The organism is Enterococcus sp. BWR-S5, assembly GCF_016745255.1.
GTDB lineage: Bacteria > Bacillota > Bacilli > Lactobacillales > Enterococcaceae > Enterococcus_L.
The window spans coordinates 115,344-173,014 of the sequence record NZ_JADOEQ010000004.1; the positions used below are offsets into that span (position 1 = coordinate 115,344).

The window sequence follows — 57,671 nt, forward strand, 5'->3', positions numbered from 1 at the left end:
AACCGCTAAAAAAATACTAGCTTCTCTCCCTCATGATAATAGTCTTAAAATGATTTGCTGCCAGTCTATTTCCATTTTTCTTACAGAGCCGACTGTCTTCGCAACTTTTTTTAAATCATTTCACTCTCCTCTTCATGTATAATATACTCAAAACAATTAATGTAAGGAGATAGATTATCAATGGAAGAACATAAAATTACTTTTTATAATCTTGAAGCAAATACTGTAAATTATTCTGAAACCATCAAAGTAAATGAACCTAGGAAATGTATGCACTGTGGAAATACTGGAAAACAATTAATTACAGCTTGTCTGGGAACCTTAGGGAAATACGATGAATACCCAGGTATTATCACTTGCGCTTGCCAGTATTGCGGATCAACCACAATTCATTTCATGTATACAGGGGTCCGATCTAATCCTAATGGTTATGAAACTGAAAAATTCCTGATCTCATCTAAGACCATACCTTCCGAAAAGGAAACACCTTTAGTTTTCCCAAAATCTTTATCAGAAAAATTTAGTAACTTTATTGAAATTTACAACCAATCGCAAGAAGCGGAAGAAATGAGTCTTGATAAAATAGCTGGAATGGGGTATCGAAAGGCTTTAGAATTTCTAGTTACAGATTTCTTACTTCAATATCCTGTTGATGGTGTGACAGAGGAATGGCTAACAAATCCTAAAATAACTTTAGGAACCAAAATTTCAAAAATTGAAAACCCACGACTTCAAGATTTATCTAAAGCTATCTCTTATCTTGGAAATGATGAAACTCATTATTCAAGACAACACCCTGAACACGATATCAATTCTATCAAAGCATTTATAAATGTATTAGTTTCTGAAATTGATAAAGAGGTAGTTTATGCTGAGGCAAAAAAAGTAATTAGTAAGCCAAAAGAACAGAGATAAAGAGAGCGCTTGTCTCTCTCTTTTTTTGTTTTACCCATTCCAACCAAAGTCAGCATTCAACAATTCCACCTGTTCGTTATACGGTGAGTCACTACATATTTCCGGTAGGTTCGCTCTTACAAGTGCCTCAGCACAATTAGGAACAACCATGTTTCCAATTCTGGCTACTTGCTTTGCTTTACTAATTCTCTTACCATTTTTATCTTTATCAAGTACATAGTTATCCGGAACACCTTGAGCTTTAGCCAGTTCCTTTGGCTCCAGCATCCTCAAAGTAATATCAACAATTTTATAATTTTGATCCTTTATCCTAACCAAGCCAAACCTATCTTTAGTAGGTATTGTATGCATAGGTCCATCTATATCCTGACCAATATCCGATCCATAATATTTAGTTAAGAAAGCAGCCTCTTTATCGCCAAACACTGGTTTGTTGTAATACTCTTCAAAGAATAGTTGAATTTCCGGATCACGATCTACAACTTCAGACTCCATCTCCACTTCAACAACTGAATGCCCATTTCTCATAGTCACTGTGTGCAAAGGATCATCCAAATTACTTGCTACCGATCTAGTTTGTCCTCCATAGGTTTTACTTACAAATGCTGTTACTAGTGAATGATGGTCTACCTGTGTGATAGTATCTGTAGGCTTTCTCATGTCAATGCCTGCTCCTTGATAATTTCCACCATAGTTTTTGGCTAAAAATGCAGAAGCCAGCATTTGTTGTCCTCCAGTTGTGATAGTAGACATCGGATCATTCGCATCACTTCCCGGATGGCCAGTATTATTTACTGCCATAAATGCAGTCATTAATGAATGATGATTGCTTTGGCTGGTAATCGTAGATAGTGGCCCAGACACATCATCACCAGTTGAATTGCTAAAGTCCTTCTTAATCCAAGCGGCTGCCAAACCAAACTTATTCCCTCCGGCTGTAATAGTTCCTAGCGGTTTATCCAAATTCAACACTCTTTTTCCATCTGGGTCGCCATATCCCATCTGAATAAGAGAAGGTGAAATGAGACAATGCTCTGCCTTAGTAGTAATTGTTGTTAGAGGATCATCCATTGAATAGGAAAGACGATCTCCGCCAAAACCAGTTTGTCCAATTCGTGCAATATAAGGAGCAACGACTCCATAACCGTTCTTCATGGTTACTGTGCTTAATGGTTCATGAATGCTTTGACCTCTAAACTGCTCTCCTGAATGGTTCACACTCACTATAAATGGATCAGGATTATCAATAACAAACTTTTTCAATCCTCTGGCAATTCGTTTCATCGTGTTAGGACTCAAAGGTTTCTTTCTTCCAAATATAGATTTACCAGGTATGTTCCAATCAATACATTCTGCTGCTGATCTATAGGGTTCTAAAATTCCACCGGCTACTTCCAAACTCTGCCGATCGCCATGAGTTGGCTCAGGCCATACAATCGGCTGACTATCACAGCGAGCAATCATAAACAGCCTTTTTCTCGTTGTGGGCGCTCCATAATCACACGCTCTGAGTTCCTTAAATTCAACATGATAACCATGCTTTTTCAAGGATTTTACAAACGCTTTGAAGGTTTCTCCCTTTTTCTCTGGATCAGGCATGTGACCTTTTTCGGTTTTCATCAATGGTCCCCATGTCTTGAACTCTTCTACGTTCTCTAAAATGATTACTCTTGGCTTTACAGTAGCAGCCCACCGGACAGCTACCCATGCCAAACCTCGAATGTTTTTATTTACTGGTGTACCACCCTTCGCTTTTGAAAAATGCTTGCAGTCAGGGCTAAGCCAGCATAATGCTACTTGACGACCATCAGCCACTTCTCTTGGATCAACATCAAAAACATCCTCACAATAATGCTTTGTATTGGGATGGTTAGCTTCATGCATCGCTATCGCATCCGGATCATGATTAATGGCAACATCAACTGACCTTCCTATTGCTAACTCAATTCCTGTAGATGCGCCGCCTCCACCTGCGAAGTTATCTACTACTATTTCATTTATCTCATTTCCTATTTTCAAAATTCATTCCTCCAGTTCATATATTCAGTAATCTATCTGAATCCATCCATTTCTTGTTTTATTCTGACAAAATAGGCGTAAGTCATTTTGAAGCTTCATCAGAAATACTCCCTTGTCACATCCAAATTCAATAATCATGACCCGTTCACCACTTGCATTTATTGGTCGTGCTGAATAAAAAATCAAGTTGTGTTTTTCGAAGTATCCGGCAAGAAGGCTTTCAGTTGTTTCCTCAGTCATAGAACAATCCCTCTTCTTGCTGATCAATAAATTCAATTACTCTGTCAACATCTACGTAATTTAAAAATTGAATCGTTCCCGGTGTCTCTACTTGAAAAATTTCTGCCTCTTCTTCAGTAATATACTTTCGGCCATAAATACTTTTCATGTGTAACCAAATAGAAAATGGGATAAAAGCAGCAGTTTTATTGATTAACACGCATACTCCAGCAACAGCTCCCATTTTTTCATATTCTGTTAACTGCTCAAGTTGTGTAGCAGATAAACGGTCCTGATTCATTCTTTTTTCTGTCGTTGCTTTCGATTCAAAGATGATTGCACGCCTATCATTTAGAACTCCCTTGAAATCGCATTGAGCCTTCTCATGCTTTTGGAACTGAACGATGGCACGGCCTCCATTTTCTTTCCTAATAATTTTGAACGGTTCCGGTGTTTTCTCAATCAGAGCGCGACCTCTTTTCTTATAAGCAGCGCATCCACCCAATATCATTTTTTCAAAAGCTGAGCCTTGAGCATTATTCATTTTGCTTTTGTAGCTTCTAGCTAAGTCCTTCTTTTTTGTCATTAATTATTCCCTCCTTCATCATCCCCAGAATCACGCCATGCTCTCAAGTAAATATGCCAACCTGTGAGTTCATAATATTTACACTCAATGTGGGTGATCCGATAATTTTTATATTTACGACGAAAGAACTCTTCTCCACCGTCGTTGCTTAGTGCTAATGTTTCTACTTTTCTTTTTGAATAATCTCTATCATGGTCATCTTTCGTTAAAAAAGGCCTGTTCAAGTTTCTACTAGCTGACCATCTACGCTTCCCCTTCTTCCACCTGCTTTGCTTAGTAAAGTAATTTGCTAGAGCAACAATACCTTCATCACCTGACTTGATAAGAGACATTTGAACAATACCTAATGATTCTTTCTTTTTTCCTCTGCCTCTGGACCACGAATCATCCAATATAGCCATGGGTAACGTATTTTTTATAACCATGTGATGATGGATATTTTTTATATTTCCTGTTTCTTCATCAATTGAAAACTCAGTTATATAAATATATTTAATAGGCGGTAACTCCTCTTTCTTTACTTGATACCGTAATTTTTCTAAGTAGTTCTCCATGTCCTTTTTTGATTGTTCAATAGACAATGGCTTAAATTTTGGTTTATAAGTATGAGTTAAATAGATATCCCCTTTTTTAAAATTCCCTTGGAACAACCAAAGAAGATGGCGCCGGCTATTTCTATCATTAGAATTTTGTTGTGCTGGTCGGCAAACTTCCTTCTTCCTCTTCCTTGATTTCTTTACAGCTATTTCCGCTGCTGCTGTTCGTGGAATGATATCTATTTCTATATAGTTTCCTGTTTCTATTGTTCGTTCCCTAATGAATGACATTCCAACTACCTCACTCTTGGTTATTTTCTTTCCGGCTTAAGTTAATACCTATTACAAGCCGTATGAAACGCTGATTTTCCAACGTTTCAGATTGAAAAAAATCACCAAGAATGATATAATTAACTCATGAATAATTGTCTTTATCACTCTTGGTGAAGATGATGGAACCTTGTTGGCAGACAAGGTTTTTTCTTTTGTCTTTCTATGCGATAACTGTTACTTTTTCGCTGTTGATTAGCTCTTCCAGTTCAGTTTCCAAATATTCTTTGATATTTGTTTTTGCATGGTATTTCCATAAGCCGCCATCTGCTTCAAATAAGGCGCAATCTCCATTACTGTTAATCCGGAAAATAAATTGACTTTCTGGCTGATCTACTTCTAGAAACGTTCGATAAGGTTTCAAGACTGCCGGACTTGGAACTTTTGCATCATCCACTGTGGATGCTCCTGTTCTCACTGTTGCTACTTGTGACACTCCGTTATCTCGTAAATCTGAACTATCTTCTAAACGAATAGCACTGGCAAATTCCATGATTGCTTCTGCATCTTTTGTGCGGTCAAATAGAGACATCATATCAATCTTGAATCGTTCTTGATCTAAGAAATGGCCGTATGGATATCGATTCTGTTCTGCGTTTGCTTCAATCAGACTTTCGCGCTTTCTTTCGCCATTTAGTTGACTGTATACCTTCACTCGTGTTGGACTTTCAACATGAATCAGCAACTCATCCGGTTCATCAACCATTTCTTGATCAAATTTAGAATTCAGATATTGAACCAATCCAGTAAGTGATGAAACCTCTAAGGTGGATGCATACCGCGTAGGAAATAATTCTGTAAGGTTCGCTTTATCTCTATCGAAAAATGTATGCTCATCTTCTTTAAAGATGACATCTTGCTTCTCACGTAATTCCACACCATACTGAATCGCCTCTTTAATATTTTCTGTCATTATTTTTTCCTCCTAATTACTTTGTCTTTTTTGGAAGTCAATGACTTCCTTTGTTTCTGATTCTGGTTTTTCAAGTTCATCTACAGGCTGGCCTGTATCAGTTTTTACTTTTAAATCATCAGGGTCCATAAACATCTGTCCTCTGGCACCTGATTTCAATTCAGCTGCTTCGATATGGCCGGTATTTTCATTTCGGCCAAAAAGCACCTTCGTTTCTGTTTCTTCACGTGGAACGAGCTTACTTTTACTAATGCAAGTAATTGTTACCTGTTCACGTTTTTTATCCGGTACGACATCAATTGTTAATGTCACTTGTCTTTTCTTAGTAGCTTCAGTATTCTTATCCAAGATATTTGCAAAGACTTGTTCCATCTCGTAATCAAATTTTTCTTGGATGGCTCCATCGTTTATTTCTGACAGATTCAACTTCATGTTCTCCATTCCTGTTTCCCTCTCTTTCTGATATAATGACTGTGATATGATTTATTTGAAGCAATATGAGTGGCTGCTCATGTTGCTTTTTCCATTTGACCTAAAAAAGTTTCTCTGAGTGTATCTAATCGGTTAGTGTTTCCTTGTAGTCTCGGTAGTTTCGCTTCATAGACTGGTCGCCAATCCCAATTTCTCCACAACCACAATCGGTTGTTTTCTATTTTGAACCGCTTGTTCAATCCATCTATCTTCACTTGATACACATAATTTCCGGAAGGTTTTTCCTCTTCTTCTAGGATGATTCCGTTATTTGAATAGAAAAATGCTGCTGCTACTTGTTTTTGCTCATTGCTGTAGCGGCTATTCATTGCATGCACTTCTTTTTCTATTTTTGAATCTTCGATAATGTTTCTCTAAAAGATTGCGTTCGCTGGCCATCTTTTGCCTTAAGTCATGATAACCTGTGGTCATGCCGCGTTCGTTGTAATAATTTTCGATAGCATTTAGCGCTTCTCTATGTTTTTGAAATTGCTCTTCCGCTGTGTAATTTTTTATCTGGTCTGGATAATAACTTGTTTGCATGTAAAGCACCTCCGTTCAATTAATTATTTTTCGTTCTTTTCCGCTTACCTTGATTTTGTTTGGTTTATTAGTGACTGCAACAACTGTCCAAACTACTACTGATAAAAATCCGAGCAGCAATGAGGCTCTAAAAGAGAGTCCTAATAATGACATCAAAGCCACATCAGGTAAAACTTGGATTATCTTTTGTTTCATTCTTTCAGTTCCCTTCTATAGATAATTGACAACAGAAGCCAGATTACTAAATACAAAACTGCTGCTGCATAATGAAAAACCCTCAGATATGCAATTACTACCACAAGAAAGATTAAGGAAACGGCAATGAACATTTCTTTCATTTAGCTACCTTCTCCGGCTTATCCTTCTGACCTTCAACTTCATCTTTCTTTTTGACCACTGCTTTTATCTCGACGCCCAAGCGCCGGGAATGAATCCCAGCTAAGGCATCAAACAAATCTTGAACGTTCTTTTCACTCATTCCCATTACTACTCCTCCTCACACTGATTTTTGTTGGTTGCTTCTTTGCTGTTTCTAATTCCTTCTATTTCTCACTTCCTGTATAATTGATTTATCGACAACTGGTCTGTCGAAATACGATAGAAAGAGAGGAATAATGATGCTTGAAAAGTATCCTGAACTTAAATATGAATACCATTTTGACAATCAGAATCATTTCATAGAAACACCATTTGCTGAAAAAGATGGATGGATGCCTAAAGAAATGATTGATACTGAAGAAGGCCAAGGCGGTTATATGGAGTATCCTAACGGTGTGAAATTGTTAGCCATCACAGATATTCAAAAAGGTCTTGTCTCTTATTACACTAACTATCCTTTAAAAGAGATTTCTCCAAATCGCTTCGCTTTTGATTTTTCTTAAAACCAAAGCCTTTTTTCGACCATTCCCATACTCCGTTTTTCATGGGGATGGTTATTTTCTTATTTGCTGACGCTTGCCGATCCATACTTCTCCCTCCTCATGCTGATTTTTTGCTAGTTGCTTCTTTGATGATTTCCAAACGCTCTTTTTCATCCTCATCGGAGTCACCTAGCTTTGCCAATATAAAGCCCGCAATTAGTTGTTTGCCGCCATACTCTAGCGATGTGAACTTGCGGAGTGTATTCTCCATTACTTTTTCTTTTGTTTCGAGTGACATGACGCTCACCTCCTTAGCATGAATGTAGCTTACATCATCAATATAATAGCTTTTAGCTACTTTGTCAAGAAAAAAGTTGCTAAAAGGGATTTTTTGATTTATACTGATTTTTGAAAGGTGGTGGGTTTGATGCAGAAAATGAGAGTTAAAACTCTTAGGAAGAGCCTTGGGCTTAACCAAGAGAGTTTCGGAGAGGTTCTGGGTGTGGGTAAGACCGCCGTAAGTAAATGGGAGCACGGTGTAGTTGAAGTTCCCTCATATCAAGTGAAATTAATGAGCAAAGAGTTTAATATGAATCCTGATTGGTTCCGAACTGGTGTCGGAGAAATGTTTAATAAATCTGATGACATAATCATGGACTTATTTAGGAAAGTAAATTTCGGTGATAACGAATTTCATAAAAATCTCTTTCGAGCATTTGCAAAATTTGATGAATCGGAATGGATTGCATTAGAAAGCATCATAGACAAAATAAATGAAGAAACAAAAAAACAGACTGATTAATCAGCCTGTTTATAGTAATAGATAACTATCTCTCGAATTTCCTTTAAATGTTTCAGGTTATTGATTTGCAAAAGATATTCTGAGATATTCTCGATATATTCTTCTTTTGTTTTAAGAGTCACTTTTTTATCTTCCATTTTAAACATCTCCCTATTTATATTAACGGGTCTGGTTAAATTTATGAGAGATTATAAAAAACTGATGTTTTGTTTCGGTTAGTCTGATATACTTCTATATTGTAGAGTATATCTACTTTTAGCGGGAGCAGCACTAGCTAAGTGCATCAACATCCGGGATTGGTGATCAGGGATGCTAGCTCCTGTTTTTTTGTACTTTCTACTTAATAACGCTTCATGCTATCCTCCGGTCTGAATAATCAGCGGTACGATAACGACAACCAAAATAGCTACTCCCATGTCACAGCCTCCTTTCTTTCCTTAACTAGAATATATCAAACTATTCTATAACAAGGAATATTTTTTTATTGATAGGTTGCTGTGACAGCATATTTCAAAATTACATATTTTACCAATAAGTAAAATTTAATTACTTTTTAGAATAATTTCATTAATACAGCTCTCTAAATTTGAGAAAATAGCAAAAAATAGCATTTAAAAATATTCCTCACAGGAATATTTAGAAAGGATTGGTCTATGAACATATCAAACGCAATAAAGTCTTTGAGGAAAAGACGGAAAATTAGACAAATAGATATAGCGGAAAATAATTCATATGCATCGAAAATCGAGAACGGAAAGAAGAAGTTGTGGGTTGAAGAATTAGAAGAGATAATTGATTCTTTAAATACTAACTACCTTGAGTTTTACCATTATGCCGCACTTAGCGACTACGAAAACCACTTTTCTTCGAGAATTAACCAAGTTAATAAACGCCCTACCGATGAGCGTCTTAAGGAGTATTTCCTGAAAAAATATTATCAGGATAATTTTCAATTTTCTGATTCAAATAAGGAGCTAGCTTACTATTATTCTACAAAAATACACTTTTCCAGTTTGTGGAATTTGCAAGAGATAACAGAAAAAGAAAAAAAACACATCTTTGAACACTTGATAAAATGTAAGTTTTACGGGTACTACGAGTACCTTTTGTATGTAAACGTAATAACAGTCCTATCATTTGAACAAGGAAAAGAGTTAACCAATAAGATGTATCCGATTGTGGACGAAAATTTACGAGACCCAGATACTCTAAAGTACGCTTTAACTGGGCTACTTAATTTTATCACCCAACAACTTTATGACCGTAGATACGAAAGTGCTCAACGATATATCCAACTTGCCGAAACAGTTGATAGAGAAAAAAGAGATTATTACTATCGGTTCTCGTTGCAATTTCTAAAGAACATACTTACTTACTGTGAAACTGGCGATAGCGACTACTTGATTAAAGCTTCGCATTTCATTGAATTACTTAAGGATATAGGCGATCAAAAAATTGCTTCTCTCCTAAAGAAAGAGATGGATCAACTGATAGCTACTAATAAGAAAATCAGGAAGGATGATATTATAGTTTCTATAATTAAGGACAGATAAAAAGCTAACTAGCACCACGAATGCCAGTTAGCCTAATGTCCTCATTTTCATGAGTATTGACAAAAATATTATATCATAGAAATGGGGTTTACTATGAAAAAAATTGCTGTCCTCTTTATTTTATTATTATTCTCTGGTTGTGCTTCCCCAGAAGAGAAAGCAGAAAAAGAAGCTATTACTACATTAGAATCGTATGGCCTAACCAATGAGATTGCAAATGATTTTTTTGGATACGCTAATTCTTCTAAATTGATTTTTTCAACAATGACAGATATTAACAATTCTATTAAAGAGAATGGATACATTATACAGGATGATAAATATAAGGATGTACTTGTAGCGGCAGAAACAATGGAAGATTACTTTTCGTCACTCAATCCGAAAAAAAGGGATGATTTGCATAGTTACCTTTCGGATTCCGAGAATGTTATTCGAAGCCCTATATTAATATTAGATAATATTGAGGATAATCGAAGAACTTTTACTATTGCAGAAGCTGCTATGGTGTGGGATATGATGACATTCTATGCTAAAGAATCTATATCGTCACAAAATCTATCTGAAGAAAATTTAGAGAGGATTATTCAATGGTATCATGAAAATAATAGTTATACCGATTTATTCAAAGATGCGTATGAATACAAAACAAAGTGACCCCTTCCTTTCTATAATTAGAAAAAAATTAGTTCGATACCATCTAGCGAAATTCTATCTGCTATAGGATTTCCTTCAGACTTGTTATATTCAACAAAAATACTGAACCAAAAAAACACATCCCCTGCCTGATAAACCGAGGATGTGCAACTGCTGAAATAGGCTTTTTTTACCTGAGCCTATTTTATCACAAAAATAGGAGTGTGAATACGATGAAAAAAGCAGCATTATATATGCGAGTGTCTACTGATCAACAGGCCAAGCACGGAGATAGTTTGCGTGAACAACAAGACACATTAAACGATTATGTAAAATCTCAAAATGATATTACCGTTTTTTCTGAATATATCGATGATGGTATTTCCGGTCAAAAACTTGAAAGAGACGAGTTCACCAGGTTAATGAATGATGTAATCGCCGGTAACATAGATATAATTCTTTTTACAAAATTGGATCGCTGGTTTCGAAATCTTCGACATTATTTAAACACTCAGGAAATACTAGAAAAGAACAATGTTTCTTGGAACGCGGTTTCTCAACAATATTATGATACTTCTACTGCATATGGTCGTACGTTCATAGCGCAAGTTATGAGCTTTGCAGAGCTAGAAGCACAAATTGATTCAGAAAGAATAAAGGCTGTTGCAGCTAATAAAATTCGACAGGGTGAAGTAGTTTCTGGCAAAGTGCCCCTCGGCTATTCAATTGAGAATAAGAGGCTTGTTATAAATGACCAGGCAGAGATAGTAAAAGCAGTTTTTTCCCATTATCTTACCTATAACAGTATGAGGGAAACGGTACGATATATGGATAATGAACTAGGTATACAAAGAGATTATCAGAGCGTTAAAAATATGCTGACAAACAAAAAATATATTGGCGAACATAGAGATAACAAAGAATATTGCCCTCCTATAATTACTCGTTCTGACTTTGAAAGAGTTCAAGAACTACTCAAAAAGAATGTTAAGCGTAATACTAAGCGGACCTATCTTTTTTCTGGCCTTATTAAATGTTCTGAATGTGGAAAGTCATTTTCAGGACAATCTACTTATCAGCAGTATTATAGGAAAAGTGATAATTTAGTCGTTCGATCATCTAAGAAATGTTACCGATGTAGCCAACACCGGAATAATTCCCAACGCTGCTCAAATAAAAAAATTTATTTTGAGGATAAACTTGAGGCCCAACTTCTTGAAACTGTTCAAGAGAGTGTCAAAAGTTATATTGCATCATTTGAAAACTCAAATAAGAGAATAAGTAAGAAAAACGATTATGCAAAGAAAATAGAGAACAAAATTGAGCGTTTAAAAAAAGCATACTTAAACGAAGTAATTGACCTAGAAGAATATAAAACGGATCGTGCTACTCTTGTTTCGGAATTGGAAAAAATTGAATTGGAGAACAGCGAACAACCAAAGGACTTATCTGTATATAAAAAAATCCTTTCAAATGATTTTATAAATCAATACAGCTCTCTTTTAGAATCTGACAAAAAGATTGTCTGGCGATCTATTATAAGGAGCATTACTGTAGATATCGACGGAAATATAGATATTATTTTTTTATAATCTATTGAGGTGTAACTATTATTACCCAGAAGGGTGATTGTGCGCCATGATGAGCCGAGCAGCAGAGTATTTCACGGCTCCTTTAAAGACTTCACGAGGATGAGCAATACTTTGATTCAGCGAACCTTTGAATACAGTCTCTTGACGAATCACTTCATTCTTGGTGTTCAGATACAGACAAACAAGGTGCTCTTGCTGAAACCCTCTCATTTCATAGATTAAATCTTGAGCAATTTGAAAGCTCGAAGATATCTTTCCCTGTTTGACCTGACTACTCTGATGAAGTCGATAACCGAATTCAATGGCCGCCCGCAATTCAACGGCCTTCACCTTCCCTATCCCTTTTAGAAGCATCAGCTCATGAAGAGTGGCACTTTTCAACTCGTATAAATTGCGGAAATGATTCAAAACTGTTGATGCCAGATACATAACATTCATCTCTCTTGAGCCAGTTCGCAGCAATATGGCTAACAACTCCTGATTTGAGAGAGCCTTTTCACCAAACAGCTCAAGCCGTTCTCTAGGCAGACAATCCTCCGGTACTTCATTGATAAATAGTTTTCTTTTCTCCATACAAAAACTCCTTTACGTATTCATCGATAAGATACGCAAAGGAGCAGCTTTTTTATTTATTGCTCAAGTAGACTGGTACATCAATCAGACTGTCAAAGACATGGAGTGTTTTACTGCGCAGCTCATCATCCGGCTGCAGCAAATCCGGAACCATAATTACAGGGATTCCAGCTTTATATGCCGCTGTAACACCATGGGAAGAGTCCTCCAGCACTAATGTTTTTTCAGGCACTGTTTTTAAGAAGCTGACCGCCTTGCGGAAAATTTCCGGATCAGGCTTTGCTCGGCTAACGTCCTCTGCCGACACAATTCCCTCAAAGCGTGTGATGATTCCTGAACTTTTTAGTAACAGCTCAATTGCAGGACGGACATTACTTGATGCCACCATTTTAGGTATATCCTGCGCCTCCAGATAATCCAACAGCTCCACTACCCCCGGCTTCATGGGTACTTTCCCGGCTTCAAAGGCTTCAATCGTATCTGCATAAGAACGCTGAATGAATTCCTCCACTCTTTCTTTTCCGTATTCCTTGAATATGCGATGATAGTTTTCCTGAACCTCTTCATCAGATACACCTAAGAATTGCAGGTACAGCTCCTTAGAATATGGAAAGCCCATATCATCTGCAATCTTCTGAGAGGATTGATAATAAATCAGCTCCGTATCAAACAAAAGACCATCCATATCAAAAATAACGCCGTCAAATTTTTTCATTACTTCCTCCTACTGTTAATAATAGCTCCCTTACTTGGGAAACAAAATATAAAGAACCAGTAACCAGCAACATATCCTCGCTACTCATTTTTTCCAGTATCTCACCCAATCCAAATTGCCATAATGAAACAATCTCTGTCTTCTTATCCGCGTGCTTTGCTAATGTCGAAAGCTCAACAGCTCTCGGATAATCAAAGGTGGTCAAATAGAGATGGACATTCGGAACCTGCTTTAACAACAGAATCATTTCATCAACATTTTTTGTCGAAAGCGAGGAGAACAGAATATGAATCGTTCTTCCTTTAAATTCCTTCTTCAAATTATCAGCCAGTCTCTGAACCGCATGATCATTATGCGCACCATCCAGAACAATCATCGGCTCGTCATTGATTTTTTCCATTCGCGCCGGCCATTGTGCTTTCAGCAGTCCTTGGCGTACGGTTCGAGTTTGGAATGGCTGTCCTGTCAACTGACAATAGACATAAAATAATTCAACCGCCAGTCCGGCATTCTCAGTCTGATGCTGCCCCAATAGAGGCGTCTTCAGCTTCTCGATTTTGCCTGCTTCTCCGATAAACGAGAAAACCTCTCCCCAGTCCTTGTCAAAATGCAAATAGTCCACAGTATAGTCCACACCAAAATGATAAATAGGAGCCGACATTTTTTTTGCCTGATTATCGATAACTGTCAGAGCTTCATCTTCAATTTTGCCAGTTACTACAGGAATCTTTTCCTTGATGATGCCGGCTTTTTGAAAGGCAATTTCTTCAAGTGTTTCGCCTAGAATATCTGTATGATCCATTCCAATCGTCGTAATTGCTGTCAGTAATGGTTCAACCACATTCGTGCTATCCATCAGTCCACCCAGACCGACTTCAATAATAGCGACATCTACAGCCTTATCCAGAAAATAGTCGAACGCCATAGCTGTCAGCGTCTCAAACTCTGTAATTCCGCTCACAGCTTCGTCCTTGTCCATCTCTTCAACTAAAGGACGGTATTTCTCCACATAATGGATCAAGTCCTCATCTGTAATACCAGTCCCATCTACAGCAATCCGCTCATTAAAGGCTTCTATATATGGAGATGTGAAGGTACCGACAGTCAATCCTGCCTCTTCAAGTAAACACCGTAAATAAGTGACCGTTGATCCTTTCCCGTTCGTTCCTGCAACATGAATCGTAGGAACCTTCTTCTGTGGTTCGTCCACTCGTTTCAATAATGCCACTACTCGTTCCAGTCCCGGTCGTGAGCCAAACGGTAAGCGGCTGTGTATCCATTCAATTGCTTCTTCCACCTTCATTGACATTCTTCGTCACCTCGCATCTCTTATTATAGCGAATGCCCTCCCTGATTTCACTAATAAAGACAGAATATTCCATAAAACCTTTGGGATAAAACGAAAGCCGGCACACGACTAGATAGGTACATCACTCTCTTTAGCTTCTTCAGCTTTCCTTCTCAGTACACCCTTCTTTCAAAACAGTCGTTCCCATCCGAAAAGAAATAAGTTTAAAGAATCTGTTAAATTCTATAAGAAAACTCCTAATGTCTTTGAGTCTTTCTATCTTTTGAAAATTGATATGATAAAATAACAAGTGTCAACTCACGTAATGCTTATGATACTAATTGATAAAATGAATATTTCCAGCTAATTTCGCTATATTTTGCAGAAAGTTTCTGTACCATGATACACTAAAGGAAAAACTACTTCCTACTGCTTGATTAACGATTAAATATCCTCTTCAGCTCAAGAGGTCTTAACTGGGAAGAAAACGATGAAATGGTTATTTAGAGGTGAAACAATGAAAAAAAATAAAACCGGCTTGCTGATTGGGAGCTTTCTAATCCCATTTGCCATCGTGCTTGTTATTTGGCTGATTCTGGGCGTTGCTCCATTTGGTAATAACAATCTGCTGGCAAGTGATTTTGGGAGTCAATATCTGCCCTTTTTAAGTAATTTCAAACGATTTGCCGAAGAAGGCACATTAACCTTTTATTCCTTTACGAACGGGATTGGTGATACGATTTTCCCGCTAAGCTCTTATTATTTACTGAGCCCCTTCAATATATTGGCTCTGTTCTTTTCTTACGAACAGCTGCCGCAGGCAATCGTCTGGATTATCACACTTAAGATTGCCTGCATCGGCGGTTCCATGTTCTACTATTTGAAAAGAACGTACACTGAAGTATCAGGCTTTACTTGGATTTTTTCAACAGCTTTTAGTTTGTGCGGCTTTGTAGCTGCCTACAGCATTAATTTTATGTGGCTGGATATTTTGATTTTGTTACCGTTACTGGCCTTAGGGTTGCAAAAGCTTTGGTATGAAAAGCGTGTTACTCTGTATGCCATCATCCTGTTTCTGTCTATTTTCACCAACTACTACATGGGCTATATGGTGTGCATCTTCGCTGTTGGCTACAGTATCTACTTGTATATCAAGCAAAGCGCTGCACCAACAATCAAAGGCTTTATTCGAGAAGGAAAGGTGTTCTTCATCTCCTCTCTGTTATCCGGCATATCGACCAGCTTTATTTTGCTGCCGGCTCTTGAAGGGATGCTGCAAACAAAGAAAACAGATTTTAATCCAATAACCTTTATTCCTTACCCAAAATTTGGTCCGTCCTTTTTTTCTCAATTTGGAATCGGCACGGTTAACTTTGATCTTCGGCTTAATCATCTACCGACCGTTTTTTCAGGTATTCTGATTATCCTGTTGTTTCTGGCCTATTTCATGCTGGCATCGATACCGAAAAAAGAGAAGAAAGTAACGCTTTTTCTAATTTTATTTGTATTTGCCAGCTTCTGGCTGGAACTGATTAACACCATCTGGCACATGTTCCAAAGTCCGGCCGGTTTCCCTTATCGGAATACCTTCATTTTCAGCTTTTTGGTTATCAAAATTGCCTATGAAGCCTTTCTGCGATTGAAATCCGGCGAAAAACTACCGATTAAGGCGCCAATGATTTATACCCTTTGTCTGGGAATCGGCTATCTCTTTCTCGGTCTGTTCTACCAAGTCTTTGTATTGTCCTATAGCTATGCAATTATTAGTCTCGCGCTTATCTGGCTATACTATTATTTGTTCAATCACAGGCAATCTACTCTTCAGTCACCTTTAAAGCAAAAATATATCGGTCTCTTCCTTTGTTTACTGGTCTTTTCCGAGTTGGGCGTCAATTATTGGATTTCTCTTAAAGCTATTCCGTTCGGTGACCAGCAAGCATTTGAGCGCACCTACAAAGAGCAGGAGAAGGCGCTCGCTTCTGTAGAAGGGGAAGACCTATTTCGGATTAAGCAAACAATTGTTTCTAAGGATGCCGGTTATGCAGAAAAAAACAATGGGTACAACGATTCCATTCTTTACGGTTATGCAGGAATCTCAAGCTATACCTCTACTCTGCATTCAGAAACGCAGGATACCTTACATGCGCTGGGGCTTTATCAAAAAAATGATCGACGCATTGGTTATGTTGACGATTCTCAAGTGGTTAACCTGCTCCTGAATATTCCTTATCAGCTTTCACCAACCGAGAATAGTTTCAGGGAAAAAATCAATACTGTTGGAAACACAACAGTTTACAAAAATAGCGAAGCCATCGGCATGGGCTTTCTCGTGCCCGAAGACTTTTCTGATGTCACGCTGACTACCAATAGACCTATTAAGAATCAAGAGGAGCTGCTTCAAACAATCAAAAAAAGCAGTGAAAATTATTTTAGTCCCACTAAGAAAGTTTCTGAACAAATCAGTGATGACAAGAAAAAGTATGAATTAACTGTAACAACTGCCGCTGATGGTGAGCTTCATTTTGATTTACCGAAAATGCATTGGGCGGCGATTGAAAGCTTTACTGTTAATGGCAAAAAAATCAAACCAACTATGTACATTCGAACCAATCAGCTTTTCAACTTAGGCTATTTTGAGAAAGGAGCACAGGTTCAGCTCGTGCTTACCAGTAAAAACAAGCTGAATCTCCAGAGTATGGAACTGGCTACCTTGAATCAGACGACCTTTGATGCTTTAGTTGCCGCTCAAAAACGACAAGCCATCGACTTACGTTGGACAAAGAAGGGCGAGCTTTTTGGAAATATTTCTGTGAAGAAAGAAAAACAGCTCCTCTACCTCTCTGTTCCTTACGATGAGAATTGGCTAATTAAAGCGAATGGTAAAAAAATTGAACAGGTCAAGGTTGCCGGAAACTTAATGGCCATTCCTTTGAAGGAAGGAACCCATTCAATTTCTATGGTCTATCAGTCCATCAGCTTTTACACCGGCGGGTTAATTACACTCTCAACGCTAGTCGGCTTTCTAATTTTCAAATACTGGCTGCGCGTAAAGAAAAGAAGAGAGATACAAAAATGCTGATTTCGTTCAAAAAATAAAGAGCTGGTAGGGGGAAAATTTCCCTACCAGCTCTTTTTAGTTATTCTTTGACAAAACAAACTTACTCGATTGTCTTCAGCTGTTCAATTCTTTCACGGACAGCTTTTTGTTTGTCCAGATATTCTTTCTCTTTTTCTTTTTCTGCCTGAACAACATCCTCCGGCGCATTTGAAACAAAACGCTCATTGGAAAGCTTCCCTTGTACTCGTTTCACTTCTTGATCCCATTTCCCTAATTCTTTTTCCAAACGGGCAATTTCCTCTTCAATATTAATCAATCCGGCAAGCGGCAAATAGATTTCTACCCCTGTCAGAATCGCCGACATAGCCAGCTCAGGAGGAGTAATCTCTCCACTGATTGTCAATTCCTCCGGATTACAGAAGCGGTCAATATAGTTCTTATTGTCAATCAAGAAACGATCAATAGAAGGATCAGTTGTCTTAATTAGCAAGGTAATTGGTTTAGATAACGGTGTATTTACTTCCGCACGAATGTTTCGTACAGAGCGAATCACATCCTTCAGTACTTCCATCCCCTGCGCTGCCTGATCGTCAGAATTCTCAGGTTGAACCACCGGATAGTCAGCAATTACGAGAGAAACACCTTCATGAGGAATCTTCTCCCAAATCTCTTCTGTCACAAATGGCATGATTGGATGCAGCAGACGCAAAATGTTATCCAGTACATGAACAAGAATGCTCTTAGTGGTCTGCTTCGCCACTTCATCTTCACCATAAAGAATTTCCTTACTCATTTCGATGTACCAATCACAGAAATCATCCCAGATGAAATTATACAGCTGACGACCTGCTTCACCAAACTCGAAGCGATCAAACAATTCCGTTACTCGTTCAATCGTCTCATTCAAGCGTGTCAGTATCCAACGATCAGCAACGGTTTTCTTACCGCTGAAATCAATGTCCTCAACGGTCATCCCTTCAATATTCATAATAACGAAACGACTGGCATTCCAAATTTTATTGATAAAGTTCCAAGCCGCATCCATTTTTTCATAGCTGAAACGAACATCCTGCCCCGGCGCAGAACCATTAGACAAGAACCAGCGTAAGGCATCGGCACCATATTTTTCAATGACATCCATCGGATCGATACCATTGCCTAGAGATTTACTCATCTTACGTCCCTGCTCATCACGAATCAGCCCATGAATCAACGCATACTGGAATGGACGTTCACCAGTGAACTCCAAGCTTTGGAAAATCATTCGACTAACCCAGAAGAAAATAATATCGTAAGCTGTTACCAATGTACTGGTTGGGAAATAGCGCTGATAATCACTGCTTGCTTCATCCGGCCAGCCCATTGTTGAAAACGGCCATAACGCTGAACTAAACCAAGTATCCAGTACATCGCTATCCTGTGTCCAGTTCTCACTGTCTGCCGGTGCTTCCATACCAACATACATTTCCCCAGTCTCATTATGATACCAAGCAGGAATCTGATGTCCCCACCACAATTGACGGGAAATAACCCAGTCATGAACATTCTCCATCCAGCGAACGAAGGTATTGTTGAAGCGGTCAGGGAAAAATTCAACCGCATTGTCTGACTGTTGATTTTTGATTGCTTCCTCAGCTAACGGCTGCATCTTCACGAACCATTGTGTAGACAGACGAGGCTCAACAACTACACCTGTCCGCTCTGAATGACCGACACTATGATTCATTTTCTCAATCTTAATCAAACGACCCATTTCTTTCAAATCAGAAACGACCATTTTACGTGCGGCAAAGCGATCCATACCCGCATATTTACCGGCTAATTCGTTCATTGAACCATCATCGTTCATTACGTTTACCCGCGGCAGATTATGACGATTTCCCACCTCAAAGTCATTCGGATCATGAGCCGGCGTAATTTTAACTACACCCGTACCAAATTCCATATCTACGTATTCATCCGCAATAATTGGTATTTCCTTATCTACCAACGGCAGTGTTACCGTCTGACCGATTAACGCCTGATAACGTTCATCATCCGGATGAACAGCAACTGCTGTATCTCCAAGCATCGTCTCCGGACGTGTCGTTGCGATTTCTACAACGCCTGAGCCATCTGTCAGCGGATAACTCATATGATAGAAGGCTCCCTCAATATCTTTATGGATTACTTCAATATCTGATAACGCCGTTCTTGCTTTCGGGTCCCAGTTGATAATATATTCTCCACGATAAATTAATTCTTTTTCGTAAAGCTTTACAAAAACCTTGCGGACTGCGTCTGATAACCCATCATCCAAAGTAAAGCGTTCGCGGCTGTAATCTAATGATAAGCCCAGCTTTGCCCATTGTTCGCGAATGTGAGAAGCATATTCTTCCTTCCATTCCCAAACCTGTTCAACGAACTTTTCACGACCTAAATCATAGCGTGAAATTCCTTGCTCAGCTAATTTTTCTTCCACCTTTGCCTGTGTTGCGATTCCCGCATGGTCCATTCCCGGTAACCACAATGTATCATAGCCTTGCATTCTTTTCTGACGAATAATAATATCCTGTAGAGCGGTATCCCACGCATGGCCTAAATGCAGCTTCCCGGTAACATTCGGCGGCGGAATTACGATAGAGTATGGCTTTGCTTCCTTATTTCCATTTGGCTTGAATAAGTCCTGCTCCAACCATTTCTGATATCTGCCCTGCTCGATTTCAGTCGGTTGATATTTTGTAGGTAAATTGTTTTCTTCCGGCATCTTTCTCTCCTTCTTTCCTTCGTCCATCTAATTGAGTGTTTTGATAATAAAAAAAAGCCCTAAAACAGTTTTATCAACTGTTTTAGGACGTAATTACTACGCGGTACCACCTAATTTGTATCTGAGCTTCGTCAAATACCTCTTAATCACCGTGAGTTAACGATCACGACTCGAATCATTCTACTACAAAGGGTTCGAATGATTGACTCACAAGCTACCTTCCTGTCAGGTTCATGAAATCTTTCACCAGCCGATTTCTCTCTAAAATCCCTCAGACAGTACTCCTCTTGTTCATTGTCTATTTTTATTAAACGGTTACTGCTTCACACACTATGTAAAAATAGGTTGCGATAAACCATAAAATTCCTATAACGCATTTTACAATGAAGAGGGCCGATTGTCAATTTCAACTGAATTAACGTAAAGCTTTTGCTTTTTCCAAAGCTTCTGTATAATCAGGTTCTTCTGCAATTTCCTGACTGATTCGTTCATAAGCCAAGACACCGGCCTTATCAACAACGAATATCGCCCGAGCCAGACGTCCCATTTCCGGAATAAACAAGCCATAGGCCTCCCCGAATGTGTTGGCTTCATCACGAAGCATCTCCATATCCACGCCTTCAGCGGCACACCAGTTGCTTTGCTCTTCCTTGTTGTTATTGGAAATTGTTAAAAACGCTACGCCCTCTACAGCTCCCGCTTCTTGATTAAAACGTTTTGTCTGCAAAGAACAAATTCTAGTATCAATATCAGGCACGACACTAATTAGGACAGGCTGTCCTTTCAAATCCTCTAAGCGAATCTCTTTATCTTCCAGATTCTTAAGCGTAAAATCAGGTGCTGCCGTTCCTACTTTAGGCTGTTCGCCAACTAATTCAAATTCTGTTCCTTTTCTTGTTACAATCACTTCAAGTTCCTCCTTTATTTATCCCTGCATGACTCTTATCATATACCTCAATTCACGAAAAAGCCTTTTTGATCGGATACAACAAAAATACAATAGAGAATTGCTTGCTACAACAGGTCTTATCTAGATAGATCCTGTAAAAGATTTCATCATACGAAAACTGACCTTTACTTAAGCAAAGGAGTAACGTGTATCCATTCTGTCTTTTGTAGCCTTCATATAATTAAGTATAGAGGAAGCATTTTCAGAACTCAAAGAAACTGCCTACTTAGAAAAGGCCGTATCAAAATAAATCAGTGTTTGCAGCTCTGTTGTCAAATCAATATACTGCACATTGACATGGTTAGGTACAGTCACTCGATCCGGTGCAAAGTTCAGAATTGCGGTAACCCCTGCATCAACAATCTCATTGATTGCCTTTTGAGCATACTTGCTCGGGACCGTAGAAATTGCCACCGTCACGCCGTTTTCTTCAATCATACGTGTCAGCTGATCCATTGGCTGAACACAAATCTCGTTTACTTGTTCGCCAACAAGATTGTCATCGATATCAAAGGCACAGACAATATTCAGATTTTCGTTTCTTCTGAAATTATTTTTAATCAATGCCCGACCAAGATTTCCACAGCCAATCAGCGCAATTCGCTTCTCTTCCTGTGTATTCAAAATATTACTGAATACCTCAATCAGATAAGGAACATCGTAGCCATATCCGCTCCTGCCAAGCTCTCCCAGATGAGAGAAATCCCTACGAATCGTCGCAGGCGGAATTTGAACGATTTCACTGAACTCTCTAGACTTGATTCGGACAACACCCGAGTCATCCAGCATTTTCAAATAGCGCAAATACAAGGGTAATCGTTTGGCTGTTGCTTTAGGTATTTTTTTTTCATTCGCCAGTATTTCCATCTTCTGTTCTCCTTGTTAATGATTTCACATTCTAGTGTAACATCCGTCAAAGAATACAGCAATCACTTTGTGAAAAAAAGTGATTTTCTTTACAAAAAAGAGTAATTTATTAAAAAAATCCTCATTAACTGTGAAACTTATCTACTTTACAGCTGCTAAAAAAAAACAAAGAACTGAGGGGAAATATTCCCCTCAGCTCTTTATGCCACTCGTCTAAAGCAAGTCTGAAAAATCATCCTCTGCTTCATTTTGGCTATCTGCAGTTATTTCACTAACTTTGATTCCATTAAGTGCTCGTTCCATCAACCCCGCAAGATCAAGTCGCGCTTCATAGGCTTGTGCCTTTTCCAATTTCGGTCTTGTTTTTGGTTGTGGCGGTGCAAAAATTGTACAACAGTCTTCAAATGGTTGAATAGCCAATTCAAAGGTATCAATCCGCTCCGCAATTTCAATGATTTCATTTTTATCCATCGAAACAACTGGCCGAATAATCGGCGTATTCGTTACCTCATTGATTGCTACCATACTTTGCAGCGTTTGAGAAGCAACCTGACCCAAAGATTCCCCGTTGATAATCACCAAGCCATTGCGCTGTTCTCTTAACGCATCCGTCAGGCGCAGCATCAAGCGACGTGTTACAGTCATCAAGTACCCCTGAGGCACCACCCGCTTAATTTCTTCCTGTATCTCAGTAAAAGGGACTTCGATAAATTGGATACTTCCTGAATAGGGCGCTAATTTGCCTGCCAAATCCTTTGCTTTTTGCAATGCCTGTTCACTGGTGTAAGGAGGACTGGCAAAATGCACCGCTTCTACCTCTACACCACGTTTCATCGAGAGGTAGCCAGCCACCGGTGAATCGATTCCGCCAGACAGCATCAGCATACCACGCCCACTGGTTCCCACCGGCAAGCCACCAGCACCTAAAATAGTTTCATAAGACAAATAGACGCCTTCTCTACGAATCTCAACACGAATATTGATATCCGATTTCTTCATCTGCACTTGAATATTCGGGTAAACTTCAAAAACTGCACCGCCAAGCTCACGATTCAGCTCATTTGAATCCATTTCATAGGTATGATCGGAACGCTTTGTCGTAATCTTAAAGGTCATGCCTTCTTGATACACTTCCTTGATAATCTCCTGTACCGCAGCACGAACAGTTGGGAACTCTCTATCGACACGAATACTCGGAGAAAAGCTTTGGATACCGAAAACCTTTTCTAATTTAGGAATAATCTGTGCACTATCCTCACCGTTTAGCAGTAGATGCATGCGATCACGATCCGCATGAATTTTGATAGCTGGGAAGCTCTGCAATGCTTGTTTAACATTCGCTGCCAGCTGCATAATAAATGATTTTCTATTTTTCCCTTTAGTTGATAATTCGCCATAGCGAACCATTATTTCTGTATAGTTCAAATTGGAACCCTCTTTCAAATGATTTTATGATGATATATCCTACGAAGTACCTTACTATGTATAATTGATAAGTTTTATAAAATGAATGGCACAAATAATCGTTTCTGTTGCTGCAAACATAAGAAAAGCTGACTCCTGAAGCTAGACAAACAGAAAAGCTGAACACGCTTGTGCAGCTTTTGATGATTCAGATAGAATTAAAATCCTGTTCCACTATAACACAGGAACAGGATTTTTCAAGCTTTTATTTAGACTGTGACGGCTAAGTACCATTCAGCTGGTTTCTATTTTTATTCCCTATCCATTCACCTTCAAAAACTTTTTATGCAGCTGATTGAAGATAATCATGAACTGCTCAATTTCTGCCAATGTATTGCTCTCATCTAAACTAACCCGTACCGCAGCACTTGCCTCTGCTTCTGTTACATGCATCGCATGAAGAGTGCTTCCAACCGATTTTTTTCGACTGGAGCATGCACTAGTTGTTGAAATGAATATCTGTTTTTCTTCCAATGCATGAACCATGACCTCTCCACGAATTCCAGGCAATGCAAAGCAAACAATATGAGGTGCGAAGTCCGCAGCAGCTTCAGAGAACAGCCGAACATTTTCGTAACCAGATAATTGCTCAATTAAGTAATTACGCAGCTGCGCTACATGTCCTTCACGCTCTTGATTTTTCTCACTATACATGCGGAGTGCTCTGGCTGTCGCTACAATACCCGCAATATTTTCAGTCCCACTACGCTGATTCTCCTCTTGACCGCCACCAGTTAACAACGCTGCCAGCTTACGCCCTTTCTTCCAATAAATGAAACCAACACCCTTAGGTCCATGAAACTTGTGTGCTGAAAATACGGCAAAGTCCACTCGTGGTGTCAGCCACTCATCTGTAGCTATCTTGCCAATCGCTTGGACAGCATCCACATGAAAATGAATGGTAGGGAATTCTTCTAAGACCTCGCTAATAGCTCTGATTGGCTGAATGGTGCCAATTTCATTATTGACCGCCATGACAGAAACCAAAATCGTCTCTTTACGAATTAACCCTTTCAAGGCTTCAACACGAACAAAGCCGCGATGATCCACCGGCAAAACAGAAATTTCAAACCCAAGCTTTTCAAGCTGTTTAGCAGTTTCTGATACAGCAGGATGCTCAATACCCGAAATGATGATATGCTTGCCAAATGTGCGTTTTTCAATTGCTGTACCTTTCATTACCCAGTTGTCACCTTCTGTGCCGCCTGAGGTAAAAAAGATTTCTCCTGACTCAACAGATAACAGCTCAGCAATCTGGTTTCGCGCCTGTTCCAACAAACGATGCGCCTGATTTCCGAGATCATGCAGACTCGATGGATTTCCAATGATACGTTGACTCGTTTTTATATAAGTATCCAACACTTGCGGATAAATTGGGGTCGTTGCACTATTATCAAAATAGATCATATTTACAGCCTTCTTCCTAAAAAATTCTTTACTATTATATCCTTTTTGCTAGGGTTCTTCAATCAATCTTGTTTCTACACTTATCAACCAAGATTGTTACTCATTTAGAATCAGTCCGATAATAAAAAAACAGAGCAACCTGTTCAGTTGCTCTGTTTTTGATTATACAGCGTCTAAGTTTTTAAAGTAAATATCTTCGATTCTTCTGAATGCTCCCGGTTCCACTCGTTCAAGTGCTGTACCAATAACATCCAAAGCATCTTGATAACGATACTCTTTAGAGAAAAGATCCAATGTTTTTTCCATCGCCTGACTAATTGCTTCATTTGTATGGCGATAGCGGTTTGCGTACTGCATCATTTGTTCTGTCAATGCTGCCGAGTTAACCAAATCGTTGGTCTTTTTATCTAATAACTCCAGATCCTCTTCACATAAATCTGCAAGCTTGTTAATCTCATCAATGTTGATTCGAATACGGTTCAACGCTTTACTTAATTCTTCAATACGATCAGTAGCTACAAAGAAGAACTCCAGATAAGTTGAAGGCAATCCCGGTAAACGTTTCTTCTCTACAAAACGTTTCAAATTACGCAAACGGAATTCAAATTGATCCACTTTATCCTGTGCTTCTTTCTCACCCTTACGCAGTTCTTTCAAGGACATATCGATTTCCATTTGTTGGTTTTCGATATCCGCCAGAACACGGTAACAGTCTTTAAAGAAAACCTGCACTTCTGAATATGCTACAGTATGCTCAGCCATTTTCGGCTGGTAATCTTCATAACGACGAATCAGCTCTTCAATCTCAGATTGGAACCCTCTTGAACGTCCTAATTCATTATGGTTCAATGTGTAGCTTTGTGAGGTATGATCCAATTCAATCATCAACTGACGATTGTTTCTAAGTACGTGAGCAATGTAATCACCAATTGTTTTATGGTTATTAACTACGTATTTCTTAGAGTTGATTTCTTTTTCCATTACTTCATACAAGGCATCAATCGCTGCAGCTGTATCACGGTTAGCAACCTCGACAGCAGCAACTTCTGCTTTTTCTAAGTCAACGGAAGAATTTTTCACACGTTTCTTCACGCGGTTCAATTCTTCTTCAAAGTTCTGTTCAGGGAATACAAAATGGTCTTCTCTCAGACGTTTGTAGCCTTCTTCAATTTCCTTGATTTGATCAGGGAATACTCTGCTAAGTTCATCATGCAGTGGTGGAATACGTTTCATCACATCATCAAGCTCATAGGTATGACGTTCAGCACTTTCCAATACTTCTCTAGCTTCCACCGGGTCACCGGATGTATTCAATGTGACAAACTGAGTGAACTCAATTTCAATATTTTTCACTTGCTTCTGCAATTCAGAGTAAGCCGGGCCAAAGCCATCTTTCTCTTCTTGCAGCAAGCCGCTGATTTCTTCGTAGATGTCCAAGGCCTTCTGAACTTCCAATGAGTTCCGGCTTTCGCTGTCGCTCAACTCTTTCAGCCCACGACGAATTTCTTCTACTTCAGATTCCATTTCATCCATCGTCTGCTCAGCTTCTGTAACCGCACGTTTTGCTTTCATATAACGGAAAGAATCATTTAATTCTTCAACTTCAAAAATTTGGCTTTCTAATTCTGCAAATGAACGAGTCGAAATATCAGCCCAACGCTGATTCCATTCACGGAATGTATTCTGACTCTGCCCGACCATGTGCATTTTTTTGATTTCGTCTACTTCTTCAATGACAGGCAAATCGAACAGCTCTTCTTTTCTCTTCTCAAGAACCTTAAGCTTCGATTGATTTTGCCTCCGCATAAAGTGACCAATCAAGTATAAGATAGCCGCAACGATGATTATCACTAGAACCACGATAATAATCAAATTGTTCTTCATTAATGTTTCCTCCGTTTATTCAGCATTCTATAATTAGGAATAGGCAGCTCTCTCAATGAATAATTGCTTGATTATTATTTGAAAGACTGGAACAAATTCTTTATCATTCTCTTCAAAAAGACAACCGTAGAAAATTATATCACAAAGTAGCTCCTCAAGCACTAATTTAATGAGGAAATCGCAAAAAACATTTCTATGTTGTTCTTCTCTTAAGAGTCTCTTAATCTTCACGCATACTAGCCGCAAGAATAATCCATTGCTTCCAGTTTATCAAAATTTTGGTTAAAAATGAAGTGATTTATTTAATACGTGAGAAAAGCTCTTTTTCCTGTTGCTTTTCGACAAGAATTTCGGTATTCTTTATACTACTAACATTACAAAACAATGAGAACCTGAACGATGTTCTTCCTGATATTTTAATCAGTAAGAGAGAAATCACTTGAAAAACAACACAAATCATCTATTCTGTATATAATAGAATAGAATCACCAAGCATTCGTTGATACAACAATGCAAAAGTTGTTTTTTCAAACAAATTATCTCAATGTTAAGATAAATCAGTTTTATACAAATTAATCGTTCGTTCAATGAAGAATTCAGACAGTCACCTGACCGAGTTCCTCAACAATATAAAGGAGTGCCATTTCCCTTTTTACAAGTAGTCTAGGGAAATAGACATCGGACCCACAAAATGAAGAACTCAGGAAGTTACCTGACTGAGTTCCTCAACAATATAAAGGAGTGCCATTTCCCTTTTTACAAGTAGTCTAGGGAAATAGACATCGGACCTACAAAATGAAGAACTCAGGAAGTTACCTGAACGAGTTCATCAACAATATATAAAGGAGTGCCATTTCCCTTTTTACAAGTAGTCTAGGGAAATAGACATCGGACCTACAAAATGAAGAACTCAGGAAGTTACCTGACTGAGTTCATCAATAATATAAAGGAGTACCATTACTCTTGTGTAGGAACCTCTAGACGTAATGGATAACGGACCACCAAAATGAAGAACTCGGGCAGTCACCTGACCGAGTTTCTCAACAATATAAAGGAGTGGAAATTGTGAAAGTTATTAAATTTGGCGGAAGCTCTTTGGCTTCGGCACAGCAATTGAAAAAAGTAGTTCAAATCGTGAAAGATGACTCAACACGAAAGTTCGTTGTTGTTTCCGCTCCTGGTAAGCGTTCCGACGAAGATATCAAAGTAACTGATCTATTAATCAGCTACCACGAAAAATATCTAAACAACGAAAATACACAAGAGCTTATTCAGCAAATCATCGCTCGCTATGAAAGTATCATGGATGAGTTAGCTATGGATAAGACTGTTTTAGCAGATATTCAGCAATCAGTCACGGCATTGGCTCAACTGCCTAAGGAAAATAATCCGCATCTGTTTGATGCGTTTCTTGCAAGTGGTGAAAATAATAATGCCAAGCTGGTAGCAGCCTTCTTCAAAGAACAGGGCCTACCGGCAGTTTATAAAAATCCTCATGATTTAGGTATTATTGTTACCGATGAACCGGGAAATGCCCGAATTCTGCCTTCTTCTTACGATAAAATTGGACAATATAAAGATACAGAAGAAGTGTTTGTCATCCCCGGCTTCTTTGGTTATACAGAAGCAGGAGAAATTTGTACCTTCTCACGCGGCGGTTCGGATATTACCGGCTCTATCGTTGCCGCAGGTGTTCAAGCGGAGCAATATGAAAACTTTACAGATGTTGATGGTATTTTCGTTGCACACCCTGGAATCGTCCGACAGCCTAAGACCATCAAAGAACTGACATATCGGGAAATGCGTGAGCTGGCTTATGCAGGCTTCGCTGTTCTTCATGATGAAGCATTAATGCCGGCCTATAAAGCCCATATTCCGGTAGTAATCAAAAATACCAATAATCCGTCTCACCCAGGCACACTGATTACAACAAAACGTGAAGCTGATGCAGAGCCGGTGGTAGGAATTGCCAGCGATCAGAATTTCGCAACCATCTACATTAGTAAATATCTGATGAATAGAGAATTGGGTTTCGGGCGCAAAGTGCTGGAAATTCTGGAAAATATGGGATTAAGTTACGAGCATATGCCATCAGGAATTGACGATATTTCCATTGTTCTGCGTGAACGTCAATTAACACCGGAAATTGAAGAACGTTTGATTCATGAACTGGAACACGAGCTGAAGCCGGATGAGCTGCGCATTACTCATGGCTTATCTATGATTATGATTGTGGGTGAAGGCATGCAGCGTCGCATCGGGGTAACGGCCGATAGTACAGCAGCCCTTGCCAAAAATAAAATCAATCTGGAAATGATTAACCAAGGTTCGTCTGAAGTCAGCATCATGTTTGGTATTCGTGGTGAAGAAGAAAAGCATGCGATTCGCGCCCTTTATGAAACATTTTTTGGCGAAGAAGCTGAGTAAGTAAAGGTTAGGCAGCCATCATATTTATACATTAAAAGAGCAGCAAGCTCAGAATCATTCGATTCTAAGGTCGCTGCTCTTTTTTTGGCGCTCCAGCTCTGCTTTCAGCTTTGGCTCCGGTGCATATTTTTCTTCCCAGTCATCAGGCTTTAACACTTTGTGTGTTACCTCATGATAACGAGGCTTTCCATCCGGGAAAAGCTTTCCCATGTTGGCTTCGTGCACAATCGAAAAAAGCTCTGTTGGGTCAACGCCTAATAGAGAAAAAGAACCATAGGTAAAATACAGCAAATCGATCAATGCGTCCACCTGATCCACTAATGTATCTTCAATTTTCTTTTCCTTCGCCAGCATCTTCTTCTCAGCTGTATCGACATCTGTCTTCAACTGGTCCACAAGCTCATGAAATAACGCTTGATCGTTGTCAGCTGCTGCGTAGAGAAATTCTACCAGCTCTTCTGTTTTGAAACCTGCCCTTGCAGAAGCTTCTTTCGCAGTAAAAGCTTTTGGTGCTTTTGGACGACGATTGTCAAAAGTTTTATGAAACAGCTCTGTTTTTTCATAAGGGTTATCAATTTTCATCAACGTTCTCCTTGAGTATGTCATAATGAACGAGTGCGCGAAATATTCCGTGTTCCTCATTGGAATCAGTCACATAATCAGCGACAGCCTTCACACCCGCTGGGGCATTTCCCATAGCTACACCGATTCCTGCCCCCTCTAGCATTTCTATATCATTCCAATTATCTCCAAACACCATCACTTCATTCAAACTCAGTTGAAAATGTGCCATACATTTCTTAATTCCTCGCAGTTTAGAACCACCCTGAGGAATAATATCAACAACATATGGATTAGAACGAGTCAACGTACAGTCCGGCAGCTGTTGTTCTAAATAATCCTTTTCTTCTACAGGACTCAGCAACACGCACTGGTAGATTTCTTCATCTAAGATATTCAATTCATGATAGCGGCATTCCTTTTTTCCAGGGCGAAACTTTACTAAAAAATTTTTGGCAAAAGAGATAGGAAACCATTTAGGAATAAAGCGAGCCAAGCGCTTCGCCCTACTGTTCTGCCCAAATTTCATCAGCGAGCTGCCTTCCATCCTAGTGCGGCCGCCAAACATCATCTGACGGTGCCCAGCGTCTGCAAAATCAACAATTCGCTCTAATGTTTCCTTTGAAAAAGCCTGCGCATGAAGAGTGGCATCCTTCGTATAGACCAGCTGCCCATTATAGGTCACAAAAACATCCAGATTCAGAGCATCAATCTGCTCCGTCAAATGGATTGGCCCACGTCCTGTTGCAACCCCACAGATAATTCCCTGCTGTTGCGCAGCGATAATCGCCTTTTTCGTGGAGTCCAGTGCATGTGCGTGCTTATTCACCAACGTTCCATCAATATCGAATAAAATCATTTTTATCATAAATCACCTTAAAATAAACCCATTTGCTTCGGATTCAGATTTTCATATTCTACTGCAAGTCTTGCCTTCATATCCAGAGCATTTCCAGCAGCATCACCGCCGGAATTATTATTGAAAATAACACCTATTTCACGTGTCTTTTCAGCAGCTTGCTCAACTGCTCTGCTCAATTCGTCACAAATGGAAAGAAGGGAACCGGATTCAGTGGAATTTGCGGCTCATCTACTACCACAAGTGAAAAATGCTGCTGCTTCATATAGCCTAGGGTCTGCTTGACACGTTCCGGCTGGTACCAAGTACCATTTCTTAATTCTACCGCGACAGGATAGTCTGCAAACCACGTACTTATTTTGTTTAGATATGCAACGTTTTCCTTTGTGCAACCAAAGCTTGCTGAAAACTGCACGAGAAACGCAAACAGTTTGCCACTTTGAATTAACGGCTCCATACTGTGTAAAAAGGCCTGAACCATTTCCTCTTCACTTTGATAGTAGGTTTCCCATTCGCCCTGACAGCTGATGCCGCTATACACCTTTATCACAAAACGAAAGTTTTCAGGGACAGCTGCCACCCAATTTTTGACAGATTCCTGCTTGGGAATGCCGTAATAGGCAGTATCCATCTCCACCAAAGGTAAATGCCCTGCGTATTCATAAAGCGTCGTTCGCTTCTTTCCGGTCAGCGTCTCGTGCTCATTGAAGGATGTCAGACCTAAACGAATCATTCCTTCACTTCCTTTCGTCCTCATTTTTGTTGTACTATCATACACAATAAAATAGAATTTGAACACTTATTCGTCGTTTCCTATTTTTCTTGGCACTCTTGCCAGCGAATATTTGCTTCGCAATACAGCTGATCCCCTATACGAATCTCATGTCTTGTTTTCAAACCTGCTTCATCCTCAACCGTGTCGTAATGACTCTCCACTACATGGCCATACTCTACTTCCTTATCGAATTTCACATTGACCTGAACAGGTTGATGTACAGACAGAAAATCATAACCCAATACATCCAACAGCCAATTGAAATAAATCGCATTATTTACATGCTGGTTGCCATCAATATCAAAATAGCGAACACTGTAGTCGCAGGATTGACCATTTTCCACCTTCTCAATTTTCTCACTACGCTGAATTTTTTTGATTTTTTCACTTTCATAAGGCGCAATGATTTCTTCCGATACACTACCCATTTTACGGTTTTCTCTATTCATCAAGACAAAGGTTGACTTAATCAGTACACATTCATTGCCCTCTTCATCATGTATCCAAAAATTACGGTAACAAAAATATTTATTGTAGGACATCGCTTCCGTTGTGATATTGATTTTTTCTCCTACTTTCGGCAAACGATGAATCGTTATCTCATAATTCGTAATGACCCAGCCTAACCCTAAGCTCGCAATATAATCCGCTCCTCTGCCTAGCAGCGCACTTTGCTCCTCTGATGTACGAATAACTACCGCCAACATAGATGGCAAGGTCATTTTCTTTGTGATATCTCCATCATAATAAGCCACTTCGTAGGGCATGGTGTATCTTTTTCCCATTTACAAATCTCCTCTCTCCATAGCAACAGGTCCAACAAACTACTTTATTTTCTATAGATGAAAAAGCAGCGCAGCCTTCGTTTATACTATTTAACATTGTTTTCCATTTCTGTAAATTATAACATATGTCTGAAATATGTATGTGCGTGCATCGCTTTTTTTTTCAGCTGCAATCAGTCTTTTTTCGAAGTGAAACAATCCTCCTCCTATAAAAGGCTGTCCAATTTCAGAAACAAAAGCAAACAATCCTAAATCAGCTTCTCTCACCAAAACATTATAATGAGATAAAAGCATATCTTTTGAACAGATGGAAAATCCATGTTACTTTAGCATTGTAAGCGTTACAAAAAAACTTTAGGAGGCAACACAATGAAGAAAGTATTGTTGAAAACGATCTTGGCACTTGGTTTATTTACAGTAGGTACCGCAGCAGCAGCAACCGTTTCAGAAGCCCATGGCTACATCTCCAGCCCTGGAAGCAGAGCTTACTTCGGCAGTGCGGCAGGCGGCAAGCTCAACACAAACGTCGGACGAGCAGAGTGGGAACCCCAAAGTATTGAAGCAACAAAAGGAGTATTCGTTGACGGCAAACTTGCCAGCGCAGGCGTAAGCGGCTTTGAGGCATTGGATGAGCAGACAGCAATCCGTTGGCATAAAACGACTATTTCAACTGGAAATCTGCCGCTTACATGGACATTAACAGCTCGTCATCGTACCTCTACTTGGGATTACTATATGACCAAACAAGGCTGGGATCAAAATGCGCCATTAAAAATGAGCGACTTTGAGCTGATTGGTCAAGTGAATGACAACAATGCGATTCCTGGTTCAACAGTTAATCACACACTTACGATTCCAAGCAATCGCTCCGGTTACCATATTGTTTATGGTGTCTGGAATGTTGCTGATACAACAAATGCTTTCTATCAAGTAGTCGATGTGAACGTACAATAATCAGACCACTGCAAGGTATCTTAGATGAAGAACTACAGCTCATCCAACTATCTTCACAGGTCTATCGTTCAAACAGCTTCTTTTATCAATGAAAGTCAGCAAATATCAGAAACCCATCACTTTCAGATATCTCTGCTTTAATAGCTACAAACAAGAAAATCAGCAGTTGGAAGGTCTTACACATTCCGTCTGCTGATTTTTTCTGCTAGTTATTGGAAATTGTTCTTTTGGTACGGTAAACACCGTCTTTTTTCAAATGGTAGTAGATAGTTGCAGTAGAAATACCGCAGCGCTTGGAAATCTCTTGTGCAGGAATATCCGTATTATGATAGAGATTCAACGCTTCCTTTACCTGATTGACTAATGGCGGTCGGCCTAAGGTGACACCATTGCTTTTGGCAGCACTCAGACCAGCCAGTACCCGTTCTCGAATCATTTCTGCCTCCATCTCTGCAAAAGCCCCCATGATTGTAAAGAAAAAACGTCCCGTCGCGGTTGTTGTATCAATGTTATTCTGGATACTGACAAAGTGAATCTGGTTTCGATCAAATTCTTCCATTAAGCTTAATAGCTGTTTCGTCCCCCGTGCCAAGCGATCCAATTTGAAAATCACAAAGGTGTCGCCCGATCGCAGTTCAGCCAATGCCTTGTTCAGCTCTGTCCGTTCCAGCTTTCGTCCACTTTCATGCTCCTTAAATATCTTATCTACCCCATATGCTTCCAATGCCTGCAGCTGGGAATCAAACTTTTGATGTGGCGTACTTACGCGCATATATCCAATCACCGCCATCAACTTCCTCCTTCTTTTGTCTGTCTGTGAGTCTCTCAATACTCAGTTGAAAAAAAGGGGCGCTCGACGCTTGATTCTGTCGGCTCGTGGTAAATCGAATAGTAATGTCCTCTCTTTTGAATCAGCGACTCATGTGTTCCTTCCTCCACAATTCGTCCTTGATCAATAACCAAGATTCGATCAAAATGCTTTACGGTGTTCAACCGATGAGCGATAACGATACATGTAAAGTCATAATGCTTCAGCTGATTCATGATGAAGTTTTCAGAAATATTATCAAGAGAACTGGTTGGTTCATCCATTAGCAGCAGCTGTGTTTCCTTTACCAGTGCACGAGCAATGGAAATCCGCTGCATCTGCCCTCCGGAAAGGTTCATCCCGCCTTCTGAAATTGGGGTCTCAAGCCCCAACGGCAGATTTTGAATAATCTCGCTGACTCTGGAATCATAGATTGCCCGTTCCAGTCGTCGTTCATCAAACTTCTCCTGATTCATCACGATGTTTTCCAAAAGGGAGGCATTAAATATCGTCGGCTTCTGATTGACAATACTTGTAACCCGTTTAACCGATTCCTCATGAACGTTTCGGAGATCCTTGTGATTCACTTCAATTGAACCCTCTGTCGGTTCATAAAGTCCTGCTAACAGCTTCAACAAGGTACTTTTTCCGGAACCGCTCTTTCCGACAATCGCAATTTTTTCACCCGCTCGAACGCTAAATGAAATATCATCTAAAATATTTTCTTCAAAACGACTATATTTGAATGATACTGATTGGATATCAAGAGACTTGATATCCTCAATAACTGCAGCTCCTTTCTTCTTTTTCCGTGTCTCTGTTGCATCCAATATTTCGTTCAGCTTTCCAAAATAAGAACGCAGCAGTAAAATTTCTGTATAAGAATCAAACACAACAACGATTGGCGTGATAAAGGCTCCAGCCAATGAGTTGAAGCTGATGATTTGGCCCAAGGTTAACTCGTTGTTCATTAATTGAAAGACGCCAATATAGATTAACAGCACCGGTAAAATAAACTGGATTGAGGTTTGAATCGTTCGAACCCAGGTAGAAAAGCGATCCTTCTCTACACGAAGATCAATCTGCTGTTTAAAGTTCGTCAGCCATTTTTTATAAAACTGCTTTTCCGAGCCCGAGGATTTTACCGTCTCCATCCCCTCAAACAGCTCTACCAAAATCCGCTGTACACGCGACTGCGCCAACAGCTCTTTATCTGTAATTGCCTGCACCTTCTTTGAATTAACAAAAGAAATGCCTCCCATGATAAGTGCCCCAATTAGCGCAACCATTGTCATTTGCGGCGAAATCGACAGCATTAAGATTAAGTAAATAAATACAAACAGAAAATCAACAAACAATGTCAGCATTCGTTGACTCATAATCTGCTGAATAATCACACTTAGATTTGCTCGAAAAATCAAATCACCGGTTGACCGGTTGACAAAAAAGCGCAGTGGTAAATGCATAATTTTTTTCATAAAGGCCTTCATCAAGGTTAAATCGAACAGCTGCTCTAAAACAATCAAGGTTAGCCCTCTCGCTACCTGAAGTAAATAATACGCAATGAACAGCAAGGCAATTCCCCAGCCAATTTGAGTAATCAGCTGCCCCGGCGCCTGTGAACGATCGATAATTAGCTGCGTTAAGCGAGGCACTAAAATACTGACGCCCTGTATCAATAACGTCAAGCCGATAAAAACAGAAGCTTTCAGCTTTTGTTCTTTGAATATCTGTTTAAAAATTGATAACGCCGCATTTTTCTTTTTCTCAGTTTGAGAAACGTTGATATTTTCCTCTTCAATCAGCAACGCAAAATCCGTGAATAAGCCCGCAAACTCTTCAAAGGATATCTTTCTTTTACCAAGAGCAGGGTCCAAAATAACCGCTGAATCCTCTGTCAGCTTTTCCAACACCACATAGTGTCGATTCTCCCAAAAGCAGATGACCGGTTCTGTCTGTTCCATCAAAATGTCAAATTCCAACACTCGAATCGCTTTGGTTTCTATCCCACGTTCTTCCAATATCTCTTTCAGATTCAGTAAGGTGTTACCGCCTTTAGGCACACCGTAGATATCTCGAAGCTGATTCAGCGTTGCCGGGTCCTTATAATAATTCAAAATCATTGTCACACAGGCAAGACCACATTCACTATGCTCACTTGGTTCGACAAATGGTACTTTCTTTTTCAAGTCAACTCCCCCCTTAACAGCCTTCCGGCAGCTCCAATGTTAATATATTGGCACTCATTTTCGGATTAAATAAACGTAGATATTGGTGCCCGATTCCAGAAAGCCCGGTGAACAACCCGTACTTCGGTACTGTCTTCAAGCCTTCAAAATGATAATAGGCTTGCTGCTGTTTACGTGCCAACCAGTCCATTTTCTCCTGCAGCTTTTCTAGCTGAGCAGGATTGAGATGCGTTCTCACACTCAGCAGATATTCCAAATCACCAAAGTTTCCATGGCAAAGACAATCATCTTCCTTCTCTTGCCCTAACAACCGATCCGCAGCCAGTAAAATCTCCTGATGAAGCAATGAATCTTCTACATTACTTTCCACCAAGTCCAAATACGCCATCCCGATACCTGTTGCACCGTAGCACCACAAGTCGTTGACAATAGGATATGCCGGTCTGAGATCCAGCCATCCCTTTTGCTCTGTATCAAAGGTCTTACGTTCTTCCTGTAATCCCCAGCGAATCAATTGCTCACTGATGTCATTTTCTTCAAGCTTTCTTACGCTGTTCGCTGCGTGAATCACGCCGGAATAGCCGTGTGCAAAGCCGCCCTGTGTCAAAGTTTCCGGCTTCAAATCTTGAAGCAGTTGCTTGGCAAATTGATGGTATTGTGTGTTACCGGTCACCTTAAACAGCAAAGTGAATACCTTGATAATTGACGCTGTTCCCCCAGTCCAATCGTAGCTGTTTATTTGTTCTTCTTGATAGTTTTCAATATATGCTTGAGCGATTCGTTCCGCCGCCTCCAACAGAACTGCTTTCTGGCTCAGCTTGAAGGAATAAAGTAACGGATATACCGCAGCAAATGAACCATAGAAGGCTGAGATACTCTCAATGTATTCGTCGCTTAGTTTAAGAACCAGTGCTTCACTTAATAGATACGCTTCCTTAAACCGCTCAGCCTTCGTCGCATGATAAAGCTCACTGAAATACAAATACAGACCGGTAATTCCGTCGTACAGATTTTCGTTCATAACAGTAACGATATAATTTTCTGCTGCTGTTTCCTCTACATTCTTCCAAGCAATGGATTCTTCACCGACAAAGGCCGTATCTATCAATCGTTGTCCAATTGCCGCAGCCATAGTCAAATAAGGATTTTCTTCCTTTTCCTCTTCCACTGTAATTGCAGTCTTCTGCAAATCCATTGAATGATAAGTGCCAAAGGAGGTGTAGAGATAGTCCAGCTGTTGCTCCTCTTCCTGCAAACTAAAGCGGCGAAGCTTCTCAATTTCTATAGTAATCGCCGGCTCCTCGTACATTTTCCCGACATCCTCGCCACGACTGGCCGTTAAATGACAGGCATTGGTGCGATTGAAAAAGATTGGGACATCATGCTGCAGCATATCCCTCACTTCAAAAGGCACTGGCTGCTCATTCGAATAGCTGTGCATCCATAAATTCTCAAACAACTTTTCCCTCTCGATATAATCAACCATACAGCTTGGATGCGTGGAATAATCCAGCAAATCACCGTAGCTCTGCGTCGTTTTGATAACATTTCTAACCAAAACATTGGAAAAGGCTTCTGTCACGCTATCAATCAGAAACGCACGATTTTCCCTGGCAAAAGCAGCAAACTCACTAAAGCCTTCAAGGATTAACTGCGTATAAGGCGTAAAATCTACCTTCTCACCTTTATACAGAGGAATATTCTCAGCCGCATCGGTCATATGCTCTTCATAAACAAACTGCATATTATCCGAATCAAAATTAATCAGCTTCAACACCTTATAGGGCAGCTTCTGCTGATCACCGCTTAACGCACTCAATTGAACCCCTTGAGCCGCTCCTTCTACCTCTCCGTCACTCTTTTCTTCAAACAAATAGATTGGAACCAACCCACTCATAATCACCGATTCCATATTGTCCATCTGAGCTTTAACAAGAGCATTCTCACTGTTCGGCGCCGGAAAGTTATTCTGAATAATTGTTTCGAGATCAATCATTACCGGATATTTGCCATGCGCAAGTATATTCTCCAAGTGGAAATCATTGCCATTCAATAGATAAACTAAAGCAATTGTATGTCCGAACTGACGATAATAATGCTCCAAGTCTTTGGTTGACTCGCACTCACTATGGGCCAGCCGTTCTTCAAAGGTATACTCCTTCTTCACAATTTTTTTCGTCAAATAGAAATCAAAGCGTGCATCTTTTTCCTGCAAACGTGAAACAAACTGATCGAAGCGAACACTGATTTCCAAATCCTTTGGTTTATAGACTAGTTCAGAACCATCGTCAAAGGTCAAAATAGCCACTGTTTTCCCTCGATCATGGGAGTCACCCGCCCCCATTCTCAAACGCTCCACACAAAAGCTCTTGCCAATACCAAAGGTTTTCTGCAGTTCTGTCTTACTCTCTGCCAAAGCTGTCAGCAGTGAGCGGAAATTGGCAATCTGATACCCCATAATTTCAGCCAGCATCCTCGTCAGTACCGGAAAGCTATAAAAGAATTGGAAAAGATTTTCCTTCTCATAAAAACGATGCGTCAGGTATTCTCTGAAGCGTTCCTTTTCGTCTTCACCAGTCAACACCAGCCCCTGTTTTTGATCGTGAAGATCATAAACGAAGGTTCGCAGACTAATGACTAAGAAACGGTTGATTCCTTCTTCTATGTAGTTACTCAACGCTTGTTCTGTTATAATAACTGTTGGAAAATCTTTTGCCGCTGCACGTATTTTCGAATCAAAATAATTGATGTGCAAACGCAGCGCGTAGGTAAAGTTTACATTGATTTGCTCTTTGATATCGCGTTGATCGGTATCCTCAGAGGCAAAAATGACGTTTGTCGTAATCAGCCAGTCCTCCTGTGACAGCTGATGATAGATATAGTCCTGCTCTGCCTCTGTCAGCGCTTTAACAGCGAAACCAAAGTCTTCCTCCGTCAGCTTCATATGAGACAGGATAGATTGAAACCGCTCGTCGGTGACTAACGTCGGGCGTGCTCGCCAGGCTTGGAAATTTGCTGCTTGTTCGTCAGTAGATAAACCTTCTTGTCCAGCATAAAAGTCTTTCAATAGTGTAAATCTCTGCTTGATAGATGTCGCTTTTGCTAAATGTTCAACTCTCATAAGTAACTCCCTTTTTTGATGGATATACCCACCATGATGATGTTTTTTCGAGGTACAGCCTGTGAAGCAACATCCTCGAATATGTATATTTTTACTATAAAAATAAGTGCTAGATAAGCACTGCTGGAACAGTTGCTTATCTAGCAAGTCTATGATTCAATTAACGCCAACCGCAACAACGGCTTGTAAAACAGCTATAACTGCAATTCGAAGAATAACAGTTGCTTGAAGATGATGATGAAGACGAAGAAGATGATGATGAAGACCAGCTCCAGCTTCCTCCGATTCCGAAGAAGCTTCCCTGAACTTTGTTCATCTCTTCCGGTGTCAATTCTTCAAACGATTTTCCGACTTTCTTTTCTGCTTGCTTATCCACTTTTTTTCCTCCCTTCACACAACACATGTTTTTGATATAAATACTCTAGTGTGAATCGTACTAAATAGTGCCGTATATCCCGCGCAGCTATTGCCTCCAAAGGAAGCAACCGTCTTTCTAGTCTGTACAGCGTATTTAGTTGGATTCATATATTTAAAATAGCCGCCTGAACGGCTATTTTAAACCAATGATAAACTTGTTTTTAAATGTTCAGGTTGACAATTGTCAGCTTATCTTTTTGGACTTTGAACGCTGCTGCATCTGCTACTTCGTCGAAGTTCAAGTTGACAGCTTCCATCGTCATTGCATCTGTAGAAGCATGGATTAATTTGTAATCTCCAACTGGAAGATACGTACTAATTTGACCAAAGGTATTAGTTTCTACAACTGAGATATTGTTCTTGCTGTCAACCATCCAGAATTTTTGCCCCTTCACGTCAAGAGAAGTTGAATAAACAAAAATCACGGCTCTTCCTTCATAAACTGGGGTTGGCTTAGGATCGTTATAAAATTTAAGTGTCACAGTATCGTCTTTGACAACTTCTGCCGGTCTTGTAGTAACGATATCCAGCTTATAGCCATCTGGTGCTTGTATTTCTTTCACTGAATATGAGCCAATCGGAAGGTTCGTCAAGTCGATTCTACCGTTTTCATCTGTTGTCGCTTGGAAAGTTGTATTATCTGGTCTCGTAATCTCAAAAACTGCGCCTGGTAAAGTAGTGGTAGTCGGATCTCCAGCTTCATCATTTGCATATTTGATGATTGTTAAGTTCCCTGTGTCAGGATCTGGCAATTTGCTATTTGGATGATGTACTTCTACTACTTTCCCTACTTCCACAATTACCGGATACATCGTTGTATCTTCTTCATACCCTGGAGGTGCAGTATGCTCAAGAATAAAATACTGTCCTGGTGCCAAACCTTCTACTAAAATCTCTCCATCTTGATTTGTAGTATAAGTTCCTACCAACAAATAATTTTCATCGTAGATTTCAAATACTGCACCTGGCAGATATACCACTGGATTAGTATCCTTCTCATACTTAACTATCTTGATTGCCCCTGTTGTTTCCTCTTTTACATTTTCTACTCTCACGCTTACTTTCGGCGTGTCTTTAGAAATCGTCACTTTAATTGGTGTTGCATCCAACTCGTAGCCGTCCGGTGCTTTGGTTTCCACTAACGTATACTCGCCGTATGGCAAATCACCCAACCAAGCAATCCCTTGGTTGTTTGTCGTAATTGTCGTTACGTAATTATTACTTGCATCATAGACATCAAAGACTGCACCCTCTAAACGAGTCCCTTCTTTATCTTCCTTAATGACTTCCAGCTCACCCGTAACTTCTTTATTCACAACTTTGACACTTGCCTTCGGTGTGTCTTTAGAAATCGTCACTTTAATTGGTGTTGGATCCAGTTCGTAGCCATCCGGTGCTTTTGTTTCCACCAGTGTATACTCGCCATATGGCAAGTCGCCTAGCTGAGCCACACCATTGCTGTTCGTCGTAATCGTCGCTATATACTTATTGTTCGCATCGTACACATCAAAGACTGCACCCTCTAAGCGAGTGCCCTTTTCATCTTCTTTGATGACTTCCAACTCACCCTTAGCTTCTTTTTTATTGACTACTGTCACACTTGCTTTTGGTGTGTCTTTAGAAATCGTTACCTTGATTGGTGTTGTAATCAGTTCATAGCCGTTCGGTGCTTTGGTTTCTACCAATGTGTATTCGCCATATGGCAAGTCACCTAATTGAGCTACACCATTGCTATTTGTTGTGATGGTTCCTACCTTTGTACCTGAGGCATTGTACACATCAAAAACTGCGCCCTCTAAGCGAGCACCTGCTTCATCTACTTTGATGACTTCCAAGCTGCCCTTGGCCTTTTTGTTTGTCACAACCGCTGTTGGACATGGCGTTGTTTTAGAAATAGTCACCTTAATTGGTGTTGTATTCAGCTCATAGCCGTCCGGTGCTTTGGTTTCCACCAACGTGTACACGCCATATGGCAAATTCCCCAATTGAGCTACACCATTTGCATTGGTTGTCACCGTACCAACCTTTGTGCCGGCTGAATTGAATACATCAAATGTCGCTCCTGCTAAAGGACGACCGCTCTCATCTACCTTTTTGATATTCAAACTGCCTGTTGCACAAGCCGGTTTATTATATTTTTTCAGACAAATCGTTACACAGGCCTTCAATGCCACTGTTGCCGGTGTACTTTCTAATTCGTAGCCTGTTGGAGCCTTTGTTTCAACAACTTTATAAGTGCCCAATGACAGCTTGCTTGATTTTGCTATTCCGTAAGCATTGGATGTAATTACCTCTACAACTTTTCCGGCACTGTTATAAATTGTAAATTGTGCTCCTGCCAGTTTTTTAAATGTTGTAGAGTCGTATTTCGTAATTTCTATATATCCCCCAAAAGTCGGTAAGAAACAACGACTATTTAAGCTAGCCGATGTTGCCTGTACGCCGTTTAATACGGCTGCTGCCGGATCAGTTGGGCTTTCCTGACCCACAGTTGAAACGGCGCTGTTCCAGCCGCCGCCTGTTGAAAGGTCGCCTGCTGCTTCTACTTCAATGGTTTGATTCGAAAAAAATACAAGTGCCATGATCATCATAATTACCGGATAAATTACTCTTCTAATACTTTTTTTCACTCTCAACTCTTCCTTTACATGCTTATTTTGTTACTCGCCTTGATAAAAATCAGAAAAAATCGGTGCCTTAAACACGCTCCCCTTTCTTTGTTAACTATTTTACACACTAACAATAGTAACACAAAGTTCGAATATCTTCACTACAAAATATATAATTCTTTCAAAAGATAAACGAAAAGAGGGACGAGGAATGGCACCGATACTTCTACTTATCTCGGTTTTACTTTACTCATTAATCCACTTTATCAGTGGGTGGCACAAACATGTATCCTTTGCTTCTCACCGTTTTAATTACGCTAAGATTTACCGGATCATTTTCCAGCTTGCTGCGTAAATGAAAAATGATGTTCGCTATTCTAGGCTTCCCATTCACTCGTTTGGTTCCCCATAATTTTTCGTAGAGCTCATCGTATTTGAAGGTTTTTTTAGGTTGCTTGCTTAGTACCGAAAGTGCACGATACTCCAGCCCTGTTAGGCCAATTTCGTCTTCTCCATTAACAATTACACTCTGATTATCGGGATTTAGTTCTAAACGATCTGAACGCTGGTTCTTAGCCAAGGTATGCTCAAAATCTTTCCCCAGCAATGCTTGTCTTCCTGTTAATGCATTTCGCACAATCAAGAAAAACTCTTGCCCTTGATCGCTAATGATATTTCCATCTACACCGAGCTGGAGATAAATCATTCGATTCACTTCAGAAATCTCATTTCCATATGTCCATAGGAGCATATGTCTTTTCTCCCGCAGCTTTGTAATCAACACACAACTATCACTAACATTTTTTTGATGCTCATCTACGATTACTGCTGCATCCAGAGAAAGGGCTTTGTCTATTTCTGATTTTTCTAACTCAACGATTCTGATATTCTCTTTAGATAAAAGTTCTTTTTGCTGTTGCTTTAGTGTACCGGATAAATTAAATACTCCAATTGTAGGCACAACTATTCCTCCCCTCTTTTATGTGTAACCATTTAACTCACTTAAAAAGCCATTCGTTGATTCTGCTCTCGCTATGAAAAGCAGCCAAACGACCTTTGAAGTCACCTTCATTCGTATTTCCAATAGATACTCAACTCCCAAAGAGCATCGTCAGAGATACTGATTTCAAATCATCTATTTTATTACCGGCTTTTCCTTTTCTATCGCTTAAAAGCCAGTCGAAACGACATCAAAATTGGATAATAAAAAGTACTGACACATCAATGCTCAATAATCAAGACAAGGAGCTGTGAGCATTTTCTTAATAAATGCTTTTCGCTAAAAGAGAAAGACCCGTGTTTCTTATCTCCATGTCTCTATTGGATGATTGTTGATGTCCAGTACTTTTTTAATTGAGCTTTTAGTATTCCTATGTGAGGCAAGCGCCTGCTTGACCCTTTATTTATGCTTACTCAGGTTTATGGTGTTCCAAACTTATTCACCTCATAGCCCCAACTATAAGGCCTAGGTGAGTCTTCTTCCTGTCCACCTGAATCTTTCCCCAGCTTCGGTTCAATGAACATCGTCAGCCAGTATTCAACTGTGTCTATGTCATAAGTCAATACCGCACCGTTTGTTGTGACTAAATCCGCAGTATTGGACGAGATATGCTTATTGCTTATATCAGCATTTGTTGTCGTTAGTATATAGCCATGTAATTCATAATATTCAGGAACTAAATCATCGATGGTGATACTTGCTTCACGATTTTCAATTGACAGCTTGTATTTTGTAAACAACGATTCCGTTACTTCTGCCGGCGTATTCTTGGTTGTACTGCCGGATGTCAAATTCATTACAGCTGTGGTTGAGTTAATCGCCGCATTGTAAAATGCCTTACTCGGAATAACCAACTCATCATGTGCATTTAGCACAACCTGACGAATATTCAGTGCCTTAGAAACCCTCCTGTTGTTCACAATAATTTCCAAATTATCGTAACCGGAGCTTTCAACAAACTCAAAGGCTGCTGTACTTCCTGTTGTATTATTACCATTGATATCAATGTCCACACTATATTTTTGCGATGCAGTTAATAGCTCGGTGACATCATATTGGGTATCAGCTTTCCACGGGTGCACCGTTTCAAGGAATTGACCATCTGCTTTAATTTTAAAGGCGTCATTCACGGTGTACTGGTCGTTACCATAGGAGACATCGAACTCTTCTGTTGAACCTGTAATTTCCTGATCGTCTTCATCAAATAGCTTCTTCATCAAGCGAACGATTGTTGGCTTAACCTTCGGAACCTCAAAATTCAACGTGTGGTCATCGTCAAAGGCATCTGTATATTCAAGAATCGTCGGACCATTCGTTTCTGCCAACCCATTGCCATCCAAAATTGCCAGTACATCATTTGTACCGCTTACTCGATAGGTCAACTCAGCGTACATGATATCTTCATCCGGATCGCTGCTGATTGGATTCAGCATTTCACCAATTTCCCATGCAATCACCTGTGAACCAGGTGTTCCGGAAACAGTCACCGTACCCTGTGATGCATTCGTATCAGTCACCGTACCATTAACAATAAAGCCAGTTCCCATTGGATCTGTTACATTTGCTATTTTCACATTGCCGACAAACTCTCCGGCAATCTCCATCAAAATCTCTTCCAAATCATCGGGTGTTGCATCATAGCTTTTATCCGGAGAGGAAGCGACCTTTTCCATTACTTCTTTTGATGTTCGAATAATTTCAGAAGCAGGCATTGTCGGAAGAGCAACCTGGGCATCCAAGTCCAAACCAATCGTATAAATATCTGTAATCAGTTTTTCACTGCTGCCGGCTGCCAGAAGCTCAGCTTTACTAATTGTTGCTTCAGCAATCGTGCTATTCGCGTGATTGGCATACATATATTGATCATCCGTTTTTCCAGTTAAGTCGTATTCTGGTTCTCGGGCAGCTCTCAAGTGAGAATCCCCTGTACCATACTGGCTGGAATAGTCAAAGAACCCTTTTGGAATTGTCTGAACCGTTTGATAAGCTTCCCTAGTAGGGTAAAATGCATGAGTAAAGGATTCCATTCCAGATAACTTATTGTACGGGCTTAACGGTGAATAGCTAAGCGTCGGTACCCCATCTGAAATCAAGACAACATTTCTGCTGTTTGTCGTACAATCTTGAATTAACTTGGTCGCTTCTTTCAGTGCAGCCTGTGTGAATGTTGCACCTTCAATCGTCGGTTCCAAATCATCAATCTTATCTAACAATAGCTGTCTGTTCTCACTGTTTACAAATGTTTCCGTCGTTCCTCCAGGTGTATATTGAAATGTATGCGTCGTAACCGAACTGTCATACGTTATTAACGCTATCTTGTGCAAGTAATTGTCTTGAAGCAATTGCTCCACAAAGCTTTTTGCCGCATTTTTAGCCTTCGGCATCCGATCTCCAACTGACATACTGCCAGAGGTATCAACAATCAATACAACTTCAGCCGCTGGTGGTGGGAAGCTGTGACGAGCTTCTACACGCAAGGTAATATCCCATTGATTCACCATGCCGTCTACTGCTTCAGCTGTTTTACTGACACCAACCTCACCATAATCTAAGCCAAATTGATTTCTCGCTGCCGCACTCTTTTCTGATTCATTCGCCTTGATTGGCGCATTTGTTGATAACAAAGACTGGGAAAAAAAGATTATACTGATAAAGAAAAGGAGAAGTGCTGCAAGCTTGAACACACCCTTCTGATTTCTTATTTTGTTCATTCTCTTCCTCCTTTTGTGTCTGTTTTAGTTAGATTAATTTCCATCTGTTTGATCTTTCAACAGGTTATCCACATCCAATAATGGACTTGCTGAAGGTGTCTGGCTATTCCACCAAGCATCACGGTAAGCATACTTTGTTGCACCAATTCCTTCGACCTTAATTTCAAAATCAAGGACTGCCCCTGTATACTCATCAGTGATATTCGCCTGATTCATTCTTACAATAGTAAATAGAGGAGCCGTTTTTTCACCGGCAGTCAATTTTTTCTTGTAATAAAAATACCCATCTTTTCCATCTACCCAATCCGTAAGATTGTAATCGATTGTCAAAACGGCATCTGAACCTTCAGTAGTCGCCGGCAATAGCGTCACTGCACCGCCGCTGCTTGTTTTAGTAATAACTGGTAAAGCCAGAACACGGACAAAGCTGTTCATATCACCAGTATTCTTAACCGTTACTATTTTTTTGTAGTCCTTTTCCGGTTCAAAGGTGCCCGGTGGAACGAACTCTTCTTCGATTTCTGTTCGTAAATCACTGATACGAAACTCATTTTGCTTTTCATCCGCATCAGTCAATGCTGCATAAGTCTGCTGAAGCCCTTTATAGGCAAGCACAGAAAGAACAGCAACTATCGCAAGGAAGAACACAGACATTTTATTCAAAAGCAGCTTTTTTTTCGATTTCTTTTCTAACTTTTTCAATGTGGCTCCTCCTTATTTTTCTAAATAGTCTCTGTACATTTCATGAACAGCACCTAGCTGAGGTAAATCCCAAGCGTCCAGAATTACTTCTGTCGCATCATGGGCATCCATCACTGGATTGAATTGATATAACGCTCCTTTGTATTTATTAGGTGCGCTTGCATTGAGCGTGATACTATTTAATACTGGCTGAGTGGATTGTCCGGGATCAACTAATTCAGAGTAATAGAAATAGCCATCACTATACAACCAGTAGTCTGTTGTACCTGCCGGCGGTGCCGAGGTATAAACATGACCAGGAATATCCAAGTCAAACCACTTGAAAGGGCCATTCCCCCGACCGGCATCCTGAAATTTGAACATTTCAGTTCCTGTTGAGCGATCAGGTACCACTGCCTCTTTCGCTATATAATATTTTTCGTCATACTTATAGGTTCCACCTGCCAATGCAGCCGGCTCCCACGTTGCCACATTTTTACTATTGACACTTGGTGCAATTTCCGATGCAGAAAGCTTCAAGTTCCCATTTCCAGTTTGATCGGTTACATCAATCTCAAATAGCAGGAGATACTCATAAAACGCCACACGAATAAGTGCCGGTACATTTCCTGTATTTTTTACGCGAACCACCTTCTGGGTTTTTAGCCCCGGCTGCCATTGATAGTTTGCCTCAAAATCTTCATCTATTTCTGCAGCTAAGCGTGTACCAACAAAATTATTTTCTTTTTCATCTTGTGAAGTGAACCAAGCATACGTACTTCCCAGAACCATCAAACTGGAAAAAAAGGAAACCAGTAAAAGTATTGGAAGCTTGTTACTGTTCAACGAAAAGCTCCGCTTTTTTTTCTGTTTCTTCTTTAGCAAACGACCCGTTTTCTTTCTTTTCGACATTTGCTTCCCCCTTATCATTTAATCGCTCTCCGGAAATACATATAGTCATGCACATCCCTGTTATCCCATTTCGCACTAGGATTTCTTTTTATCTAAAACCTTGTGTTTGACAATCAATAAAGCCAACATGACCAAGAACATGCCAATAATGACAAAGACCAGCGCATTTCGCCATTCTTCCCCTGTGTTTGGTAACTTAAAAATATCTTTACCTGGTGTCGTACTGCTTGAAGTTCCAGGTTTTGTCACATCATCACTACTGCTGCTTCCAGTATCAGGCAGCTTTGTTTTTACAGCCTTGAAATGCCAAATATTTTCTACAATATTTTTCTCAAAGAAATCTGAATTTCCATATTCCGCCCCATCCAGCTCAAAATACGCTTCCAGCATCCGGGTATCTCCACTTTTGAAAGTTCCCAGGTCTACTGGTGATGCGACATCTTGAAGGTTGATTTTGCCGTTATCTCCGGACAGAGGCCCAGAGTAAATCACTTCTCCGTCATAGATTAGTTTCATTTGAATCGCTTCTGACAAATCCAAAGTTCCTTGAATCAAGGTCGGTTTACTGACACGCATCGTCAAATGGTAGGGAATATCTCGTTCTAAGTTGCTAATAGTAATTTTTACTGACCAGGCTTTTCCCGGCATGACATCACGTACATCAATCAGGTATTCGCCATCATCTTCAATCTTTATCCCCTGATCGTCTCCAATTACCATCCCGGGAGGAAGTTCTACAGCTTGCGCTGCATCAGCAATAACTAGTGACAAGAGTAGGAAAACTAATCCTACGCCTATATATATCGCCTTTCTAATCTTGCTTTTCATTTTCATTTCACTTCCCCCTCAGTTGGTAATCAAATCAAATTAGTGCTTATTTTGCCGGTGTAATTGCTTTCAATGCAGAAGCAATTTTCGCGCTTTCAGAGCCTGCAGCCGGTGTTGGTAACCATTGGTCTACAGCGCCTTGGAATGCGGAAATACCTTCAGCGTTTACAGTCAAGTCATATTGCAGTTTGCTGTATGAATTATCAGCAGCACCCAACAATGTTACAGCATCCAGTAATTGAGTAGTCAATGCACCTGGAGCAACAACGCTTGTATAGTAGAAGTAACCATCATCTGCGTTAAAGAACCATTTGTCTGCGCTAGTTGCAGCAGTTGTAATGTTATTGAACAACAGTTCGATTGGATGTTGTTCATTTGGTGTTACAGCAGTATTAATAAGTGAAGTTAACACATCGTTGTTACCATCAACAAATGCAGGAGTTGGATTGTAAATTGTTGGAGCTGTCCAATCTCTTGTAATTGCTGCTGCGTAAGTCAAATCGATATAAGACATTGCAGCTGCTGATCCGGCTTTCAGACTGATTACGCCTGTCACTTCATCACGGTCATATCCGTTAATACCTGTCGCGTGGAATTCTTTTGTTCCATCTGACCATACTTGACGATAAGTATAAGTAATAACGCCAGTAACAGGATCTGTTTCAGATTTTTCTACAACTTTCAATGTGTACGTACCAGCGTAGTCTCCACCGGTAATTGTGATTGTTGGTGCAGTTGGGAAGTTAGATGCTGTATATCCAGTAGCTGGAAGCTCGCCAGGAACAAGATACGCTTCTTTTTCCGTTTTACCATTCAATTCAGTACCAGTAGTTGTTTGTTTTGCTACATGGTCATTTAATAATTGTAATGACTCATCCAGTCCAACACGAATCAACGCATCGTATTTCCCAACGTTGGCTACTTGTACATCCTTGTTTACTTCTGAACCCGGTTCCCAATCGGTCGGCGGTTCAAATGTTTCCACGATTTCAACGTCTTTACCCGTTGCAATCTCACCTTCAAAGTGGTTGGTCTTTGAATCTTCACTTGTAAACCAAGCGAATGTTGCGGATAGTGCGGCTACTGCTGCGAAAGCCCCAGCTGCAGCAAGTGCTTTTTTCTTCTGACTCTTCTTCTGAGTGTTATTCAGATTTTTTTTCATTTGTAGAGTTCCCCCTCTTAATATATTATTCACTCTTTGCTTAAGGTTGTGACAACTCTCAGCAAGTGCTCCCAAATGCCGTCACACTCTTACTCAAAAAGAAAATACCTATTTGTTCAAAAAGTAATACCGTATGATTGTTATAAACCCAAACACTGAAAGGATGAAGACGACAGAAACTACCACATTCTCCTGAACAAAATTCAAGACCCCTCCGACTTTTGGTATAACAAACACTTTTTTCCCGACTACCTGTTTGGCACTGATTGGAACATCTTCTGCTTTATTCGCATCACCCTGAGTAATGTAATATACCCCTTCCGTCTCACCCAGCTTGTCCATCTTTTCCTTCACCCTGTGGGTTAGAAAGGCTTCACTGGTAATACTTGGACGGAACGTTATGATATCTCCCACTTTTGCACTCTCACCTGGTATATCTCTTACAATGATGATGTCTCCTGAGTGAAACCCGCCTTTTTGTGTTTTTGGATCACTTGGAACCATCGAGTCCGTCAAGACTCCAAAAAAGCGATAGCCGAGAAATGATTTATTTTCATCACTGCTGGTAGCAAATAGAACCGAACCGACAACTACAAACAAGATAAATACATAAAAGAGAATGTTGAACAGCAAAGACATTGCTTTGGATTGTTTGGTTTGTTTCTTTTTTGTTGTCCTTCTTGAATTAGAAGTGTTTTTAGTATTTCTCTTTTTCTTTTTTGTTGACCCATTTGTTGACCCAGTTTTTTTCTTCTTAATCTTTTGAGGATTTCCAACAATCTGTTCTCTTTCTGCGAGCGTAGTTGATGTTTTTCTTTTTTTGGGATGTTGCAATTGCCGTTTTTTTTGTTGTTTCCGCTTTTTTTCTTGTTCCATAATTGACGACGATTCCCCCCAGCTACCAATTGTTACGTGCCAAATCATGCGATTCAGCATGCCTGAAAATAGTTTGAAATCGAGAAAGCAACTAACGTTGTTATTTAACACTACTTATCTTTTGCAGTTTCCTACACATTCCTATGGATGAAAAACAATAGAAATAGAAGGTTCTGACAGACTAGAACCTTCTAAAAAACTAATGATATTGAGAAATGCAACTAACATGCAAAAAAAAGAATATGGACAAAAAGGAAAGTCCTTTTTATCCATATTCCCAAGTGTGTCCACCTAATTTAAATAACAAGTGGTTCTACTTTCTAAAAAACATTAGTTTATTATAAAGATATCGAGTCGTCAACATATTTTTTTAATCCTGTAAATTATTTTTGAAAGGAGTGAATGATTTTTGATGGATACAGGATGAAAAAAACTGACTTGATAATGATTAGACTGGCGTAACACCAGCTTATTCGAAGAAATAGGATGCGGAAGAGAGAAGCATTTTATCAAATTAAAAAGAAACTATTTTTTAATACCAATTATATAGAATAACTATTTTATATATATAATTTTTGATTAAAGTCTTCATTTCAGCCGCATACAGGAATTTATGAGGAGTGTGAGGTAAAATGGCTATTATCGGCTATATGCGGGTAAGTACCCATCAGCAAAAATTTGATTCACAGCTGCAGGCATTAAAACATTATGGAGTAGATAAGATTTATAAGGAACGAGAAAGCGGAAGAAATCCGGCACGCAGCGTGTTAAACACCGTTCTTCAGAAGCTGCGAGCCGGAGATACCTTAGTCATTTTCAAACTTGACCGTCTCGCACGCGGTACACGACAGCTGCTTGCTTTATTAGAAGAGTTCGATAGAAGGAAGATTAATTTCGTCAGTATCCAAAACAATATTGATACCAGTACGCCAATGGGCCGATTCTTCTTTACGATTATGAGCGCCTTTTCAGAAATGGAGGCTGAATTAATTCGTGAACGTGTCCTAGCCGGATTGGATGCAGCGAGAGAAAATGGCAAGCAGCTGGGCAGGCCTCCGCGTACCGATGAGGTCAACCATGCATTGGAGCTATATGTAAACTCTGACCTTTCAGTCTCTGAAATCGCAGAGAAATGCAATATCTCTGTCCCAACCGTCTACAATCATATAAGGAAGCGAAATTTAAGCAGACCCACACACATAAAAACGAAAAGAGTACCACAAAAGCAGTAGCAGTCCTACGCGCTACTACGCTGGTCTTCCCTGATTTTTAGCTATGAGACTCTTTTCAAAGAATAATTTAAAACACATATGAAACTAAGAGAAGATACATAAGAGAAAAACGGGACAACTCCCACGAATGGGTAGTCGTCCCGTTTTATTATGTTACTGACACCACTTAAGCTAGGGCCCCCATTGGATCCCAAGGAGCAAGAACTTTTGGTTCTTCTTCCCAAGCCTTCACTAACTCGTCATCCAGCAACTCTTTTCGTATAACGATTTGATACGTATATTCATCCATCCAGGCATCACTCATTACGAAGAAGCCCTTTTCGCCTACTTTTTCTCCCCAACTGTTTTCGACTTTCCATTTTGTAGACTCTCCATCAACGATATCTACACCAGTCAGAACCATTGCATGCGTCATTAAGCTTTCTCCGTAATCAAGACGTTCTGCTTTGCTCATCGTGAAGTCAATATCGAATAGCTCATTAATTTCATACGCATTCAATGCCATAATTCCGTTGTTCCGATTAGAGGACTGGCCAACATCACAGCCGAACCAAACAGATTCACCTTGCTCTAACTGTTGCACGGCTAGCTTTTTAAATGTACTCATGTCCACATTCAGGTACTTGACAGGCTTGCCACCGACAACATTCCCCAACATCTCCACTGTATAGGTTTTATTAAAGGGCTTATCTTTTGTCGGCGCATTAATCACACTAATGTACTCATCTAAGTCTACACCAACATATTTTTCATAGAAGGATAGCGGAGTCAAGTCTTTGTCAAGATGATAGTTCTTCTCTCCATCTCTATATTCAAAATCAAAGGTTTCCGGTGGTGTTCCTAAAGAAATCGCAAGGAAATTATAAATTTCCTGAAGCATTTCTTCTTTTCTAGCTTGGACTGCCTCAGCAGCTTCACCTTGTTCAACCAGCCTTCTAAGAGTGACCGCATCTTTGCGCAGCTTCTTATTTAAATAGTTATTCAATTCACTGGAATCAGAGCTGTTCTTACTTTCAGGCATAACAGTTTTGGGTACGACACCATATTTTTGGAATAGCGAAACTATCATATCCCATTGTCCACCGTCCTGCTGCGGTGTTGCTAAAAGAAAGGCAACCTTCCGAGAAGTCAGTTCCTGATCAGCCGTTGCAATAACATTTTCATAGAAGTAATTTGATTTCTCGTATTTATCCCAGAAAAATGTGTAGTTTTGGGACAGCTCAAAATCTTTTAGCTGAAAACTATTAATCATCTTATGACGAAATGTGTTTAATGCGGCAAACATCCAACAGCGGCCGCTCTTCTTTTGATTGGCAACTTTTCCGGTCTCCAAATCGACGGAGAACACTTGCACATTTTCTACCTTTGCTTCCTGTGTCTCGGCTGAGCCGGTGATTCCATTTCTCACCACAGCGTTCTGCAAAGCTCTCTGCTTCACGTCTCCAGCAAAGTCCGCTCTAAATTTCGTTGTTGCTTCTTTTCTAATTTCTGACATTATTCTCATCCTTTCAACTCACGCGCTCTTTTCCTATTATATGCCTCACATTCAAAACTCTCAACTACGAGCTCATTGCTTTTTTGTACCCTTTGTATTATAATTCATAATACAAAGAACGCAAAATCAGTGAGGTGTTTTAAACATGCTAATGGAAATAGATATGAAAAGTGATGTACCTATCTACCAGCAAATTCGTAATCAAATCGTACTGGGCATTGCCGGAGGAAAGCTGGTCTCCAATGAATCGCTTCCTTCCGTTCGACAGCTGGCTGACGAAATAGGTGTCAATATGATGACCGTTTCAAAAGCATACAGCGCTCTAAAGCTGGAGGGCTATATCGTCACCGATCGCAGAAATGGCACAAAAATTGCCGAATTCCCCGAAGCAACAGAATATTTTATCGAACAATTCGGTGCTTCTCTTGAGCTTATTCTAGCTGAAGCGGCCATTCATCAAATGGATGAAGTAGATATACATGCCATTGTCAGTCAAATTTTGAAAAACTTTAAATAAAGGATGTGTTCCCTATGAATATAATGCTTCTTCTGATTCTTATCAGTATCAACTTTTTGATGGCTTTCGTTGGCCGAATCGTTGCCAATCCACATAAAAATATTATTCTCGAGACAACCTTGCCCAAGGATAAACTGAACGACCCTCAGGTGAGTCTTGTTCGGCAAAGCTATAAAAAGATGCTGCTCATCATTGCTGCTGTGTTTTCTATTGTAGATTTACTGCTGTTGGTTATTCCTTATGATTCAATTGCCATCTTTTTCATGCTTCTGTCCACATTTGGAATGATTGGCGTCAATTATTATACGCAGATTCTGTATATCGGAAAAATGACAAAAGTCAAATTGGAAAATGACTGGATCTTACCAACCAAACCCTTATTGGTAGACACAAAGCTGATTTTGAAAAAGAATCAAAAGCTGATTAAGAGCTACTGGTTTCTTCCCAGCATTCTGATTTCTTTGGGAGGTATCCTCTATACAGCCTTGGCAGTAAAGCAACCGGTTGGTATGTTTTTGTTTGGAGCCATTTCTTTATTCACAGCAGGAATTTTTATTTTCTCCTATTATCTAATCAGCCGTCTACCGGTCAAAGCGTTAACCAGCGATGAGAAAATCAATCAGCAGGTGAATGATACGATGCGGCATTATTGGTCCCTGTTATTAGTCACCTCCGCATTGGTATTCAGCCCGTTGTCCTTCTTACCATCATTATCGTTCACGGTAGCCTATGGACGCATGATGTATCTGGTCATCGGTTACTTTGCTGTTGTGTTTCTGTATATCGGCTATACGTTTTTTCTCATGTTTCAGTTGAGAAAAACACAGGATCACTTGATTCTTCAAGCTGCTGATTACCGTTATGGAGATGACGATCAATACTGGCGCTACGGCATTTATATCAACCCTGACGATCCAAGAATTTTTGTTCCCGATCGTTTAGGAATGAATATTTCAACAAATTTAGGTCGTCCGGCAGGGAAAATCTCAATGCTTGCCTTACTGGTGATTGCTCTAGTGGCAGTTTTTGTTGCCTGCGTCCCCTTATTGATAAATGATTTTTCTACCAATCCGTTTCAGATGAACATCTCAGCTACAGAGGTTTCTTTATCTGCCCCATTTTCAAGAACACGGGAAATTTCATTAAAGGATATCAAATCGGTTGAGCTGGTTGATAAAATACCAAGCGACAGCATACGGATATATGGCTCAGCTACAGACCATTATCTGACAGGAGAATTTAAGGTCGCCGACGAGACCGCCTATTTATTAGTTTATAAAAAAGAAGCCCCTATTCTAAAAATCAAAACAAAGGACTACGCTTACTACTATACGAATAAGGACCCTAAAGAAACGAAAAAAGAATATCAACGACTTCAAGAAATATTGCCGTAAAATAAAAAAGCAGCTCACCTCATTCAATGAATGAAGTAAGCTGCTTTTTTAGCATCATACTATACGCTTATCCAGCTACCGTAAATTTCGTATCAGCTAACGCGGCTTCCAGCTGCGCGTTTGATAATTCACTGTTGGCTTCAATGGTTGCCTGTTTCGTGTCTAATTGAACATCAACGGCTGTTACACCATCGATTGCTTCAAATTTTTCTTTGACGATTCCTACGCAACCGTCACATTTCATTCCTTCGATTTTTACTGTTTGACTCATTACTTTTCCTCTTTTCTCTTTAGTATATTTTACAACGCTTTCTCTGTTCCATTTTTACATGCTTTCGGTTACTCTGCAAGACCAAGCCTAGCTATTTAGATGGCTTGAACCGTTTTAAGCGCAACGCATTTAGTAATACAGAAACGGAGCTGAAGCTCATTGCGGCTCCGGCAATCATTGGGTTCAACAACGGACCGCCGAATAGATGAAGCACACCCATTGCTACAGGAATCCCAAGTGTATTGTAGGCAAATGCCCAAAATAGATTTTCTTTGATATTTTTAATTGTTGACTTGCTCAACTCAACAGCTGTAGGTACATCCATCAAATCACTGCGCATCAGAACAATATCTGCTGACTCCATCGCTACATCTGTTCCTGAGCCGATAGCAATCCCAATATCCGCTTGTGCCAATGCCGGTGCATCGTTGATACCATCACCAACCATCGCGGTCTTGCGACCTTCAGCCTGAAGCTTCTTCACTTCTACCGCTTTATCCTCCGGCAATACCTCGCTAAGAACACGGTCAATCCCAACCTGTTTAGCAATTGCTTCAGCTGTTCGTTTGTTATCTCCGGTAATCATAGCCACCTCGATACCCATTTGATGCAACTTGGCAATCGCCTGCTTGCTATTTTCCTTGATTGTATCTGCAACGGCAATAATACCAGCCAGCTGGCCATCCTTCGCAATAAACATCGGTGTTTTCCCTTGCTCAGCTAATTGATTGGAGACTTCATAATAATCTCCAAGCTCAATTCTCTGATCAACCATCAGCTTCTTATTTCCCAATTGGAAACGGCTATTCTGAATGATTCCCTCAATTCCGTGCCCCGGAATTGCTTGGAAGTTTTCGATTGGATAAATAGTTAGTGCCTTTTCCTCTGCCGCGGATACAATTGCTTCCCCTAATGGATGCTCTGACCCTTTTTCAGCAGAAGCAGCGAACTGCAGTAATTCGTCTTCAGTTAATTCGTCGGCAACTAAGATATCTGTTACCACTGGTCTGCCTTCTGTAATCGTTCCTGTTTTATCGAATACGATGGTTTGAATTTTATGTGTAGTCTCCAACGCATCTCCGCTTTTTATCAGTACACCATTCTCGGCGCCTTTACCAGTCCCTACCATAATTGCGGTCGGGGTAGCTAAGCCCAATGCACAGGGACAAGCGATAACCAATACAGAAATCGTAATCGTCAGAGCGAATATCCAAGACTCCTGACCGATGAAATACCACGCTAAGCCAGACAGAACAGCTAATAAAATGACGATAGGTACAAAGACACCGGAAATTTTGTCCGCCATTTTAGCAATGGGTGCTTTCGAGCCTTGAGCGTCTTCAACTAACTTGACGATTTGTGCCAACGCAGTATCCTTCCCTACTTTCGTCGCTTCAAATCGAATCGTTCCATTTTTATTGATACTGGCACCAATCACTGCATCGCCAGACTTTTTCTCTACAGGAATGCTTTCCCCGGTCAGCATAGATTCATCAATCGAGGTTGTCCCCTCTACTACGACGCCATCCACAGGGATTTTTTCTCCCGGACGAACAATAATCACATCGCCTACACGGACATTTTCAATCGGTAAATCTATCTCCTGTCCATCACGAATCACTTTCGCACTTTTAGGCGCAAGCCCCATTAGCTTCTTAATCGCTTCTGAAGTTTTGCCTTTCGAAACAGCTTCAAAATATTTCCCTAATGTAATCAGGGTAAGGATTACTGCCGCAGACTCATAGTACAGCTCCATAGAAAAATGCGCATGGCCTTCAAATACCATGTAGGTTCCATACAAGCTATATAGGAATGCCGCACTTGTTCCCAGGGCAACCAATGAATCCATATTCGGATGTCCTTTGAACAGCGAACGATAGCCTACAGTGAAAAAACTTTTCCCAAGATATAACACTGGAATAGTCAAAATCAACTGAGTCATGGCAAACACAGTACTATTCATCATCGGATCAATCACGCTTGGCAGCGGTAAGCCAATCATATGCCCCATCGCAATATACAGCAATGGTACTGTAAATACCGCTGACAACCAGAAACGACGCCACATTTCCTGAATGTGCTGCTGCTTTTTCTCCTGATCGGCATCTGCCTGCTCACGTTCATGACCGGTTGATTCTTCTACAGCCTGAAAGCCGGCTTGCTC

52 protein-coding genes, 1 pseudogene and 1 other annotated feature (1 of these 54 only partly in view) are annotated in these 57,671 nt (G+C 40.0%); of the genes and pseudogenes, 12 read left to right on the forward strand and 41 right to left on the reverse strand.

Translation table 11 applies throughout. From position 1 onward, the window contains the following. The first annotated feature begins 180 nt into the window (after positions 1-180). Entirely contained in the window at positions 181-915 is a 735-nt protein-coding gene (locus IW510_RS06825; RefSeq protein WP_202058080.1) for a DUF4145 domain-containing protein, read from the forward strand. Positions 916-945: 30 nt separating this feature from the next. Here the strand turns inward: IW510_RS06825 and IW510_RS21260 are convergent, their stop codons facing one another. The 11 genes from IW510_RS21260 to IW510_RS06880 all read right to left on the reverse strand — a co-directional run bounded on the left by IW510_RS21260 (position 946) and on the right by IW510_RS06880 (position 7,016). Beyond that, the gene (locus tag IW510_RS21260) at positions 946-2,934 is read right to left on the reverse strand and encodes a DNA cytosine methyltransferase (RefSeq protein ID WP_236674636.1); all 1,989 of its coding nucleotides are present in this window, start codon (positions 2,932-2,934) and stop codon (positions 946-948) included. Positions 2,935-2,958: 24 nt separating this feature from the next. Further along, positions 2,959-3,174, reverse strand: a complete 216-nt coding sequence (locus IW510_RS06835) for a hypothetical protein (protein WP_202058082.1) — start codon at positions 3,172-3,174, stop codon at positions 2,959-2,961. Further along, entirely contained in the window at positions 3,167-3,739 is a 573-nt protein-coding gene (locus IW510_RS06840; protein WP_236674637.1) for a Holliday junction resolvase RecU, read from the reverse strand. Before IW510_RS06840 ends, IW510_RS06835 begins: the two co-directional genes overlap by 8 nt. After that, positions 3,739-4,566, reverse strand: coding sequence for a rolling circle replication-associated protein (locus tag IW510_RS06845; RefSeq protein WP_202058083.1), 828 nt, complete (start codon positions 4,564-4,566; stop codon positions 3,739-3,741). Before IW510_RS06845 ends, IW510_RS06840 begins: the two co-directional genes overlap by 1 nt. A gap of 202 nt (positions 4,567-4,768) precedes the next feature. Continuing rightward, positions 4,769-5,518: a hypothetical protein gene (locus IW510_RS06850; RefSeq protein ID WP_202058084.1), complete on the reverse strand. Its 750-nt coding sequence runs from the start codon at positions 5,516-5,518 to the stop codon at positions 4,769-4,771. Between the two features lie 12 nt (positions 5,519-5,530). Beyond that, positions 5,531-5,959 carry a hypothetical protein gene (locus tag IW510_RS06855; RefSeq protein WP_202058085.1) on the reverse strand — a complete coding sequence of 143 codons (429 nt, stop codon included), beginning with the start codon at positions 5,957-5,959 and terminating at the stop codon, positions 5,531-5,533. 68 nt (positions 5,960-6,027) lie between these two features. After that, on the reverse strand, positions 6,028-6,318 hold the full coding sequence (locus IW510_RS06860) for a hypothetical protein (RefSeq protein WP_202058086.1): 291 nt from the start codon (positions 6,316-6,318) through the stop codon (positions 6,028-6,030). Then, positions 6,311-6,532: a hypothetical protein gene (locus IW510_RS06865; protein WP_202058088.1), complete on the reverse strand. Its 222-nt coding sequence runs from the start codon at positions 6,530-6,532 to the stop codon at positions 6,311-6,313. The genes IW510_RS06860 and IW510_RS06865 overlap by 8 nt, the downstream gene beginning before the upstream one ends. Before the next feature lie 15 nt (positions 6,533-6,547). Next, a complete protein-coding gene (locus IW510_RS06870; protein WP_202058089.1) occupies positions 6,548-6,727 on the reverse strand; it encodes a hypothetical protein in 180 nt (59 codons plus the stop codon). After that, positions 6,724-6,870 (reverse strand): hypothetical protein, encoded by a 147-nt coding sequence (locus IW510_RS06875; protein ID WP_202058091.1) that lies wholly within the window; start codon positions 6,868-6,870, stop codon positions 6,724-6,726. Before IW510_RS06875 ends, IW510_RS06870 begins: the two co-directional genes overlap by 4 nt. Then, a complete protein-coding gene (locus IW510_RS06880) occupies positions 6,867-7,016 on the reverse strand; it encodes a hypothetical protein (RefSeq protein WP_202058093.1) in 150 nt (49 codons plus the stop codon). The genes IW510_RS06875 and IW510_RS06880 overlap by 4 nt, the downstream gene beginning before the upstream one ends. 130 nt (positions 7,017-7,146) lie before the next feature. On the opposite strand from IW510_RS06880, the gene IW510_RS06885 reads away from it, so the two are divergent. Continuing rightward, positions 7,147-7,413 carry a hypothetical protein gene (locus IW510_RS06885; protein ID WP_202058095.1) on the forward strand — a complete coding sequence of 89 codons (267 nt, stop codon included), beginning with the start codon at positions 7,147-7,149 and terminating at the stop codon, positions 7,411-7,413. Between the two features lie 97 nt (positions 7,414-7,510). Here the strand turns inward: IW510_RS06885 and IW510_RS06890 are convergent, their stop codons facing one another. Then, a complete protein-coding gene (locus IW510_RS06890; RefSeq protein ID WP_202058097.1) occupies positions 7,511-7,690 on the reverse strand; it encodes a hypothetical protein in 180 nt (59 codons plus the stop codon). A gap of 129 nt (positions 7,691-7,819) precedes the next feature. Between IW510_RS06890 and IW510_RS06895 the strand changes: the two genes are divergently transcribed. Beyond that, positions 7,820-8,194 (forward strand): helix-turn-helix domain-containing protein, encoded by a 375-nt coding sequence (locus IW510_RS06895; protein WP_202058099.1) that lies wholly within the window; start codon positions 7,820-7,822, stop codon positions 8,192-8,194. On the opposite strand, the gene IW510_RS06900 is transcribed toward IW510_RS06895, so the two are convergent. Beyond that, positions 8,191-8,331, reverse strand: a complete 141-nt coding sequence (locus IW510_RS06900; RefSeq protein ID WP_202058101.1) for a hypothetical protein — start codon at positions 8,329-8,331, stop codon at positions 8,191-8,193. The genes IW510_RS06895 and IW510_RS06900 overlap by 4 nt on opposite strands. 516 nt (positions 8,332-8,847) lie before the next feature. Between IW510_RS06900 and IW510_RS06905 the strand changes: the two genes are divergently transcribed. The 3 genes from IW510_RS06905 to IW510_RS06915 all read left to right on the forward strand — a co-directional run bounded on the left by IW510_RS06905 (position 8,848) and on the right by IW510_RS06915 (position 11,972). Next, positions 8,848-9,747, forward strand: coding sequence for a helix-turn-helix domain-containing protein (locus tag IW510_RS06905; RefSeq protein ID WP_202058103.1), 900 nt, complete (start codon positions 8,848-8,850; stop codon positions 9,745-9,747). Positions 9,748-9,840: 93 nt separating this feature from the next. Then, positions 9,841-10,401 (forward strand): hypothetical protein, encoded by a 561-nt coding sequence (locus tag IW510_RS06910; RefSeq protein WP_202058105.1) that lies wholly within the window; start codon positions 9,841-9,843, stop codon positions 10,399-10,401. A 212-nt stretch (positions 10,402-10,613) separates the two neighbouring features. Then, positions 10,614-11,972 (forward strand): recombinase family protein, encoded by a 1,359-nt coding sequence (locus IW510_RS06915; RefSeq protein ID WP_202058106.1) that lies wholly within the window; start codon positions 10,614-10,616, stop codon positions 11,970-11,972. A gap of 21 nt (positions 11,973-11,993) precedes the next feature. Here the strand turns inward: IW510_RS06915 and radC are convergent, their stop codons facing one another. From radC to IW510_RS06930, 3 genes are read right to left on the reverse strand one after another with little or no spacing between them, the layout of a single operon-like run. Then, entirely contained in the window at positions 11,994-12,545 is a 552-nt protein-coding gene (radC, locus tag IW510_RS06920; protein WP_202058107.1) for a RadC family protein, read from the reverse strand. A 52-nt stretch (positions 12,546-12,597) separates the two neighbouring features. Beyond that, positions 12,598-13,260, reverse strand: a complete 663-nt coding sequence (locus IW510_RS06925) for an HAD family hydrolase (RefSeq protein ID WP_202058108.1) — start codon at positions 13,258-13,260, stop codon at positions 12,598-12,600. Continuing rightward, positions 13,247-14,569 (reverse strand): bifunctional folylpolyglutamate synthase/dihydrofolate synthase, encoded by a 1,323-nt coding sequence (locus tag IW510_RS06930; RefSeq protein ID WP_202058109.1) that lies wholly within the window; start codon positions 14,567-14,569, stop codon positions 13,247-13,249. The genes IW510_RS06925 and IW510_RS06930 overlap by 14 nt, the downstream gene beginning before the upstream one ends. A 496-nt stretch (positions 14,570-15,065) precedes the next feature. Between IW510_RS06930 and IW510_RS06935 the strand changes: the two genes are divergently transcribed. Then, entirely contained in the window at positions 15,066-17,627 is a 2,562-nt protein-coding gene (locus tag IW510_RS06935) for a YfhO family protein (RefSeq protein ID WP_202058110.1), read from the forward strand. A 79-nt stretch (positions 17,628-17,706) separates the two neighbouring features. Here IW510_RS06935 and IW510_RS06940 read toward each other — a convergent pair whose 3' ends face one another. The 6 genes from IW510_RS06940 to IW510_RS06965 all read right to left on the reverse strand — a co-directional run bounded on the left by IW510_RS06940 (position 17,707) and on the right by IW510_RS06965 (position 26,923). Then, on the reverse strand, positions 17,707-20,352 hold the full coding sequence (locus tag IW510_RS06940) for a valine--tRNA ligase (RefSeq protein ID WP_202058113.1): 2,646 nt from the start codon (positions 20,350-20,352) through the stop codon (positions 17,707-17,709). An 80-nt stretch (positions 20,353-20,432) separates the two neighbouring features. Then, positions 20,433-20,656: a binding site (T-box leader), on the reverse strand. A gap of 111 nt (positions 20,657-20,767) precedes the next feature. After that, complete coding sequence (tpx, locus tag IW510_RS06945; protein WP_202058114.1) at positions 20,768-21,259, reverse strand: thiol peroxidase; 492 nt, start codon at positions 21,257-21,259, stop codon at positions 20,768-20,770. A gap of 264 nt (positions 21,260-21,523) precedes the next feature. Continuing rightward, the gene (locus tag IW510_RS06950) at positions 21,524-22,168 is read right to left on the reverse strand and encodes a redox-sensing transcriptional repressor Rex (protein ID WP_202058115.1); all 645 of its coding nucleotides are present in this window, start codon (positions 22,166-22,168) and stop codon (positions 21,524-21,526) included. Between the two features lie 213 nt (positions 22,169-22,381). After that, the gene (gene thiI / locus IW510_RS06955) at positions 22,382-23,593 is read right to left on the reverse strand and encodes a tRNA uracil 4-sulfurtransferase ThiI (RefSeq protein ID WP_202058116.1); all 1,212 of its coding nucleotides are present in this window, start codon (positions 23,591-23,593) and stop codon (positions 22,382-22,384) included. A gap of 297 nt (positions 23,594-23,890) precedes the next feature. Continuing rightward, on the reverse strand, positions 23,891-25,039 hold the full coding sequence (locus IW510_RS06960) for a cysteine desulfurase family protein (protein WP_202058117.1): 1,149 nt from the start codon (positions 25,037-25,039) through the stop codon (positions 23,891-23,893). Positions 25,040-25,201: 162 nt separating this feature from the next. After that, positions 25,202-26,923 (reverse strand): septation ring formation regulator EzrA, encoded by a 1,722-nt coding sequence (locus IW510_RS06965; protein WP_202058118.1) that lies wholly within the window; start codon positions 26,921-26,923, stop codon positions 25,202-25,204. Between the two features lie 1,065 nt (positions 26,924-27,988). Between IW510_RS06965 and IW510_RS06970 the strand changes: the two genes are divergently transcribed. Next, positions 27,989-29,350: an aspartate kinase gene (locus IW510_RS06970; RefSeq protein ID WP_202058119.1), complete on the forward strand. Its 1,362-nt coding sequence runs from the start codon at positions 27,989-27,991 to the stop codon at positions 29,348-29,350. A 54-nt stretch (positions 29,351-29,404) separates the two neighbouring features. Here IW510_RS06970 and IW510_RS06975 read toward each other — a convergent pair whose 3' ends face one another. From IW510_RS06975 to IW510_RS06990, 4 genes and pseudogenes are all read right to left on the reverse strand, one after another. Then, positions 29,405-29,932 (reverse strand): HAD family hydrolase, encoded by a 528-nt coding sequence (locus IW510_RS06975; protein ID WP_202058120.1) that lies wholly within the window; start codon positions 29,930-29,932, stop codon positions 29,405-29,407. Beyond that, positions 29,922-30,779 carry a Cof-type HAD-IIB family hydrolase gene (locus IW510_RS06980; RefSeq protein WP_202058121.1) on the reverse strand — a complete coding sequence of 286 codons (858 nt, stop codon included), beginning with the start codon at positions 30,777-30,779 and terminating at the stop codon, positions 29,922-29,924. Before IW510_RS06980 ends, IW510_RS06975 begins: the two co-directional genes overlap by 11 nt. A gap of 8 nt (positions 30,780-30,787) precedes the next feature. After that, positions 30,788-31,503, reverse strand: a pseudogene (locus tag IW510_RS06985) (DUF72 domain-containing protein). Positions 31,504-31,583: 80 nt separating this feature from the next. Next, the gene (locus IW510_RS06990) at positions 31,584-32,330 is read right to left on the reverse strand and encodes an acyl-ACP thioesterase domain-containing protein (protein ID WP_202058123.1); all 747 of its coding nucleotides are present in this window, start codon (positions 32,328-32,330) and stop codon (positions 31,584-31,586) included. 369 nt (positions 32,331-32,699) lie between these two features. Between IW510_RS06990 and IW510_RS06995 the strand changes: the two genes are divergently transcribed. Then, entirely contained in the window at positions 32,700-33,284 is a 585-nt protein-coding gene (locus tag IW510_RS06995) for a lytic polysaccharide monooxygenase (protein ID WP_202058124.1), read from the forward strand. A 205-nt stretch (positions 33,285-33,489) separates the two neighbouring features. On the opposite strand, the gene IW510_RS07000 is transcribed toward IW510_RS06995, so the two are convergent. The 12 genes from IW510_RS07000 to IW510_RS07055 form a co-directional block, all read right to left on the reverse strand. Further along, the gene (locus IW510_RS07000) at positions 33,490-34,074 is read right to left on the reverse strand and encodes a recombinase family protein (RefSeq protein WP_202058125.1); all 585 of its coding nucleotides are present in this window, start codon (positions 34,072-34,074) and stop codon (positions 33,490-33,492) included. Between the two features lie 35 nt (positions 34,075-34,109). Then, positions 34,110-36,281 carry a peptidase domain-containing ABC transporter gene (locus IW510_RS07005; protein ID WP_202058126.1) on the reverse strand — a complete coding sequence of 724 codons (2,172 nt, stop codon included), beginning with the start codon at positions 36,279-36,281 and terminating at the stop codon, positions 34,110-34,112. A gap of 13 nt (positions 36,282-36,294) precedes the next feature. Then, positions 36,295-39,402, reverse strand: coding sequence for a type 2 lanthipeptide synthetase LanM (gene lanM / locus IW510_RS07010; RefSeq protein ID WP_202058127.1), 3,108 nt, complete (start codon positions 39,400-39,402; stop codon positions 36,295-36,297). A gap of 160 nt (positions 39,403-39,562) precedes the next feature. Next, positions 39,563-39,778: a mersacidin family lantibiotic gene (locus IW510_RS07015; protein WP_202058128.1), complete on the reverse strand. Its 216-nt coding sequence runs from the start codon at positions 39,776-39,778 to the stop codon at positions 39,563-39,565. 202 nt (positions 39,779-39,980) lie between these two features. Further along, positions 39,981-42,449, reverse strand: coding sequence for a SpaA isopeptide-forming pilin-related protein (locus IW510_RS07020; protein ID WP_202058130.1), 2,469 nt, complete (start codon positions 42,447-42,449; stop codon positions 39,981-39,983). Positions 42,450-42,681: 232 nt separating this feature from the next. Next, positions 42,682-43,389, reverse strand: coding sequence for a winged helix-turn-helix domain-containing protein (locus IW510_RS21550; RefSeq protein WP_202058132.1), 708 nt, complete (start codon positions 43,387-43,389; stop codon positions 42,682-42,684). Positions 43,390-43,847: 458 nt separating this feature from the next. Beyond that, a complete protein-coding gene (locus IW510_RS07030) occupies positions 43,848-46,139 on the reverse strand; it encodes a VWA domain-containing protein (RefSeq protein WP_202058134.1) in 2,292 nt (763 codons plus the stop codon). A 33-nt stretch (positions 46,140-46,172) separates the two neighbouring features. After that, the gene (locus IW510_RS07035) at positions 46,173-46,841 is read right to left on the reverse strand and encodes a hypothetical protein (RefSeq protein ID WP_236674638.1); all 669 of its coding nucleotides are present in this window, start codon (positions 46,839-46,841) and stop codon (positions 46,173-46,175) included. 12 nt (positions 46,842-46,853) lie between these two features. Further along, positions 46,854-47,732, reverse strand: coding sequence for a BsaA family SipW-dependent biofilm matrix protein (locus IW510_RS07040; protein ID WP_236674639.1), 879 nt, complete (start codon positions 47,730-47,732; stop codon positions 46,854-46,856). 75 nt (positions 47,733-47,807) lie between these two features. Beyond that, positions 47,808-48,566 (reverse strand): LPXTG cell wall anchor domain-containing protein, encoded by a 759-nt coding sequence (locus tag IW510_RS07045; RefSeq protein WP_236674640.1) that lies wholly within the window; start codon positions 48,564-48,566, stop codon positions 47,808-47,810. Positions 48,567-48,606: 40 nt separating this feature from the next. Then, complete coding sequence (locus IW510_RS07050; RefSeq protein WP_202058137.1) at positions 48,607-49,722, reverse strand: BsaA family SipW-dependent biofilm matrix protein; 1,116 nt, start codon at positions 49,720-49,722, stop codon at positions 48,607-48,609. 108 nt (positions 49,723-49,830) lie between these two features. Further along, positions 49,831-50,598, reverse strand: coding sequence for a signal peptidase I (locus IW510_RS07055; protein ID WP_202058139.1), 768 nt, complete (start codon positions 50,596-50,598; stop codon positions 49,831-49,833). 632 nt (positions 50,599-51,230) lie between these two features. Between IW510_RS07055 and IW510_RS07060 the strand changes: the two genes are divergently transcribed. After that, complete coding sequence (locus IW510_RS07060; RefSeq protein WP_202058141.1) at positions 51,231-51,830, forward strand: recombinase family protein; 600 nt, start codon at positions 51,231-51,233, stop codon at positions 51,828-51,830. A 166-nt stretch (positions 51,831-51,996) separates the two neighbouring features. Here IW510_RS07060 and IW510_RS07065 read toward each other — a convergent pair whose 3' ends face one another. Continuing rightward, a complete protein-coding gene (locus tag IW510_RS07065) occupies positions 51,997-53,325 on the reverse strand; it encodes an aminopeptidase C (protein WP_202058143.1) in 1,329 nt (442 codons plus the stop codon). Between the two features lie 145 nt (positions 53,326-53,470). Between IW510_RS07065 and IW510_RS07070 the strand changes: the two genes are divergently transcribed. Beyond that, a complete protein-coding gene (locus IW510_RS07070; RefSeq protein ID WP_202058145.1) occupies positions 53,471-53,842 on the forward strand; it encodes a GntR family transcriptional regulator in 372 nt (123 codons plus the stop codon). Positions 53,843-53,856: 14 nt separating this feature from the next. After that, complete coding sequence (locus IW510_RS07075) at positions 53,857-55,236, forward strand: PH domain-containing protein (RefSeq protein ID WP_202058146.1); 1,380 nt, start codon at positions 53,857-53,859, stop codon at positions 55,234-55,236. A gap of 67 nt (positions 55,237-55,303) precedes the next feature. Here the strand turns inward: IW510_RS07075 and IW510_RS07080 are convergent, their stop codons facing one another. Both IW510_RS07080 and IW510_RS07085 read right to left on the reverse strand, forming a co-directional pair. After that, positions 55,304-55,507: a heavy-metal-associated domain-containing protein gene (locus IW510_RS07080; protein ID WP_202058147.1), complete on the reverse strand. Its 204-nt coding sequence runs from the start codon at positions 55,505-55,507 to the stop codon at positions 55,304-55,306. Between the two features lie 91 nt (positions 55,508-55,598). Then, positions 55,599-57,671 carry the 3' portion of a heavy metal translocating P-type ATPase gene (locus IW510_RS07085; RefSeq protein ID WP_202058148.1) on the reverse strand. Its footprint extends 390 nt past the window's final position, so only the last 2,073 of its 2,463 coding nucleotides appear in the window; the start codon falls outside the window, past its right edge — the gene reads right to left on this strand; it ends in the stop codon at positions 55,599-55,601.

Excerpts from the sequence above, each read along its gene's own strand:
- IW510_RS06965 (WP_202058118.1), bottom strand. The coding sequence starts at position 26,923 with ATGAAGAACAATTTGATTATTATCGTGGTTCTAGTGATAATCATCGTT.
- IW510_RS06880 (WP_202058093.1), bottom strand. The coding sequence starts at position 7,016 with ATGGGAATGAGTGAAAAGAACGTTCAAGATTTGTTTGATGCCTTAGCT.
- IW510_RS07065 (WP_202058143.1), bottom strand. The coding sequence starts at position 53,325 with ATGTCAGAAATTAGAAAAGAAGCAACAACGAAATTTAGAGCGGACTTT.
- IW510_RS06895 (WP_202058099.1), top strand. The coding sequence starts at position 7,820 with ATGCAGAAAATGAGAGTTAAAACTCTTAGGAAGAGCCTTGGGCTTAAC.
- IW510_RS06885 (WP_202058095.1), top strand. The coding sequence starts at position 7,147 with ATGATGCTTGAAAAGTATCCTGAACTTAAATATGAATACCATTTTGAC.
- IW510_RS07045 (WP_236674640.1), bottom strand. The coding sequence starts at position 48,566 with ATGAAAATGAAAAGCAAGATTAGAAAGGCGATATATATAGGCGTAGGA.
- IW510_RS06845 (WP_202058083.1), bottom strand. The coding sequence starts at position 4,566 with ATGTCATTCATTAGGGAACGAACAATAGAAACAGGAAACTATATAGAA.
- IW510_RS06900 (WP_202058101.1), bottom strand. The coding sequence starts at position 8,331 with ATGGAAGATAAAAAAGTGACTCTTAAAACAAAAGAAGAATATATCGAG.
- IW510_RS06925 (WP_202058108.1), bottom strand. The coding sequence starts at position 13,260 with ATGAAAAAATTTGACGGCGTTATTTTTGATATGGATGGTCTTTTGTTT.
- radC (WP_202058107.1), bottom strand. The coding sequence starts at position 12,545 with ATGGAGAAAAGAAAACTATTTATCAATGAAGTACCGGAGGATTGTCTG.
- IW510_RS06905 (WP_202058103.1), top strand. The coding sequence starts at position 8,848 with ATGAACATATCAAACGCAATAAAGTCTTTGAGGAAAAGACGGAAAATT.
- IW510_RS06865 (WP_202058088.1), bottom strand. The coding sequence starts at position 6,532 with ATGCAAACAAGTTATTATCCAGACCAGATAAAAAATTACACAGCGGAA.
- IW510_RS06850 (WP_202058084.1), bottom strand. The coding sequence starts at position 5,518 with ATGACAGAAAATATTAAAGAGGCGATTCAGTATGGTGTGGAATTACGT.
- IW510_RS07050 (WP_202058137.1), bottom strand. The coding sequence starts at position 49,722 with ATGAAAAAAAATCTGAATAACACTCAGAAGAAGAGTCAGAAGAAAAAA.
- lanM (WP_202058127.1), bottom strand. The coding sequence starts at position 39,402 with ATGAGAGTTGAACATTTAGCAAAAGCGACATCTATCAAGCAGAGATTT.
- IW510_RS06870 (WP_202058089.1), bottom strand. The coding sequence starts at position 6,727 with ATGAAACAAAAGATAATCCAAGTTTTACCTGATGTGGCTTTGATGTCA.
- IW510_RS06855 (WP_202058085.1), bottom strand. The coding sequence starts at position 5,959 with ATGGAGAACATGAAGTTGAATCTGTCAGAAATAAACGATGGAGCCATC.
- IW510_RS06995 (WP_202058124.1), top strand. The coding sequence starts at position 32,700 with ATGAAGAAAGTATTGTTGAAAACGATCTTGGCACTTGGTTTATTTACA.
- IW510_RS06860 (WP_202058086.1), bottom strand. The coding sequence starts at position 6,318 with ATGAATAGCCGCTACAGCAATGAGCAAAAACAAGTAGCAGCAGCATTT.
- IW510_RS06915 (WP_202058106.1), top strand. The coding sequence starts at position 10,614 with ATGAAAAAAGCAGCATTATATATGCGAGTGTCTACTGATCAACAGGCC.
- IW510_RS07030 (WP_202058134.1), bottom strand. The coding sequence starts at position 46,139 with ATGAACAAAATAAGAAATCAGAAGGGTGTGTTCAAGCTTGCAGCACTT.
- IW510_RS06910 (WP_202058105.1), top strand. The coding sequence starts at position 9,841 with ATGAAAAAAATTGCTGTCCTCTTTATTTTATTATTATTCTCTGGTTGT.
- IW510_RS06930 (WP_202058109.1), bottom strand. The coding sequence starts at position 14,569 with ATGTCAATGAAGGTGGAAGAAGCAATTGAATGGATACACAGCCGCTTA.
- IW510_RS06840 (WP_236674637.1), bottom strand. The coding sequence starts at position 3,739 with ATGACAAAAAAGAAGGACTTAGCTAGAAGCTACAAAAGCAAAATGAAT.
- IW510_RS06950 (WP_202058115.1), bottom strand. The coding sequence starts at position 22,168 with ATGGAAATACTGGCGAATGAAAAAAAAATACCTAAAGCAACAGCCAAA.
- IW510_RS06935 (WP_202058110.1), top strand. The coding sequence starts at position 15,066 with ATGAAAAAAAATAAAACCGGCTTGCTGATTGGGAGCTTTCTAATCCCA.
- IW510_RS07055 (WP_202058139.1), bottom strand. The coding sequence starts at position 50,598 with ATGGAACAAGAAAAAAAGCGGAAACAACAAAAAAAACGGCAATTGCAA.
- IW510_RS07040 (WP_236674639.1), bottom strand. The coding sequence starts at position 47,732 with ATGTCGAAAAGAAAGAAAACGGGTCGTTTGCTAAAGAAGAAACAGAAA.
- IW510_RS07000 (WP_202058125.1), bottom strand. The coding sequence starts at position 34,074 with ATGGCGGTGATTGGATATATGCGCGTAAGTACGCCACATCAAAAGTTT.
- IW510_RS06980 (WP_202058121.1), bottom strand. The coding sequence starts at position 30,779 with ATGATAAAAATGATTTTATTCGATATTGATGGAACGTTGGTGAATAAG.
- IW510_RS06875 (WP_202058091.1), bottom strand. The coding sequence starts at position 6,870 with ATGAAAGAAATGTTCATTGCCGTTTCCTTAATCTTTCTTGTGGTAGTA.
- IW510_RS06825 (WP_202058080.1), top strand. The coding sequence starts at position 181 with ATGGAAGAACATAAAATTACTTTTTATAATCTTGAAGCAAATACTGTA.
- IW510_RS06835 (WP_202058082.1), bottom strand. The coding sequence starts at position 3,174 with ATGACTGAGGAAACAACTGAAAGCCTTCTTGCCGGATACTTCGAAAAA.
- IW510_RS07080 (WP_202058147.1), bottom strand. The coding sequence starts at position 55,507 with ATGAGTCAAACAGTAAAAATCGAAGGAATGAAATGTGACGGTTGCGTA.
- IW510_RS07075 (WP_202058146.1), top strand. The coding sequence starts at position 53,857 with ATGAATATAATGCTTCTTCTGATTCTTATCAGTATCAACTTTTTGATG.
- IW510_RS06975 (WP_202058120.1), bottom strand. The coding sequence starts at position 29,932 with ATGAAAATTGATAACCCTTATGAAAAAACAGAGCTGTTTCATAAAACT.
- IW510_RS06960 (WP_202058117.1), bottom strand. The coding sequence starts at position 25,039 with ATGATCTATTTTGATAATAGTGCAACGACCCCAATTTATCCGCAAGTG.
- IW510_RS06890 (WP_202058097.1), bottom strand. The coding sequence starts at position 7,690 with ATGTCACTCGAAACAAAAGAAAAAGTAATGGAGAATACACTCCGCAAG.
- IW510_RS07060 (WP_202058141.1), top strand. The coding sequence starts at position 51,231 with ATGGCTATTATCGGCTATATGCGGGTAAGTACCCATCAGCAAAAATTT.
- IW510_RS06990 (WP_202058123.1), bottom strand. The coding sequence starts at position 32,330 with ATGGGAAAAAGATACACCATGCCCTACGAAGTGGCTTATTATGATGGA.
- IW510_RS06940 (WP_202058113.1), bottom strand. The coding sequence starts at position 20,352 with ATGCCGGAAGAAAACAATTTACCTACAAAATATCAACCGACTGAAATC.
- IW510_RS07070 (WP_202058145.1), top strand. The coding sequence starts at position 53,471 with ATGCTAATGGAAATAGATATGAAAAGTGATGTACCTATCTACCAGCAA.